General features: G+C 72.3%; 58 protein-coding genes, 1 tRNA gene and 1 pseudogene (2 of these 60 running past the window's edge). 19 read left to right on the top strand and 41 right to left on the bottom strand.

Going from position 1 to position 53878, the window contains the following annotated elements; genetic code table 11:
• Positions 1-785, bottom strand: the 5' portion of a protein-coding gene (locus ACP7BI_RS01170; RefSeq protein WP_425843102.1) for a LysR family transcriptional regulator. The gene continues 121 nt to the left of window position 1, outside the view; only the first 785 of its 906 coding nucleotides appear in the window; its start codon is at positions 783-785; its stop codon lies off the left edge, out of view.
• A gap of 87 nt (positions 786-872) precedes the next feature.
• Here ACP7BI_RS01170 and ACP7BI_RS01165 point away from each other — a divergent pair, with 87 nt between their 5' ends.
• Entirely contained in the window at positions 873-1829 is a 957-nt protein-coding gene (locus ACP7BI_RS01165; protein ID WP_425843540.1) for an EamA family transporter, read from the top strand.
• A gap of 108 nt (positions 1830-1937) precedes the next feature.
• Here ACP7BI_RS01165 and ACP7BI_RS01160 read toward each other — a convergent pair whose 3' ends face one another.
• The 7 genes from ACP7BI_RS01160 to ACP7BI_RS01130 form a co-directional block, all read right to left on the bottom strand.
• Complete coding sequence (locus ACP7BI_RS01160) at positions 1938-3515, bottom strand: solute symporter family protein (protein WP_425843100.1); 1578 nt, start codon at positions 3513-3515, stop codon at positions 1938-1940.
• Positions 3515-3859 (bottom strand): DUF485 domain-containing protein, encoded by a 345-nt coding sequence (locus tag ACP7BI_RS01155; protein ID WP_425843098.1) that lies wholly within the window; start codon positions 3857-3859, stop codon positions 3515-3517. The genes ACP7BI_RS01160 and ACP7BI_RS01155 overlap by 1 nt, the downstream gene beginning before the upstream one ends.
• A gap of 117 nt (positions 3860-3976) precedes the next feature.
• Positions 3977-4105, bottom strand: a complete 129-nt coding sequence (locus ACP7BI_RS01150) for a MetS family NSS transporter small subunit (protein WP_084154883.1) — start codon at positions 4103-4105, stop codon at positions 3977-3979.
• A complete protein-coding gene (locus ACP7BI_RS01145; RefSeq protein WP_425843096.1) occupies positions 4102-5634 on the bottom strand; it encodes a sodium-dependent transporter in 1533 nt (510 codons plus the stop codon). Before ACP7BI_RS01145 ends, ACP7BI_RS01150 begins: the two co-directional genes overlap by 4 nt.
• 71 nt (positions 5635-5705) lie before the next feature.
• Positions 5706-6629, bottom strand: coding sequence for a sugar ABC transporter permease (locus tag ACP7BI_RS01140; protein WP_425843094.1), 924 nt, complete (start codon positions 6627-6629; stop codon positions 5706-5708).
• Positions 6629-8176, bottom strand: coding sequence for an ABC transporter permease subunit (locus tag ACP7BI_RS01135; protein WP_425843539.1), 1548 nt, complete (start codon positions 8174-8176; stop codon positions 6629-6631). The genes ACP7BI_RS01140 and ACP7BI_RS01135 overlap by 1 nt, the downstream gene beginning before the upstream one ends.
• A gap of 136 nt (positions 8177-8312) precedes the next feature.
• Positions 8313-9569, bottom strand: coding sequence for a sugar ABC transporter substrate-binding protein (locus tag ACP7BI_RS01130; RefSeq protein WP_425843092.1), 1257 nt, complete (start codon positions 9567-9569; stop codon positions 8313-8315).
• A 181-nt stretch (positions 9570-9750) separates the two neighbouring features.
• On the opposite strand from ACP7BI_RS01130, the gene ACP7BI_RS01125 reads away from it, so the two are divergent.
• Positions 9751-11391: a glycoside hydrolase family 13 protein gene (locus ACP7BI_RS01125; RefSeq protein WP_425843090.1), complete on the top strand. Its 1641-nt coding sequence runs from the start codon at positions 9751-9753 to the stop codon at positions 11389-11391.
• 71 nt (positions 11392-11462) lie between these two features.
• Here ACP7BI_RS01125 and ACP7BI_RS01120 read toward each other — a convergent pair whose 3' ends face one another.
• Together ACP7BI_RS01120 and ACP7BI_RS01115 are read right to left on the bottom strand one after the other, a co-directional pair.
• A complete protein-coding gene (locus tag ACP7BI_RS01120) occupies positions 11463-12647 on the bottom strand; it encodes a M23 family metallopeptidase (RefSeq protein WP_026372646.1) in 1185 nt (394 codons plus the stop codon).
• A gap of 184 nt (positions 12648-12831) precedes the next feature.
• A complete protein-coding gene (locus tag ACP7BI_RS01115) occupies positions 12832-13635 on the bottom strand; it encodes an inositol monophosphatase family protein (protein WP_425843088.1) in 804 nt (267 codons plus the stop codon).
• A 90-nt stretch (positions 13636-13725) separates the two neighbouring features.
• On the opposite strand from ACP7BI_RS01115, the gene ACP7BI_RS01110 reads away from it, so the two are divergent.
• From ACP7BI_RS01110 to ACP7BI_RS01100, 3 genes are all read left to right on the top strand, one after another.
• A tRNA-Tyr gene (locus tag ACP7BI_RS01110) sits at positions 13726-13810 on the top strand.
• A gap of 207 nt (positions 13811-14017) precedes the next feature.
• Positions 14018-14506, top strand: coding sequence for a YajQ family cyclic di-GMP-binding protein (locus ACP7BI_RS01105; protein WP_425843086.1), 489 nt, complete (start codon positions 14018-14020; stop codon positions 14504-14506).
• 22 nt (positions 14507-14528) lie between these two features.
• Entirely contained in the window at positions 14529-15980 is a 1452-nt protein-coding gene (locus ACP7BI_RS01100) for a phospholipase D-like domain-containing protein (protein WP_425843084.1), read from the top strand.
• A 7-nt stretch (positions 15981-15987) separates the two neighbouring features.
• On the opposite strand, the gene ACP7BI_RS01095 is transcribed toward ACP7BI_RS01100, so the two are convergent.
• The 4 genes from ACP7BI_RS01095 to ACP7BI_RS01080 are packed head-to-tail and all read right to left on the bottom strand — an operon-like array spanning position 15988 to position 19916.
• Positions 15988-16752 (bottom strand): sulfite exporter TauE/SafE family protein, encoded by a 765-nt coding sequence (locus ACP7BI_RS01095; RefSeq protein ID WP_425843082.1) that lies wholly within the window; start codon positions 16750-16752, stop codon positions 15988-15990.
• A 1-nt stretch (position 16753) separates the two neighbouring features.
• On the bottom strand, positions 16754-18106 hold the full coding sequence (locus tag ACP7BI_RS01090) for an FAD-dependent oxidoreductase (RefSeq protein WP_425843080.1): 1353 nt from the start codon (positions 18104-18106) through the stop codon (positions 16754-16756).
• Between the two features lie 47 nt (positions 18107-18153).
• Positions 18154-19164, bottom strand: coding sequence for a polyprenyl synthetase family protein (locus ACP7BI_RS01085; protein WP_425843078.1), 1011 nt, complete (start codon positions 19162-19164; stop codon positions 18154-18156).
• Entirely contained in the window at positions 19164-19916 is a 753-nt protein-coding gene (locus ACP7BI_RS01080; protein WP_425843076.1) for a class I SAM-dependent methyltransferase, read from the bottom strand. The genes ACP7BI_RS01085 and ACP7BI_RS01080 overlap by 1 nt, the downstream gene beginning before the upstream one ends.
• Before the next feature lie 70 nt (positions 19917-19986).
• Between ACP7BI_RS01080 and ACP7BI_RS01075 the strand changes: the two genes are divergently transcribed.
• A complete protein-coding gene (locus ACP7BI_RS01075) occupies positions 19987-21195 on the top strand; it encodes an isochorismate synthase (RefSeq protein ID WP_425843074.1) in 1209 nt (402 codons plus the stop codon).
• 321 nt (positions 21196-21516) lie between these two features.
• Here ACP7BI_RS01075 and ACP7BI_RS01070 read toward each other — a convergent pair whose 3' ends face one another.
• Genes ACP7BI_RS01070 through ACP7BI_RS01050 form a run of 5 tightly spaced genes read right to left on the bottom strand, consistent with a single transcriptional unit; the run spans position 21517 to position 26527 of the window.
• Positions 21517-22368 carry a PPK2 family polyphosphate kinase gene (locus ACP7BI_RS01070; RefSeq protein WP_425843072.1) on the bottom strand — a complete coding sequence of 284 codons (852 nt, stop codon included), beginning with the start codon at positions 22366-22368 and terminating at the stop codon, positions 21517-21519.
• 9 nt (positions 22369-22377) lie between these two features.
• Positions 22378-23586 (bottom strand): AI-2E family transporter, encoded by a 1209-nt coding sequence (locus tag ACP7BI_RS01065; protein WP_425843070.1) that lies wholly within the window; start codon positions 23584-23586, stop codon positions 22378-22380.
• Positions 23586-24443 carry an SDR family oxidoreductase gene (locus tag ACP7BI_RS01060; RefSeq protein WP_425843068.1) on the bottom strand — a complete coding sequence of 286 codons (858 nt, stop codon included), beginning with the start codon at positions 24441-24443 and terminating at the stop codon, positions 23586-23588. Before ACP7BI_RS01060 ends, ACP7BI_RS01065 begins: the two co-directional genes overlap by 1 nt.
• Positions 24427-26109: a 2-succinyl-5-enolpyruvyl-6-hydroxy-3-cyclohexene-1-carboxylic-acid synthase gene (menD, locus tag ACP7BI_RS01055; protein WP_425843066.1), complete on the bottom strand. Its 1683-nt coding sequence runs from the start codon at positions 26107-26109 to the stop codon at positions 24427-24429. Before menD ends, ACP7BI_RS01060 begins: the two co-directional genes overlap by 17 nt.
• Positions 26084-26527: a PLDc N-terminal domain-containing protein gene (locus ACP7BI_RS01050; protein ID WP_425843064.1), complete on the bottom strand. Its 444-nt coding sequence runs from the start codon at positions 26525-26527 to the stop codon at positions 26084-26086. The genes menD and ACP7BI_RS01050 overlap by 26 nt, the downstream gene beginning before the upstream one ends.
• A gap of 51 nt (positions 26528-26578) precedes the next feature.
• On the opposite strand from ACP7BI_RS01050, the gene ACP7BI_RS01045 reads away from it, so the two are divergent.
• Complete coding sequence (locus ACP7BI_RS01045; protein ID WP_425843062.1) at positions 26579-27046, top strand: DUF4229 domain-containing protein; 468 nt, start codon at positions 26579-26581, stop codon at positions 27044-27046.
• A 16-nt stretch (positions 27047-27062) separates the two neighbouring features.
• Here ACP7BI_RS01045 and ACP7BI_RS01040 read toward each other — a convergent pair whose 3' ends face one another.
• From ACP7BI_RS01040 to ACP7BI_RS00995, 10 genes and pseudogenes are all read right to left on the bottom strand, one after another.
• Positions 27063-28019 (bottom strand): 1,4-dihydroxy-2-naphthoate polyprenyltransferase, encoded by a 957-nt coding sequence (locus ACP7BI_RS01040; protein ID WP_425843060.1) that lies wholly within the window; start codon positions 28017-28019, stop codon positions 27063-27065.
• Positions 28020-28178: 159 nt separating this feature from the next.
• Positions 28179-28445: an AMP-binding enzyme gene (locus ACP7BI_RS01035; RefSeq protein ID WP_425843538.1), complete on the bottom strand. Its 267-nt coding sequence runs from the start codon at positions 28443-28445 to the stop codon at positions 28179-28181.
• A 258-nt stretch (positions 28446-28703) separates the two neighbouring features.
• Positions 28704-29198, bottom strand: a pseudogene (locus ACP7BI_RS01030) (AMP-binding protein); the annotation flags it as partial.
• Between the two features lie 22 nt (positions 29199-29220).
• Positions 29221-30132, bottom strand: a complete 912-nt coding sequence (locus ACP7BI_RS01025; RefSeq protein WP_425843058.1) for a 1,4-dihydroxy-2-naphthoyl-CoA synthase — start codon at positions 30130-30132, stop codon at positions 29221-29223.
• Positions 30133-30166: 34 nt separating this feature from the next.
• On the bottom strand, positions 30167-31222 hold the full coding sequence (locus ACP7BI_RS01020) for a hypothetical protein (protein WP_425843056.1): 1056 nt from the start codon (positions 31220-31222) through the stop codon (positions 30167-30169).
• A gap of 52 nt (positions 31223-31274) precedes the next feature.
• Complete coding sequence (locus ACP7BI_RS01015; RefSeq protein WP_425843054.1) at positions 31275-32369, bottom strand: hypothetical protein; 1095 nt, start codon at positions 32367-32369, stop codon at positions 31275-31277.
• A gap of 5 nt (positions 32370-32374) precedes the next feature.
• Positions 32375-33451: a hypothetical protein gene (locus ACP7BI_RS01010; RefSeq protein WP_425843052.1), complete on the bottom strand. Its 1077-nt coding sequence runs from the start codon at positions 33449-33451 to the stop codon at positions 32375-32377.
• 65 nt (positions 33452-33516) lie between these two features.
• Entirely contained in the window at positions 33517-33903 is a 387-nt protein-coding gene (locus ACP7BI_RS01005; RefSeq protein WP_425843050.1) for a hypothetical protein, read from the bottom strand.
• A 71-nt stretch (positions 33904-33974) separates the two neighbouring features.
• Complete coding sequence (locus tag ACP7BI_RS01000) at positions 33975-34919, bottom strand: hypothetical protein (RefSeq protein ID WP_425843048.1); 945 nt, start codon at positions 34917-34919, stop codon at positions 33975-33977.
• 32 nt (positions 34920-34951) lie between these two features.
• Positions 34952-35284, bottom strand: a complete 333-nt coding sequence (locus ACP7BI_RS00995) for a hypothetical protein (RefSeq protein ID WP_425843046.1) — start codon at positions 35282-35284, stop codon at positions 34952-34954.
• A 34-nt stretch (positions 35285-35318) separates the two neighbouring features.
• On the opposite strand from ACP7BI_RS00995, the gene ACP7BI_RS00990 reads away from it, so the two are divergent.
• On the top strand, positions 35319-36287 hold the full coding sequence (locus ACP7BI_RS00990) for an o-succinylbenzoate synthase (RefSeq protein ID WP_425843044.1): 969 nt from the start codon (positions 35319-35321) through the stop codon (positions 36285-36287).
• A 169-nt stretch (positions 36288-36456) separates the two neighbouring features.
• Positions 36457-37326, top strand: a complete 870-nt coding sequence (locus ACP7BI_RS00985) for an endonuclease domain-containing protein (RefSeq protein ID WP_425843042.1) — start codon at positions 36457-36459, stop codon at positions 37324-37326.
• Positions 37327-37444: 118 nt separating this feature from the next.
• Here ACP7BI_RS00985 and ccsB read toward each other — a convergent pair whose 3' ends face one another.
• From ccsB to ACP7BI_RS00960, 5 genes are read right to left on the bottom strand one after another with little or no spacing between them, the layout of a single operon-like run.
• A complete protein-coding gene (gene ccsB / locus ACP7BI_RS00980; protein WP_425843537.1) occupies positions 37445-38341 on the bottom strand; it encodes a c-type cytochrome biogenesis protein CcsB in 897 nt (298 codons plus the stop codon).
• 60 nt (positions 38342-38401) lie between these two features.
• Complete coding sequence (gene resB, locus ACP7BI_RS00975; RefSeq protein WP_425843040.1) at positions 38402-40054, bottom strand: cytochrome c biogenesis protein ResB; 1653 nt, start codon at positions 40052-40054, stop codon at positions 38402-38404.
• Positions 40038-40808, bottom strand: a complete 771-nt coding sequence (locus ACP7BI_RS00970) for a cytochrome c biogenesis CcdA family protein (RefSeq protein WP_425843038.1) — start codon at positions 40806-40808, stop codon at positions 40038-40040. Before ACP7BI_RS00970 ends, resB begins: the two co-directional genes overlap by 17 nt.
• Positions 40805-41368, bottom strand: a complete 564-nt coding sequence (locus ACP7BI_RS00965; protein ID WP_425843536.1) for a TlpA family protein disulfide reductase — start codon at positions 41366-41368, stop codon at positions 40805-40807. Before ACP7BI_RS00965 ends, ACP7BI_RS00970 begins: the two co-directional genes overlap by 4 nt.
• Before the next feature lie 29 nt (positions 41369-41397).
• Positions 41398-42039, bottom strand: a complete 642-nt coding sequence (locus tag ACP7BI_RS00960) for a histidine phosphatase family protein (RefSeq protein ID WP_425843036.1) — start codon at positions 42037-42039, stop codon at positions 41398-41400.
• Between the two features lie 75 nt (positions 42040-42114).
• Between ACP7BI_RS00960 and ACP7BI_RS00955 the strand changes: the two genes are divergently transcribed.
• Positions 42115-42396, top strand: a complete 282-nt coding sequence (locus ACP7BI_RS00955) for a hypothetical protein (protein WP_425843034.1) — start codon at positions 42115-42117, stop codon at positions 42394-42396.
• Positions 42397-42406: 10 nt separating this feature from the next.
• Positions 42407-43729 (top strand): aspartate--tRNA(Asn) ligase, encoded by a 1323-nt coding sequence (gene aspS / locus ACP7BI_RS00950; RefSeq protein ID WP_425843032.1) that lies wholly within the window; start codon positions 42407-42409, stop codon positions 43727-43729.
• A 133-nt stretch (positions 43730-43862) separates the two neighbouring features.
• Here the strand turns inward: aspS and ACP7BI_RS00945 are convergent, their stop codons facing one another.
• The 3 genes from ACP7BI_RS00945 to ACP7BI_RS00935 all read right to left on the bottom strand — a co-directional run bounded on the left by ACP7BI_RS00945 (position 43863) and on the right by ACP7BI_RS00935 (position 45077).
• Entirely contained in the window at positions 43863-44114 is a 252-nt protein-coding gene (locus ACP7BI_RS00945; protein ID WP_425843030.1) for a glutaredoxin family protein, read from the bottom strand.
• Between the two features lie 67 nt (positions 44115-44181).
• Positions 44182-44280 (bottom strand): 30S ribosomal protein bS22, encoded by a 99-nt coding sequence (locus ACP7BI_RS00940; protein ID WP_021011861.1) that lies wholly within the window; start codon positions 44278-44280, stop codon positions 44182-44184.
• A 113-nt stretch (positions 44281-44393) separates the two neighbouring features.
• The gene (locus ACP7BI_RS00935) at positions 44394-45077 is read right to left on the bottom strand and encodes an ArsR/SmtB family transcription factor (protein ID WP_425843027.1); all 684 of its coding nucleotides are present in this window, start codon (positions 45075-45077) and stop codon (positions 44394-44396) included.
• Between the two features lie 129 nt (positions 45078-45206).
• Here ACP7BI_RS00935 and ACP7BI_RS00930 point away from each other — a divergent pair, with 129 nt between their 5' ends.
• Genes ACP7BI_RS00930 through ACP7BI_RS00920 form a run of 3 tightly spaced genes read left to right on the top strand, consistent with a single transcriptional unit; the run spans position 45207 to position 47711 of the window.
• Entirely contained in the window at positions 45207-46637 is a 1431-nt protein-coding gene (locus ACP7BI_RS00930; protein ID WP_425843025.1) for a TrkH family potassium uptake protein, read from the top strand.
• Positions 46630-47301, top strand: coding sequence for a potassium channel family protein (locus ACP7BI_RS00925; protein ID WP_211447662.1), 672 nt, complete (start codon positions 46630-46632; stop codon positions 47299-47301). Before ACP7BI_RS00930 ends, ACP7BI_RS00925 begins: the two co-directional genes overlap by 8 nt.
• Positions 47298-47711: a YchJ family protein gene (locus tag ACP7BI_RS00920; RefSeq protein ID WP_425843023.1), complete on the top strand. Its 414-nt coding sequence runs from the start codon at positions 47298-47300 to the stop codon at positions 47709-47711. The genes ACP7BI_RS00925 and ACP7BI_RS00920 overlap by 4 nt, the downstream gene beginning before the upstream one ends.
• Positions 47712-47717: 6 nt before the next feature.
• Here the strand turns inward: ACP7BI_RS00920 and proC are convergent, their stop codons facing one another.
• The gene (gene proC / locus ACP7BI_RS00915; RefSeq protein ID WP_425843021.1) at positions 47718-48542 is read right to left on the bottom strand and encodes a pyrroline-5-carboxylate reductase; all 825 of its coding nucleotides are present in this window, start codon (positions 48540-48542) and stop codon (positions 47718-47720) included.
• 52 nt (positions 48543-48594) lie between these two features.
• On the opposite strand from proC, the gene ACP7BI_RS00910 reads away from it, so the two are divergent.
• Complete coding sequence (locus ACP7BI_RS00910; RefSeq protein WP_425843019.1) at positions 48595-49557, top strand: cation diffusion facilitator family transporter; 963 nt, start codon at positions 48595-48597, stop codon at positions 49555-49557.
• A 31-nt stretch (positions 49558-49588) separates the two neighbouring features.
• Positions 49589-50005, top strand: a complete 417-nt coding sequence (locus ACP7BI_RS00905) for a hypothetical protein (protein WP_425843017.1) — start codon at positions 49589-49591, stop codon at positions 50003-50005.
• A 314-nt stretch (positions 50006-50319) separates the two neighbouring features.
• Here ACP7BI_RS00905 and tadA read toward each other — a convergent pair whose 3' ends face one another.
• Complete coding sequence (gene tadA, locus ACP7BI_RS00900; RefSeq protein WP_425843015.1) at positions 50320-50781, bottom strand: tRNA adenosine(34) deaminase TadA; 462 nt, start codon at positions 50779-50781, stop codon at positions 50320-50322.
• 54 nt (positions 50782-50835) lie between these two features.
• Here tadA and upp point away from each other — a divergent pair, with 54 nt between their 5' ends.
• On the top strand, positions 50836-51474 hold the full coding sequence (gene upp / locus ACP7BI_RS00895; protein ID WP_211447652.1) for a uracil phosphoribosyltransferase: 639 nt from the start codon (positions 50836-50838) through the stop codon (positions 51472-51474).
• Between the two features lie 28 nt (positions 51475-51502).
• Here upp and ACP7BI_RS00890 read toward each other — a convergent pair whose 3' ends face one another.
• On the bottom strand, positions 51503-51643 hold the full coding sequence (locus ACP7BI_RS00890) for a hypothetical protein (RefSeq protein WP_425843012.1): 141 nt from the start codon (positions 51641-51643) through the stop codon (positions 51503-51505).
• A gap of 216 nt (positions 51644-51859) precedes the next feature.
• On the opposite strand from ACP7BI_RS00890, the gene ACP7BI_RS00885 reads away from it, so the two are divergent.
• On the top strand, positions 51860-52600 hold the full coding sequence (locus ACP7BI_RS00885) for a winged helix-turn-helix domain-containing protein (RefSeq protein WP_425843010.1): 741 nt from the start codon (positions 51860-51862) through the stop codon (positions 52598-52600).
• 184 nt (positions 52601-52784) lie between these two features.
• Here ACP7BI_RS00885 and ACP7BI_RS00880 read toward each other — a convergent pair whose 3' ends face one another.
• Positions 52785-53543 carry an alpha/beta fold hydrolase gene (locus ACP7BI_RS00880; protein WP_425843008.1) on the bottom strand — a complete coding sequence of 253 codons (759 nt, stop codon included), beginning with the start codon at positions 53541-53543 and terminating at the stop codon, positions 52785-52787.
• 93 nt (positions 53544-53636) lie between these two features.
• Here ACP7BI_RS00880 and ACP7BI_RS00875 point away from each other — a divergent pair, with 93 nt between their 5' ends.
• Positions 53637-53878 carry the beginning of a type 1 glutamine amidotransferase gene (locus ACP7BI_RS00875; RefSeq protein WP_425843006.1) on the top strand. It continues 448 nt past the right edge of the window, so only the first 242 of its 690 coding nucleotides appear in the window; it begins with the start codon at positions 53637-53639; its stop codon lies off the right edge, out of view.

Here is a 53878-nt window from a genome sequence, read left to right as displayed (position 1 = left end):
GCGACGCCGCGCAGCGGCAGGAGACGCACCCCAGCGGACGTGCGCGTGCTGAGCCGTGGCAGGATGCCGATGCCCATCCCCGCCTCCACGAGCGCCTCGACCAGCCGGTTGTCGCGCACTCGCTGCACGACGCGGAAGGGCTCGGTCGCCGCATCCTCGATCGCGAGCCGCAGGTCGTCGAAGGGGTATCCCTCCGGGACCCCGATCCACTGCTCCCCCGCGATGTCGGCGGGTGCCACCGCCTCGCGCGAGGCGAGCGGATGCGCGACGGGCAGGGCGATGTCGAGCGGCTCGCGCAGCAGGTCGACGACGCGCAGGTGCTGCCAGTCGCGCCGCGGGGCCTGCGCCATGCGGTGCCCGATGACGAGGTCGTGGTCGCGCGCGAGGGCCGCGTAGTCGGCCTCGGCGACGTCGTGGTCGTGCACGCGGACCTCCACGTCGCCGCCGAGGGCGGCGAGCAGCCCGGGCAGCAGCACGACCCCGGCGCTCGGCAGCGCCGCGACGTCGATGCGACCGACGATGCCGCCTCGGAAGGCGGCGAGGCGGGCCTCGACGCTCGCGACGACGGCCGCCACCTCGACCGCGCCGGCGGCGAGCAGCCGCCCCGGCACCGTGAGCCGGACGCCGCGACCGACCGGCTCGGTGAGCGGGAGCCCGAGCGTGCGCTCGAGCGCACGGAGCCGCTGCGAGACGGCGGATGGCGTCACCGACAGGGCGCGAGCGACGGCGGTCAGGCTGCCTCGCTCGTCGAGCTCCCGCAGCAGCACCAGGTCGCGCAGCTCCATGCAGCAACGCTACACAGACGGTTGAGCAACGTTCGCTTGTGCTGCAAGGTCGACGGCTGATCGGCTTCCGCCATGATCCAGCGCGCGATGTCCGCCCGTGAGCGGCTGATGGCGATCCTGGTGGCGGTGCTCTGGGGGCTCAACTTCCTCGCGATCCACCTCTCGCTCGAGCAGTTCCCGCCGTTCTTCCTCGTCGCGCTGCGCTTCGCGCTGCTGGCCGTGCCGACCGTGCTGCTGATCCCCCGCCCCGACGTGCCGCTGCGCTGGCTGCTCGGCTACGGCCTCGGCTTCGGCACGCTCCAGTTCCTGTTCCTCTACTGGGCGATGGCGACCGGGATGCCGACGGGCCTCGCCTCGCTCGTGCTGCAGTCGTCCGCCCCGATGACGGTGCTGCTCGGCGCCACGCTGCTGCGCGAGCGCCTCGACCGCGGGCAGGTCATCGGCATCCTGCTCGCCGTCGCCGGGCTCACCGCGATCGGCTGGCAGCAGCTCGGCACGGCGGCGCTCGGGCCGTTCCTGCTCACGCTGCTCGGCGCGCTCGGCTGGGCGTTCGGCAACCTCTCGAACAAGCTGGCCCGGCCGTCGGAGCCCATGCACTTCACGCTCTGGATGTCGGTCGTCCCGGTGCTGCCGATGCTCGCGGTCTCGCTCTGGGTCGAAGGTCCGGCCGCGATCGGCGCCTCGTTCGTCGGCCTCGAGACGACGACGGGTCTGCTCGCGATCGCCGGCCTCGGCTACACGGTGCTGTTCGGCACCGTCATCGGCAGCGGCATCTGGACCTGGCTGCTCACCCGCCATCCCTCGTCGCGCATCGCGCCGTTCTCGATGCTCGTGCCCGTCGTCGGGCTGCTCACCGCCTGGGCGGTGCTGGGCGAGACACTCACCGGCGGCGAGCTCGCCGGCGCAGGCGTCGTGGTGCTCGGCGTGCTGCTGGGCTCGGGCGCGCTGCCGCTCAGGCGGCGCGGCGCGCTCGAGCCGGCGGCGCCCGTCGAGCCGAGTGCGCCGGCATCCTCTGGGCCCATCGCCACCGCATCCACTCGCTGAAGCGGGCGTGTGCTGGTCGAGCAGCGGCCGTCAGGTCGTCGCCGGCCACGCTCCGGGACGGGGCCGCCCGGTGCCGCGGCGGCCGGACGGCCCCTCGACCGGAGTCGGTCAGTGCTCGCTCGCCTTCTCGGCGCCGGCGCCCGTGAACGAGCGCACCTCCATCTCGGCCTGCTTCACCGCGTGGTCGGCCGACGGCTTCGAGACGAGCGTGCCGACGATCCCGAGCACGAACGCGAGCGGGATCGACACGATGCCGGGGTTCGCGAGCGGGAAGATCGCGAAGTCGGCGTCGGGGAAGATCGACGTCTCGCGACCGGACACCACGGGCGAGAGCACGATGAGCAGCACGCACGCGATGAGCCCGCCGTACATCGACCACAGCGCCCCGCCGGTGTTGAACCGGCGCCAGAACAGCGAGTAGATGATGGTCGGCAGGTTCGCGCTCGCCGCGACCGCGAACGCGAGGGCGACGAGGAACGCGACGTTCTGGTTCTGCGCCAGGATGCCGCCGAGGATCGCGATGACGCCGATCACGACCACGGTGATGCGCGCGACCTTGACCTCCGCGCCCGGCTGCACGTCGCCGCGCTTGATGATGGATGCGTAGATGTCGTGCGCGAACGACGTCGCGGCCGTGATGGCGAGGCCCGCGACGACCGCGAGGATCGTCGCGAACGCGATGGCGGAGATGACCGCCATGAGCACCGGCCCGCCGAGCGCGAGCGCGAGCAGCGGAGCCGCGGCGTTCTCGCCGCCCGGGGCGTCTCGGATCGTCTCGGGCCCCACGAGCGCGCCGGCACCGAAGCCCAGCACGAGCGTGAAGAGGTAGAAGATGCCGATGAGCCAGATCGCCCAGACGACGCTCCGGCGCGCCTCCTTCGCCGACGGCACCGTGTAGAAGCGCATGAGCACGTGCGGGAGCCCCGCGGTGCCGAGCACGAGCGCGAGGCCGAGCGAGAGGAAGTCGACAGGATTCGTGTACTTGAGGCCCGGCGCGAGGATCGCCTCGCCGTCGGGCGACGCCTCGACCGCGCGAGCGAGCAGCTCGTCGAAGTCGAACTGCACCGTGAACAGCACGATGAGCGTCATGATGCCGGCGCCCGCGATGAGCAGCACGGCCTTGATGATCTGCACCCAGGTCGTGCCCTTCATGCCGCCGACGATCACGTAGACGATCATGAGGATGCCGACGACCGCGATCGTGATCGATGTGGCGAGCGTGCCCTCGAAGCCCATGAGCAGCGCGACGAGCCCGCCCGCGCCCGCCATCTGCGCGACGAGGTAGAAGAAGCACACCGCGAGGGTCGCGAGCGCCGCCGCCATGCGAACGGGGCGCTGCTTGAGCCGGAAGCTCAGCACGTCGGCCATCGTGAAGCGGCCGGTGTTGCGCAGCAGCTCGGCGACGAGCAGCAGCGCGACGAGCCACGCGACGAGGAAGCCGATCGAGTAGAGGAAGCCGTCGTAGCCGGCGACCGCGATCGCGCCGCAGATGCCGAGGAAGCTCGCGGCCGAGAGGTAGTCGCCCGCGATGGCGACGCCGTTCTGCCTGCCCGAGAAGGAGCGGCCGGCGGCGTAGAACTCGTTCTCGGTCGCCTTCCGGCGCGAGACGCGGAAGACGATGAAGAGCGTGACGGCGACGAAGGCGCCGAACACGATCATGTTGATGAGCGGGTTGATCTGCTCCATCAGCGCCCTCCGACCATCGCCGCGTGCTCCATCTGCTCTCGCAGCGGCTCGGCGTCGCGGTCGTAGACCCGGTTCGCCCAGCGGCTGTAGAGCATCGTGATCGCGAAGGTGCTGACGAACTGCGCGAGCCCGAACAGCAGCCCGATCGTGATGTAGCTGTCGCCGAGGCGCGTGGCGAAGAAGTCGGGCGCGAACCCGGCGATCAGCACATAGGCGAGGTACCAGGCGAGGAAGAGCACCGTGAGCGGCACGATGAACCGCATGAACGCGCTGCGGAGGCGCTGGAACTCCGGCGATGCCTGCATCTGCAGGCTCCGCTCGGCGATCGGGTCGGAATCGGGCATGCGCGGATCTCCCATCCCGGGCGCGACGCTGCGCCCGCTTCTTCGTCGAAGTGGGGTGAGCCTATCCGCATCCTCAAGTCTCGCTCAACGCACCCTCAAGCGCGTCGGGCGGTCGCGTCAGAGGTCGCGCATGGATGCGTCGGGCTCGGGGCCCTTGAACCGCACGATGTTCACGATCGCGGCGCCGAGCCCGCCCCACAGCACGAGCATCGAGACCGCCATCAGCAGGATCGCGTCGATCGTCATCGGATGACCTCCTCGTCGTGCGGCGGCGCCTCGAGCGGCGTCGTCTGCTTCCACTTCGGGATCGCGAGCAGCACGCCCGCGATGAGTGCGACACCGGCCGCGCCCCACCCGAACACCCCGAGCATCCACGCCGGGTATCCCTCGTACGGCACCGTGATCGCGGTGACCGCCTCCTGCACGAGGATGAGCGCGATGAGCACGGGCGTGATGTACGTCACGAGCACGACCCACCAGCGGCCGAGCCGGATCGAGCCGAAGCGGCTCATGTGCTCGGCGAACCACGGCACGCGCCGGAGGCCCCAGCCGACGGCGATCATCGCGACGAGCGCGACGAGCAGGATGCCGAAGCGGTTGATGAAGTAGTCGGCGATGTCGAGCACCACCACGCCGCTCCTGGTGGAGAAGAGCAGGATGCTCACGATCGCCATCGGCACGGTCACGGCGAGGCTCGCGGCGACGCGGCCCAGCTCGAGCTTGTCGCGCACGGCTGAGATCACGACCTCGAGGATGCTCACGAGCGACGTGAAGCCGGCGAGCACGAGCGATGCGAAGAACAGCACTCCGAGCAGCGCGCCGAACGGCGCTTGCGAGATGATCGCCGGGAACGCGACGAACGCGAGACCGATGCCGGCGCTCACGACGTCGGCGACCGCAGCTCCCGAGGCCTGCGCGAGGAAGCCGAGCGCCGAGAAGACGCCGATGCCCGCGAGCAGCTCGAACCCCGAGTTCGCGAAGCCGACGACGAAGGCCGAGCCGGTCATGTCGATCTTCCGCCCCACGTAGGAGGCGTAGGTGATCATGATGCCGAAGCCGACCGAGAGCGAGAAGAAGATCTGGCCGAAGGCGCTCGCCCAGACGGCCGGGTCGAGCAGCGCCGCCCAGTTGGGGGCGAAGAGCGACTGCAGGCCGTCCAGCGCGCCCGGGAGCATGAGCGCCTGCACGACGAGCGCGCAGAACGCGATGAGCAGCACGGGGATGAAGATGACCGAGGTCGCCCCGACGCCCTTCTGCACGCCGAGCGCCATGATGACGATCGTGACGAGCCAGATGATCGCCATCGGGATGAGCACGGCCGGCACGAACTCGAGCGAGACGACGCCCGCCTCCGTCTGCAGGAACTCGCCGAAGAGGAACGCCTCCGGGTCGTCGCCCCACGCCTGCGTGAACGAGAAGCCGATGTACTGCGTCGACCACGCGAGGATCGCCGCGTAGTAGAGCGCGATGACCACGCAGATGGACACCTGCCACCAGCCGATGAACTCGAGCCGGCGGTGCAGGCGGGCGAACGAGAGCGGTGCCGAGCCGCGCTGCGAGTGACCGATGGCGTAGTCGAGCAGCAGGAGCGGGATGCCCGCGACGAGCAGCGCGACGAGGTACGGCAGGATGAACGCCCCGCCGCCGCCCTCGTAGGCGACGTAGGGGAAGCGCCAGATGTTGCCGAGCCCGACCGCGGAGCCGATCGCGGCCATGATGAAGACGGTCTTGTTCGAGAACCGACCGCGATCGATCGGCGCCTTCACCTGCGTCATGGCCAGACCTCCACCGCTCCGTCGGGATGCATGCCCCTACCGTGCCACAGCCGCCGCGGGCGCGGGGCGCCCTACTTGACAGCGCCCGCGGTGAGCCCGCCCACGATGTACTTCTGCAGCCACAGGAACAGCGCCATGACGGGGAGGGCCGCGAGCACCGCGCCCGCCGCGAAGATGGGGTAGTTCGTGTTCGTCTCCTCCGAGACGTAGCGGAAGAGCCCGACGGCGAGCGTGAGCCGGTCGGGGCTCGTCAGGATGACCGACGAGACGACGAACTCGCTCATCGTGGCGATGAACGACAGCAGCCCGACGACGGCGAGGATCGGCGCGACGAGCCGCAGGATGATGGTGAAGAAGATGCGCGCGTGGCCCGCGCCGTCGATCTTCGCCGCCTCGTCGATCGACGACGGCACGGTGTTGAAGAAGCCGTACATCAAGTAGGTGTTCACGCCGAGCGCGCCGCCGAGGTAGATCATGATGAGGCCGACGAGCGAGTCGAGGCCGATCGCGGGGAAGAAGTCGCTGATGCCGCGCATGAGCAGGTAGATCGCCACGACCGCGAGCAGCTGCGGGAACATCTGCACGAGGATGAGGCTCAGCAGCCCGAAGCGGCGGCCCGTGAAGCGCATGCGGCTGAACGAGTAGGCGGCGAGCGCGCCGAGGAAGACGGTGCCCGCGGCGGTGACGAGGCCGACGATGAGCGAGTTGGCGAACCACGCGGCGTAGGGGCGCCGCGGGTCGCTCAGCAGGGCGACGTAGTTCTCGACCGACACCTCGCGGAAGAGCGCATTGGAGCCGGTGAGGGTGCCGCTCGGGTTGAGCGACGCGCTCAGCACGTAGACGAGCGGGAAGGCGGCGAACAGCACGACCGCGATGCCGACGAGGTGCCGCCAGCCGAGCTCGCGGAGCCACTTCTTGAACGAGACCCTGTGGGGCGGAGCCGGCGGCCGGTCCTCGCGGGCCGACTGGTCGATGGGCATGGCGAAGTCGACCATCAGTGCATCTCCTCGAGCGCCTTGGTGCGGCGGAACGCGATCGTCGACACGGTCGCCACGATGATGAAGATGAGGATCGACAGCGCGGAGGCGAGCCCGTAGTCGCGGCCGACGCCCTCGAACGCCGTCTTGTAGACGAGCGTGATGAGCAGGTCGGTGTGCCCGACGTTCTCCTCGACGCCCGCCATGCGGGGACCGCCGCGCGTCAGCATGTAGATGATGTTGAAGTTGTTGAAGTTGAACGCGAACGACGAGATGAGCAGCGGCGCGGTCGAGACGAACAGCAGCGGCAGCTTGATGCCGCTGAAGACCTGCCAGCCGCTCGCGCCGTCCACCGACGCCGCCTCGGTGAGCTCCTCCGGGATCGACTGCAGCGCGCCGAGGCAGATGAGGAACATGTAGGGGAAGCCCAGCCACACGTTCACGATGATCGTCGACACCTTCGCGAGCCACGGATCCGTGAGCCACGGGATGTCGGCGCCGCCGAGCAGCACGTTGTTGATGAAGCCGAACTCGGTGTTCATGAGGCCGAGCCAGACGAGGGCGCCGAGGAACGACGGGAACGCGTACGGCAGGATCGACAGCACGCGATAGGCGAACTTCGACTTCATGCGCGGGTCGTTGAGCGCGATGGCCAGGAAGAGGCCGAGGAAGAACGAGAGCCCGACCGAGATGATCGCGAACGCGAACGTCCAGAGCAGCACCGAGACGAGCGCGCCGCCGTAGCGAGGGTTCTCGAACGGGTAGAGGAAGTTCTCGAAGCCGACGACGATCTGCCAGCCGGTGCCGAGCACCTGGCCGTCGTCGCTCTCGAACTGGCCGTTGCCGAGGTCGCGGTAGACGACGCCGCTCGCGCTGTCGGTCATGGTGTCGGCCGCCTCGTCGTAGACGAAGGTCGACTCGAAGACGAAGGCCTGGGATGCGTTCGTCGTGCGGAGGAAGCCGTCGGCGAGGTCGTCGCTCAGCGGAACCTGCAGGGCGGCGATCTCCTGCTGGCGCTGCAGGATGTCCTGCATGCCGAGGCTCGTCCAGCCGGACGCGGCGCTCGCGCGCGGCCCGTCCATCGTGACGTCGCCCTCGGCGACCTGCTCGAGCGGCTCGTCTGCCGTGCCGACGAGCACGTCGCCCTCGGGGCTCGTCGCGAGCAGTCCGAGCCCCGCGAGGCTCTCGACGACCTGCACCTGGTAGACGGGCGAGCCCTCGACGCGCTGCGTGTTCTGCCCCACGATCGCCGAGATCGCGTCGTCCTTCGTCGAGTTGTGCCCGTCGCCGTAGTTCGTGAAGGCGATGTAGAGCGTGTAGACGATGACGAAGACCTGGAAGACCGCGAGGAAGACGAGGCCGGGCGTGAGGTACTTCGCCGGCAGCAGTCCGGGGCTCAGGTAGACCCAGTTGACGACGAGCGTCACGACGAGCACGACACCCGCGAGCACGTAGTCGTCGCGCAGCAGCATCACCGACATCGCGAAGACCGCGACCGCGTCGACGAGCGCGAGCAGCAGCAGCTTGAGCGCGAGCACCTTGAAGCTCGAGGGCTGGTGGCGCATGCCTCGCTTCGGCGCCCGGGCGGGTCTCGGCGGTGCGGCGGTGGTGGTCAAGACGGGCTCCTGTCGCCTCGGCTGTCGCTGGGGATGGGACGGCGGCCGGCCCGATGGGGCCGGCCGCCGCTTGCACCGGGGTGGCTCAGCCGCCCAGCGTGCCCTGGATCTTCGCAGCCATCTCGGTCCAGGCCGCGGCCGGGTCGGCCGCCTGGCCGCCGATGATCTGCGCCTCGGTGGTGCCCCAGTCGGTCCACAGCGCATCCATCTCGGGGATGTTCGGCATCGGCACGCCCGCGGCGCCGACGGCGCCGAAGCCCGCGACGTCCTCGTTCGACTGCGCGGCCTCGAACGCCGCCGTCAGCGCGGGAGCGCGCTGGCCGCTCTCGAAGATGGCCGTCTGCGCCTCCTCCCCGGCGATGTACTCGGTGAGGAACTGCGAGGCGACGATGGGGTTGTTCGCGTACTGCGAGATGAAGAAGCCCTGCACGCCCACGAACGGCGTCGCCGGCTGGCCGCCCGCCGAGGGGATCGGGTCGATCGCGTACTCGATGCCCGCCTCCTGGAAGTCGGCGAGGTTCCACGGTCCCGTGATCGTGTACGGGCTCGTCCCGGAGGCGAACTGCTCCTTCGCGATGTCCTGCGAGATGTTCAGGTTGATGATGCCGTCGGCACCCCACTGCGCGAGCGCCTGGGCGAACTGCACGTTGCCCTCGTTGCCGAGCTGCAGGTCGTCGGGTTTGTAGGAGCCGTCCGCGTTGATGCCGAAGACCGGGCCGCCGAACGAGGCCTGCAGCGGGTACAGGTGGTACGGGTCGGCGTTGTTCGGGTCGATGCCGACGAGCAGCGGGTGCTCGGCCTGGCCCGACGCGACGGCCGCCTGGCCGGTCGCGACGAGGTCGTCCCACGTCGCGGGCGCCTCGGGGGCGAGCGCCGTGTTGCGCACGAGCGCGATGTTCTCGATCGAGACGGGCACGCCGTAGACGGAGCCGTCGTAGGTCATGGCCGAGACCGCGACCTCCTCGAAGTCGCTCGCGAGGTCGCCGAGCTCGACCTGCTGGATGACGCCGTTCTGGACGAGCTTGCCGATCCAGTCGTGCGCGCCGACGACGACGTCGGGGCCGTCGCCCGAGGGCGCCTGGGTCGTGAGGTCGTCGCGGATGGTGTTGAAGTCCTTGATGATGACCTCGACCGTCGTGCCGGTCTCCTCCTCGAACGTGGCGACGACGCCCTCGAGGGCCGACGCGCGGTTCTCGTCCATCCAGATGACGAGCTCGCCGCCGCCCTGCGGGGCCGCCGACTCCGTGCCCTCGGGCGCGGGGGTGCCGCCGCCCGAGCAGGCCGCGAGCGTGAGCGCGAGGGCGCCGACGCCGGCCGCCTTCATGAGGCTGCTGTGCTTCATGGTGCCTTCCTTCAGGTCAGATGGGCTCCGCTGACGACGGCGTCGTCGCGTGCCTGGCTCATCGTGGCCGCAACCTGCACCCTCTGCAACCTGGCGTGACCGATAACCGCCGATCGTTGGCATTCTGTGACCTTTGGGCACCCTGTCGGCAGCACCCAGCGCATCCGCCTAGCCTGGAGCCATGACCGAAGCCTCGACACAGCTCCCGCAGTCCGCGCCCGGCCACGAGTGGTGGCGCTCGGCCGTCATCTACCAGATCTACCCCCGCAGCTTCGCCGATGCCTCGGGCGACGGCATCGGCGACCTCGCCGGCATCACGGCGCGGCTGCCGCACCTCGCCGAGCTGGGCGTCGACGCGATCTGGCTGAGCCCCTTCTACCGCTCGCCGCAGAAGGACGCCGGCTACGACGTGAGCGACTACATGGACGTCGACCCGCTCTTCGGCACGCTCGACGACTTCGACCGCATGCTCGCCGAGGCGCACGAGCGGGGCCTCCGCGTCATCGTCGACCTCGTGCCGAACCACTCCTCGGACCAGCACGAGTGGTTCCAGGCCGCGCTCGCCGCGGGCCCTGGCAGCCCCGAGCGCGCGCGCTACATCTTCCGCGAGGGCAAGGGCCCGGGCGGCGACGAGCCGCCGAACAACTGGCAGAGCGTCTTCGGCGGACCCGCGTGGACGCGCGTCGCCGACGGCGAGTGGTACCTCCACCTGTTCGACTCCTCGCAGCCCGACTTCGACTGGAACAACCCCGAGGTGGGCGACATGTTCGTCGAGGTGCTGCGCTTCTGGCTCGACCGGGGCGTCGACGGCTTCCGGGTCGACGTCGCGCACGGCAACGCGAAGGCGGAGGGGCTGCCCGACATCGACGAGGAGCTCATCGCCGCCGGCTCGATGGACTCGCCGTTCTTCGGCCAGGAGCACGTGCACGAGATCTACCGCCGCTGGCGCACGGTGCTCGACGAGTACGAGGGCGACCGCGTGCTGTGCGCCGAGGCGTGGGTGAGCCCGCTCGAGAAGATGGCGCGCTTCGTGCGCCCCGACGAGATGCACCAGGCGTTCAACTTCGTCTACCTCGAGACGCCGTGGGACGCGGCGCAGCTGCGCTCCGTGATCGACGAGTCGATCCGCGCGTTCGGCGAGGTCGGCGCCCCGCCGACCTGGGTGCTCTCGAACCACGACACCATCCGGCACCGCACGCGCCTCGCGCTCGTGCCGCCGCCGCCCCACGGCGCAGGCATCGGCCCGACCTCCAAGTCGAAGGCCGACCCGACCGTCTCGCTGCGCCGCGGGCGTGCCGCGACGGCGCTCATGCTCGCGCTCCCGGGCAGCGCCTACGTCTACCAGGGCGAGGAGCTCGGTCTTCCCGAGGTCACCGCGATCGCGCCCGAGCAGCGCGAGGACCCGACCTTCCACCGCACGAAGGGCGAGCTCTGGGGCCGCGACGGCTGCCGCGTGCCGATCCCGTGGGAGTCGGAGTCGCCCGCGTACGGCTTCTCGGCGACGGGCGAGACGTGGCTGCCGCAGCCGCCGGAGTGGGCGACGCTCGCGCGCGACGCGCAGGCCGGCGTCGAGGGCTCGACCCTCGAGCTCTACCGCCGCGCGCTCGCGCTCCGCGAGGCGCACGGCCTCGGCACGGGTGAGCTCGAGTGGATCGACGTGGGCCCGACCGCGATCGGCTTCCGCAACGGCGGCATCACCGTGATCGCCAACATCGGTCACGACGCCGTCGACGTGCCGCGCGGCGAGATCCTGCTGTCGTCGTCGCCGCTCGACGCGGCGTCGCTCGCGGCCGACGAGACGGTGTGGGTGCGCACCGCCTGATCAGGCGCCGATGCACGAAGGACGCCCTGCCGATCGGCAGGGCGTCCTTCTGCGGTTCGCGGGGGTCGCGCTCAGCGGTGCTCGAGGTTCATCTCGCGCGTCTGCAGCCACAGCACCGGGTCGAACGAGACGTAGTCGCTGTTCTTCAGCTCGAGGTGCAGGTGCGGGCCGGTCGAGCGGCCGGAGTTGCCGACCTGGCCGATGATCGTCGTGATGTCGACGACCTGACCGACGCGCACGTCGATCGAGCCGGGGAGCATGTGGCCGTACCAGGACTGCACGAACTGGCCGTCGATGTTGTGGTCGATGAAGACGGAGTAGCCGCCGCCGCCCGGGTTGTTGCCCTGGAAGACGGCCGACACGACGCCGTTCGCGATCGGGCGGATGTCGGTGCCGAGGCCGGGCGTGAAGTCGCTGCCGCCGTGGAAGCCGCCGGGACGGTAGCCGAAGCCGCTCGACATCGACACCTGGTCCATGTCGGGGAACGGCGTCTGCACGAAGCTCGTCTCGAGCATCGACCACACCTGCGGGAAGGCGGGGTCGCCCGTGTAGGACGGGCCGGCGGGCTCGCCGTCGGCGACCGCCTGGAAGGCGGCGCGCTCGCCGTCGGACATCCGAGCGGCGGCGACCTGATCGTTGACGATGATGTCGTCGCGGGCGAAGTAGCTCGTCACCTCGGCCGAGACGCCCTCGAGCGTCTGCTCCCCCTCCTCGTGCATCGCCGCGACCTGCGGGTCGATGCCGCCGGGCTGCTGGACGGCCTGGGCGGGCAGGCTCGTGACGACGACGAGCGAGCCGATGAACAGGAGCGCGCCGCCGGCCGTGATCTTCTGCGCGATGCCGCGGACGCTCGTCGGGCGCCGGGTCGGCGGTCCGACGGGGGCCGTCTGGCGGACGACGCGCGGCGCGAGCGGGCGCGGCGCCGGCGGGCGGACGGCGGGCACGCTGTCGCCGCCGGTGCCGAGCGAGGGCGCGTCGACGGTGATGACCGGCGTGGTGAAGGCCTCTGCCGCCATCGTCACGGGCAGCTCGCGCGCGGCTTGCGTCGCGGCCTCGCGCATCGCGCGGCGGGTCGTGTAGAGCGGCGCCGAGCCCTCGACGACGGTCACTCGCGCGGCGGTGCGGGCCTCGGCGGCGGTGAGCGCGATCGCCTCGGCGGCGCGCTCGCGCTCCCGGAGCTCGCGGCGCGTGGGCGGCGCAGGCGCGACGACAGCCTCAGCCGACGAGCGCAGTGCTCGTCGTGTGGGGGATGTCACGCGGGGGCCGTCCTGGAGGTCGAGTCTGGGGTTCGTTGGCGCGCGTCGATCCTGGGGGCGATCGTGACCAGCGCCGGTTCCGATGAAAGCACGGACCGGGCGTCAGGAGCAACGACGCGCGGAGCGGCTCTGTCGCGCGCTCCAGCCATCAAAGATAACGGAATGGTAACGACCTGGCAAGAGGTCAGACACCCTCGACGGGCAGCGGCGCCATCAGCTCGAGGATCTCGGCCGCCACCTGCGGGTGCGCCGCGAGCAGGAACCGCGAGCCCGGCGCCTCGCCCTGCCAGCCGTGCAGGGAGCCGCCGGCCTCCTCGACGATGAGGGCGCCGGCCGCGAAGTCCCACGGCTGCAGCCCGATCTCGAAGTAGGCGTTGAGCCGGCCGGAGGCGACGTTCGCGAGGTCGAGCGCGGCCGCGCCGATGCGACGGATGTCGCGCACCGAGCCGATGAGCTCCTGCACGATCGCGGCCTGCCGCTGCCGGCGGGCCGCGTCGTACCCGAACCCCGTGCCGACGAGCGCGGTCGCCGCCGGGACGGCATCCGCCACCCTGATCGGCCGGCCGTCGAGCGTCGCTCCCCCGCCCCGGGTCGCCTCGAAGCGCTCGCCCGACGCGGCGTTGACGACGACGCCCGAGAGCGGCTGCCACGTCGCGGGGTCGGGGTCGCCCTCGACGAGGCCGATGGAGACCGCATACGCGGGGATGTCGTAGAGGTAGTTGACGGTGCCGTCGATCGGATCGATCACCCAGGTGAGCCCGGAGGTGCCTGCGATGCTCGTGCCCTCCTCCCCCAGGATGCCGTCGTCGGGGCGCGCGGCGCGCAGGCGCTCGACGACGAGCCGCTCGACCTCGCGATCGGCTTCGGTGACGATGTCGACGAGGCTCGACTTGCTCGCGGCGACCGCGACGCCGACGCGTCGGCGGGCCCGCGCGAGCTCAGCGGCCTCGACGGCGATGCTGACGTTGAGGTCGTGGAGCTCGCGCATGCCTCCACGGTAGCGATACCGCCCCGGCGCCGAGCAGGGCGGGGCGGCGCCTGTGGGTGTTGTAAGGTGGACGACGGCCCGCGCGGCCTCGGCGAGTTACCCAAGCGGCCAAAGGGATCTGACTGTAAATCAGCTGGCAATGCCTTCGGGGGTTCGAATCCCTCACTCGCCACCATCCGGAAGCCCCGCCTCGAGGCGGGGCTTCCGCCGTCTCGGCCGCGCCCCCGTCCCGCAGAGTCCCGGCACTTCGCTGTTCAGCGGATCTCTGAGCGCAGAGTTCCGGCATTCTGCGCCTCCGCTCGGTCGCGAGGCGCGGAGTTCCGGCACTGTGCGGCGCGCGACGCTCGACGCGCGGCTGGGCCGACCGGCCTAGGATCGGGGCATGGCAGATTCCTCGTTCGATGTGGTCAGCAAGGTCGACAAGATGGAGGCCGAGAACGCCGTCAACCAGGCGCGCAAGGAGGTCGAGCAGCGCTACGACTTCAAGGGCGTCGGCGCCGACGTCGCGTGGAGCGGCGAGAAGCTGCTGCTCAAGGCGTCGAGCGAGGAGCGGGTCAAGGCCGTGCTCGACGTCGTCCAGTCGAAGTTCATCAAGCGCGGCATCGACCTCAAGATGCTCGACCAGGGCGACCCCTACGCCTCGGGCAAGGAGTTCCGCATCGAGATCTCGCTGAAGGACGGCATCTCGAGCGAGGACGCGAAGAAGGTCACGAAGCTCATCCGCGACCAGGGCCCCAAGGGCGTCAAGGCGCAGATCCAGGGCGACGAGGTGCGCGTCACCTCGAAGAGCCGCGACGACCTCCAGGAGACGATCCGGCTGCTGAAGGCCGGCGACTTCGAGATCGACCTGCAGTTCGTCAACTTCCGCTGAGCCGGGCCACTCCCCCGTCCCCGTGGAGCTGACGCTCGCCGAGGCGTTCACCACGCTCTACTTCGTCGTCGACATCCTGCTGCGAGTCGTCGCCCTCTTCGTCGTGCCCTACAACCGACGCCCCTCCTCGGCGATCGCCTGGCTGCTCGTCATCCAGCTGCAGCCGATCGTCGGCTGGATCGTCTTCGGCATCCTCGGGAACACCCGCTTGCCGCGGGCGCGGCGCGAGAAGATGTCGGCGATCCAGGAGCTCATCCGCGAGAGCACGCTCTCGATCGACGACGCACCCGCCGCGCGCGACCGGCCCCCGTGGCTCGGCGGCGTGCTCGAGCTCAACCGCGCCCTGTCGTCGATGCCGCACGTCGGCCCGACGCAAGGCGTCGTGTGGGGCGAGTTCGACGCGCAGCTCGAGGCGATGGCCCGCCGCATCGACGAGGCCGAGCGCTGGGTGCACGTCGAGTTCTACCTCATCGTCGCGAGCGAGCGCACCGAGGTCTTCTTCGCCGCGCTCGAGCGCGCCGCCGCCCGCGGCGTCACGGTGCGCGTGCTCGTCGACCACCTCACGAGCGCGCGCTACCCGCGGCGCAAGGAGACGATCGCCCGGCTCGAGGCGATGGGCGCCGAGTGGCGCGACATGCTGCCGCTCAAGCCGTGGCGCGCGCAGTGGCAGCGGCCCGACCTCCGCAACCACCGAAAGCTCGTCGTGATCGACGGCTCGGTCGGCTTCACCGGTTCGCTCAACCTCGTCGACCCGTCCTACCTGTGGAGGAAGAACATCCGTCGTGGCCTGCAGTGGCGCGACTCGTGGATCGAGCTCACGGGTCAGCCGGTCCGCGCCCTCGACGTGCTCTTCTGGTCTGACTGGTGGGCCGAGTCGAACGAGCTCGTGGAGCTCGCGACGCACGGCTCCGAGCATCAGGGCGACCTCAACGCATCCGTCGTACCCTCGGGCCCCGGCTTCGAGGGCGAGATCAACCTGCGCATCTTCCTCGAGCTCGTGCACGCGGCCGAGCACCGCATCACGATCGTGAGCCCCTACTTCGTGCCCGACGAGGCGATGCGCTACGCGATCACGTCGGCTGCGGTGCGCGGGGTGGAGGTCGAGCTGTTCGCGAGTGAGATCGGCGACCAGTTCTGGACGCACCACGCGCAGCGCTCGTACTACGAGGAGCTCCTGCGGGCGGGCGTGCGCATCACGCTGTTCGCGAAGCCCACCGTGCTGCACTCGAAGTTCATGACCTTCGACGAGAAGGTGTCGGTCGTCGGTTCGTCGAACATCGACATGCGCTCGTTCGGCCTCAACTTCGAGGTGTCGATGCTCATCGAGGGCGAGTCGATGGTCAAGCAGCTGCAGGGCACGGCGGAGGGCTACCGGCTGCAGTCGTCGGAGCTCACGCTCGAGACGTGGCTCGCCCGACCGCGCGTGACGCAGCTGTTCGACAACGTCGCGCGGCTGACGTCGGCGCTGCAGTAGGGCCGGCTCAAGCGAGCAGCATCGTGAGCGCGACGCCGATCGCGAAGGCGATGACGACGGCCCGCAGCGCCCACGACGGCACCCGGCGCGAGAGCCAGCCGCCCGCGATGCCGCCCGCGAGCGAGCCGGCGAGCATGACGAGCACGACGCCCCAGTCGATGAGCGGCGAGAAGGCGAGGATGATCGCGCCCGTGCCGTTCACGACCGCCGCGAGCACGTTCTTGAGCGCGTTGTGGTGCTGGAGCGAGTCGTGGATGAGGAGGCCGAGCATCGCGAGCATCATCACGCCGACGCCGGCGCCGAAGTAGGAGCCGTAGATGCCGACGAGCACGAACGAGGCCTTCGTCGCCCAGCCGCCGGTGGAGACGGTGTCGAAGCCGCTGTCGGGCGTGCGGCCGAGCCGCTTCGCGATGAGCGGCTGCGCGGCGAAGAGCGCCGCCGCGCCCAGCACGAGCCACGGCACGATCGCGGTGAACGAGTCGGACGGCGTGAGCAGCAGCAGCACCGCGCCGAGCGCGCCGCCGATCACCCCGAACGGGGCGTTCGCCAGGAAGCGCCGGCGCTGGTGCCGCAGCTCGGCGCGGTAGCTCCACGCGCCGCCGAGGGTGCCCATGAGCATGCCGATCGACGACGTCATGTTGGCCGCGAGCGGGCTCATTCCCGCGGCGAGCATCGCCGGGAAGGTGATGAGCGTGCCGCCGCCCGCCGCCGCGTTGATCGCGCCGCCGCCGACCGACGCGAGCGCGATCAGCGCCCAGCCGATCGGCTCCAAGTCAGCGCTCGTCGCGCGAGATCTGCACCATCTCGTCGCGCGGCACGACCTTGACGCGCGCGCGCCCGTGCGGCTCGCCGAGCGCCATCTCGTGCTCGTCGAGCCGGATCCAGCCGTCGATGTCGGTCCACTCGACGCCCCGCTCCGAGAGCAGCTGCGGCACCGCATCCTGGTCGAAGGGCTCGGGCGACCACCACGAGTTGGAGTCGCCGAGCAGCTGCTCGATCGTCTCCTTCGCGTCGGACTTCGTGTGGCCGATGAGGCCGACGGGGCCGCGCTTGATCCAGCCGGTCGCGTACATCCCGGGCACGGGGCGGATGCCGTCCATCACGCGCCCGGCCTCGTTCGGGATGACGCCGCGGCGCTCGTCGAAGGGCACGCCCGGCAGCGGCGACGAGAAGTAGCCGACCGCGCGGTAGACGGCCTGCACCGGGAACTCGCGGTACTCCCCCGTGCCCTCGAGCCCCTCCGGCGTCGGGCGCGTGCGCTCGACGCGGAGCGCCTCCACGCGCTCATCGCCGAGCACCGCATCCGGCCGCGACCAGAAATGCAGGTGCAGGCGACGCGCAGCCTTGCCGACCTCGCGCTGCCGCCACTGGTCGAGCACGCGCGAGATCACGAGGATCTGCTTGTTCTGCTTCGCCGTCTCCTCGTCGGGGTCGACGCCGAAGTCCTCGTCGTGGACGATCATGTCGACGTCGCGCAGCTCGCCGAGCTCGCGCAGCTCGAGCGGCGTGAACTTGACCCCGAGCGGGCCGCGGCGGCCGAAGACGTGCACGTCGGTGACGGGGGATGCCTCGAGGCCGGCGACGACGTTGTCGGGCACCTCGGTGGGCATGAGGTCCTCGGGGTGCTTCACGAGCATCCGGGCGACGTCGAGGGCGACGTTGCCGTTGCCGATGACGGCGATCTCCTTCGCCTCGAGCGGCCACTCGCGCGGCACGTCGGGGTGGCCGTCGTACCAGGAGACGAAGTCGGCCGCGCCGTAGGAGCCGGGCAGCTCGACGCCGGGGATGTCGAGCGGGGCGTCCTTCGTGGCGCCCGTCGCGAAGATGACGCCGTGGTAGAGCCGCTCGAGGTCGGCGACCGTGATGTCGTCGCCGAAGCTCACGTTGCCGAACAGTCGCACGACGCCCGCCTCGAGCACCTCGCGGAGCGCCGAGATGATGCCCTTGATGCGCGGGTGGTCGGGCGCGACGCCGTAGCGCACGAGACCGTAGGGCGCGGGAAGCTGCTCGAACAGGTCGATGTAGACGTCGCCGCCGGCCTCGCGGACGGCCTTCTTGAGGATGTCGGCGGCGTAGATGCCGGCCGGCCCTGCGCCGATCACGGCGATGCGGAGCGGTTCGCTCACTTCTCTCCTTGGGGTGAGGGCGGGCGCGCCGCCCGGTCTCCGGTTGCTCAGCGGGTGCGCGAGACGACCTTCTCGGCGAACGCCTCGAGGCCGCGCCGCACCGTGCCGGCGGGCAGCGGCTCGAGCGCCTCGAGCGCCTCGCGCTGCCAGCGCTCGGCCTCGGCCATCGTCTCGTCGACGACGTCGTGGGCGGCGAGCTCGGCGACCGCGGCGGCGAGGTCGGCGTCGTCGGCGGGATCCTGCAGACGGGCGAGCAGCGCCGCCGCGGCCTCGTCGTCGCGGCGCGCGAGCAGCAGCACAGGCAGCGTCTCGACCCCGGCGCGCACGTCGTTGCCCTGGTCCTTGCCGGTGCCCGGGTCGGCCGAGAGGTCGAGGCAGTCGTCGACGAGCTGGAAGGCGACGCCGATGCGCTCGCCGAACTCGCGGAGCGCCGCGCGGTGCTCGTCGTCGGCGCCGCTCACGAGCGCGCCGCACTCGGCCGCGGCGGCGATGAGCGATCCGGTCTTGTCGGCGAGCACCTGCAGGTAGTGCGCGACCGGGTCCTCGTCACCCGGGCCGAGCGTCTCGTGCAGCTGCCCGAGGCAGAGCCGCTCGAACGTGCGAGCCTGCAGCTCGGCGACCTCGCGGCCGAGCGGCGCGGCGAGCTTGCCGGCGCGCGCGAAGAGCAGGTCGCCCGCAAGGATCGCGACGGAGTTGCTCCACGCGACGTGCGCGGAGGGCACGCCGCGACGGGTGTCCGCCTCGTCCATCACGTCGTCGTGGTAGAGGCTCGCGACGTGCGTGATCTCGATGAGCTCCGCCGCCGTCAGCACCTGGTCGTCGATGCCGTTGCCGAGGTGCGCCGTGAGCAGCAGCAGGAGCGGCCGGGCGCGCTTGCCGCCGGCCTCCAGGAGGTAGCGCGTCACCGCATCCGCCACGGGATCGGCGACGTGCAGGTGGGCGAGGAGCCGTTCCTCGACCGACTCGAGGCTCTCCTCGATGCGGTCGACGACGCGGCGGTCGGCGGGCGCCGTGAAGCGCGGCCCGCGGAGACCGAAGGTCTCGGGGATCGTCGGCATCAGTCGGCCTGCTCCTCCGCGCTCGCGTGGCGCGCGAGGCGCAGCGCGGCGGTCTGCTCGGTGGGCTTGCGGCCGCGGTGCAGGGCGACGACGCCGAGCGTGAGGTTGCGGTGGGCGACGCGCGTGAAGCCCGCGGTGCGGATCCACTGCGAGAGCGAGTGCTGGTCGGGCCAGGTCGAGATCGACTCGACGAGGTAGCGGTACGCCTCGGGGTTGCTGCTCGCGAGCCGCGCCATGCCCGGCAGCGCGGTGCGCAGGTAGAGCTCGTAGCCCTTGCGCACGACATCGACCGGCGGGTGCGAGAACTCGCACACGACGAGGCGGCCGGCGGGCTTCAGCACGCGGTAGAACTCGCTGAGCGCCGCCCGCGGCTGCTGCACGTTGCGCAGGCCGAAGGAGATGGTGACAGCGTCGAAGGTGTCGTCGTCGAACGGCAGCTCGGTCGCGCTGCCGTGCACGAACTCGATGTCGGGGTGGCGGCGCCGACCCTCCTCGAGCATCCCGTGGCTGATGTCGAGCGCGGTGACGAGCGCGCCGGCCTTCGCCATCGGCGCGGCCGAAGCGCCCGTGCCGGCGGCGACGTCGAGGATGCGCTCGCCCGCCTGCGGGCGGACGGCGCGCTGCATCTGGATGCGCCACAGCTTGTCGTTGCCGCCCGAGAGCAGCGAGTTGAGCAGGTCGTAGCGCTTGGCCGTCGCGTCGAACATGCCCGCGACCTCGCTCGGGTCCTTCTGCATGTCAGCTCGGCTCACACCCCTATCCTAGGCGGCGCGGGCTGAGCCCAGGTCGGGCGCCTCGAGACGGACGTCTAGGCTGGCGTGCATGCCCAGCCTGCACGTGCGCACCGAGCGCGCGGAGCCCGGCCGGCTGCTCGAGCACGCCGAGCCGCGCTGGCCGCTCGCGATCCGCCGCGGCGCCGACGGCATCGTCGGCCGGGGCGTCGCGATGCGGCTCGAGTTCCGGGGCCCTTCGCGGTTCACGGACGCGGCGGATGCGTGGCGCGACGTCGCGCGCGACGCGGTCGTCGACGACGCGGTCGCTGTCCCGGGCACGGGACTCGTCGGCTTCGGCGCGTTCGCGTTCGACGACGCGTCGGCCGCGACGAGCGTGCTCATCGTGCCGAAGCTCGTCGTCGGCCGTCGCGGCGACGACGAGTGGGTGACGTGGATCGGCGACGAGGGCCGCCTGCACCCGACCGCGGTCGAGGAGGTGCGCGTCGAGCTGGCCGACGGCGAGATCGACGCCGAGCGCTACCGCGCCGTCGTCGCGGAGGCGACCGAGCGCATCCGTGCCGGTGAGGCCGAGAAGATCGTCGTCGCCCGGGATCGCGTGGGGCAGCTGCCGCCCGACGGGGACGTGCGCTCGGTCGCGGTCGGCCTCGTGCAGCGCTACCCCGATGCGGTGACCTACGCGGTCGACGGGGTCGTCGGCGCGAGCCCCGAGACACTCATCGCCGCGCACCGGGGCCACTTCTTCTCGCGCGTGCTCGCGGGGACGGCACCGCGTGGGGCGACGCCCTCGCGCGACGCCGAGATCGCGGAGGCGCTCGCGTCGGGCGACAAGGACCTGCGCGAGCACCGCTTCGCGGCCGACTCCGCGATGGCGGTGCTGCGCGAGCTCGCGCCGGATGCGCGCGCGTCGGAGCCGTTCCCGCTGCGGCTGCCGAACCTCTGGCACCTCGCGACCGACATCACCGGCACGCTCGGCGACCGCTCGACGCTCGACGTGCTCGCGCTGCTGCACCCGACGGCTGCGGTCGGCGGCACGCCGCGCGAGGCCTCGCTCGCGCTCATCCGCGAGCTCGAGGCCACCGACCGCGGCCGCTACGCGGGGCCGGTCGGGTGGATCGACGGCGACGGCGGCGGCGAGTGGGTGATCGCGCTGCGCGGCGCCGAGATCGCGGCCGACGGGGGCATCCGCGCGTTCGCGGGCGCCGGGATCGTGGCGGGCTCCGACCCGGCCGCCGAGCTCGCCGAGACCGGCGTGAAGCTGCGCCCCATCACCGACGCGCTCGCCGACCCCCTCCCCTGACCAGCGCTCCGAGCGGTCACTTCCGCGCTCGAGTGGTCACTTGCGCGTGTGAGCGGTCACTTCCGCTTCCGAGCGGTCACTTTCGCGTGTGAACGGTCGATTCGGTGTGCGAAGGATCACGTCGGTGTGCGAGTGGTCAGTTCGTCATGTGAGCGGTCGGTCGGCCGGCGGGCGGCTGCTCCGCCACGCAGTTGACCGCTCGCGGGCGGAGTTGACCGCTCACGTGCCGAGGTGACCGTTCACGGGCGGAGTTGACCGCTCACGCGCGGAGTTGACCGCTCAGGCGGGGAATTGACCGCTCGAGGGCGGGCGGGGTCGCGGTCAGCTGGCGGGGGTGCCGCCTGCGCCGACGAGCCGGGCTCGCTCGGCGGCCACGTCGAAGTCGGCCGTCGGCCACTGCGGGTCGATGCGCTCGAGCGCCTCGAGCAGCAGCTCGTGCACCGCGAGCCGCGCGTACCACTTGCGATCGGCCGGCACGACGTGCCACGGCGCCTGGTCGGTGGCCGTGCGGGCGATCGCGATCTCGTACGCCTCCATGTAGGCATCCCAGTGCTCGCGCTCGTCGATGTCGGCCGGGTTGTACTTCCAGTGCTTCTCGGGCCGGTCGAGCCGCTCGAGCAGCCGCGTGCCCTGCTCCTCGAACGAGACGTGCAGCATGACCTTGATGAGCGAGATGCGGCGCTCGGCGATCCCCCGCTCGAACTCGACGATGCGGCCGTAGCGCTCCTCGATCACGTCGGGCGCCGAGAGGCCGCGCACGCGGTGGATGAGCACGTCCTCGTAGTGCGAGCGATCGAAGACGCCGATCATGCCGGGCGCCGGCAGCTCCCGCTCGATGCGCCACAGGAAGTCGTGCGAGCGCTCCTCCTCGGTGGGCGCCTTGAACGCCTTGATGCGCACGCCCTGCGGGTCGACCTGCCCGACCACGTGGCGCATGATGCCGCCCTTGCCGGAGGTGTCCATCCCCTGCACCATGAGCAGCACCGAGCGCTCGCCGCCCGCGGTGCTCTCGGCGAAGAGCCGCTCCTGCAGCTCGGCGAGGCGCTCGGCGCCAGCCTCGAGCGCCCGCTGCCCGTCGGCCTTGCGGCCGTCGAACCCGGGGGTGGATGCGGGGCTCACGCTGGCGAGGTCGACGGGACCGGTGGTGCGCAGCGCGTCGGTGATCGCAGTCATGCCGGGAGACTAGCCCCGCGACGCTGGCGGCTCCTGGATGGGGACCGCCGCGGTGGGCGGCCGCTGATCGCGCGGCCGCACCCCCGGCGAGACAGCGCGGCCGAGCCTGCCCGGCGGCACCGCGTCGACCTTGTTCGAGATGAGCTTGCTCATCCACCCGAGCCGCGGGTCGGGGTCGACGAGCATCGTCTTGACCGCGAGCGTCGCCGGCAGCGCGAGCAGCGCGCCGACCGGTCCGAGCGCAAACGCCCACACGAGCAGCGACAGGAACGAGGTCGCGGGCGTCACGCCGACCGCGTCGCCCGCGACCTTCGGCTGCACGAGCGACTGCATGACGAAGTTGATGACGCTGAAGAGGATCGCGGTGAGCAGCGCGTTGAGCGGGCCGTTCGCGAGCAGCGCCATGAGCGTCGGCGGCACCGTGCCGATCACGAAGCCGATGTTGGGGATGTAGTTGGTCACGAACGCGAAGACGGCCCAGACGAGCGCGAGCGGCACCCCGAGCGCCGTGAGGGCGACGAGGTCGAGCGCCGAGACGACGAGGCCGAACAGCGTCGTGACGACCCAGTATCGCTGCACGCCGGCCGCGAAGCGGTCGACGCCGCGCACGAGGTCGGGGTTCGTGAGCGCGATGCGCTGCATGCGGTCGGGCAGCCGCATCGAGTCCCACGCGAGGAAGAAGATGACGACGAAGAGGGTCGCGACGAAGCCGAGCACGACGCCCGCGTCCGAGGCGAGCGCACCGACGGTGCTCGCGATCGCCCCGGGGCTGAAGGCGTTCCGCAGCTGCTGGAGCGCCTCGTCCTCCGAGACGCCGAACGTCTCGAGCCACGCGAGCGTCTCGCGGTAGAGCCGGTTGAACTCGCTCGAGTAGCCGGGCAGCTCGGTCATGAGCGACTGCACGGACCAGTAGATCGACCACAGCAGCGCGACGAGGAACCCGTAGACCGTCAGCATCGATGCGAGCGCCGCGACGAACCTCGGTGCTCCGATGCGCAGCAGCCACTGCTGCAGCGGCATGACGGCGATCACGAGGTTGAGCCCGAGGAAGACGGGGGCGACGAAGGATGCGACCTGGTTGAAGGCGATGAGCACGGCGATGACCGCGATCACCGAGATCAGCACGATGAGCGTGCGCGGAAGCGCCCACCGCTCGCGCGGCGGCTCGGCCTGGACGACGGGCGCCGGCTGCCGCCGCCGCTGCCACGGCCAGCGCATCAGCGGAGCGCCCGCTCGCCGTCGCGGTGCGCGGCCTGCCGACCGCGGAACGCGTCCATCCCCTCGTTGACGCCCAGCGCATCCGCCACCAGGTCGCCGAGCGCGGTCGGCAGCGCCTTGATCGCCGGCACGAAGCGCACGAGCGGCGGCAGCGCGAGGAGCGTGCGGCGCGACTCGATCGCGGCGAGGATCTGCGTCGCGACGCGCGCTTGCGACAGGATCGGCAGCAGCGCGGGCACCTTCGTCGTGACGCCGTCGAACATGCCGGTGTCGATGTAGAACGGCGCGACCGTGAGGGTCGTGATGGGCGAGCGCTCCTTGCGCAGCTCGGCGCGCAGCGACTCCATGAAGCCGACCGCGGCGAACTTGCTCGCGGCGTAGTCGGTCTGGCCCGCGACGCCGATGAAGCCCGCGGCGCTCGCGACGGTGACGATGCGCCCGCGGCCCGCGTCGCGCATCGCGGGCAGGAAGGCGCGCGCGACGAGGATGGGCGCGATCGCGTTGACGCGCATCGTGCGCTCGATCTGGGCGACGCTCAGCGAGGCGAGCGGCTTGCCGGAGATGACGCCGGCGTTGTTGACGACGACGTCGACGGGACCGAGCATGAGCGTCTCGGCGGCAGCGAGCTCGATCGCGTCGGCGTCGGTGAGGTCGACGACGACGGCGGTCGCGCGGCCGTCCTCCGCGTCGATCTCGGCGATCACCGCGCGGGCCGCGCGCTCGTCGCGGTCCCAGAGCACGACGTGGGCGCCCTTCCGCGCCGCCGCGAGCGCGACGAGCCTGCCGATGCCGCTGCCGCCGCCGGTGATGACGATCCGCGTCGAGCCGTCGATGACGGTGTCAGAGCCCTTGCGCATCCGCGCCCCCTTCCAGCACTGCCTCGATGATGCCCGGTCTCGGCTGCGACAGGGCCCTCCGGAGGCCGGCGCGGTCGACGACGCGCCCGAACGGCCAGCCGTAGGCGGCCGCGAGGTGCTCGAGGTCGACGTCGTGCGGGGTGCGCTGCACGCGCGCGAAGTCGCCGGGGTCGGCGCTGCCAGCGACCTCGAGCAGCTCGAAGAGGCTGCCGCCGTTGTCGTTGCCGACGACGATCTGCAGCCGCGGCCGCTCCTCCCCCGGCGGCACGTGCAGGCCACCTGCCTCGTGCAGCAGGGCGAGGTCTCCGATGAGCAGCCGCGTGATGCCGCCGGCGCTCTCGCGCTCGTGCGCGACGGCGATGCCGGATGCGGTGCTGACGGTGCCGTCGATGCCGGCGAGCCCGCGGTTGGCGTGGGCGCGCACCGCCTTCGGGCCGGCGACGAGGTCGAGCTCGCGGATGAGCCGCGACGCCGCGACGACGAGCCGGTCGTGGGGCCACGTGCGGTCCCACACCTGGCTCACGAGCTCGCGGCGGGTGATGGGCGTGCGCCCCTCCGCGAGCTCCGCCCGCGCGTAGTCGGCGCGCGTGAGCTCCGAGTCGGGCGCCGCCTCGGCGTCGCGCGCGTCGGCGAGCGCGCGGCCCGCGTGGAGCCAGCGCTCCACCCACGCACGGTCGGCGTCGTCGGGCTCGGCGGGCTCGACCTCGATGCGGCCCGCGAGCACACGAGTGACGCCCGTGCCGCGCACGTTGTCCTGCCCGGCGCGGCCGAGCACGACGACCTCGACGTCGGGCCGGCGGATGAGGCCGGTCACCGAGCGCGAGAGGGTCGGGTGGCCGAGCACGACGACGCGCCGCACCTCGTCGGCGAGCTGCGACACGACGTCGCGGCCGTGCGGCACGAGCAGCCGACCGAAGCGAGCGCCGGAGGTCGGCTCGGCGAGCAGCGGCGCAGCGAGCGCCTCGGCGACGTCGACGGCCGCCGCCCCCGCGTCGGCGCCCGCGATCACGACCGTGCGGGGCGCGGGCAGGAGCGTCGCGCTCGGCATCGGCGGCCGCTCGACCCGCTCGACGCGGCGGTGCTGCGTCGGCTCCCCGCCCGAGAGCGGCTCGCGGAAGGCGATGTTGAGCTGCACGGGGCCGGGCTCGGTGTGCTCGCGGTCGCGCCAGCCCAGCGCGGCACGGACGGCACTGACCGCGTCCTCCTCGGGCTCGCGCAGCGCATCCGCCCCCACGTCGAGCACGACGCGAGCCGCGTCGCCGAAGATGCCGGCCTGCCGGGTCGTCTGGTTGGCGCGGATGCCGTGCAGCTCGGTCGGGCGGTCGGCGGTGATGGCGATGAGCGGCACGTCGCTGTGGTGCGCCTCGAGCATCGCGGGGTGGAGGTTCGCGAGCGCGGTGCCGCTCGTCACGACGATCGCGACGGGGCGCCGAGTCTCGCGCGCGAGCCCGAGCGCGAGGAAGGCGCCCGAGCGCTCGTCGATCCGCACGTGCAGGTGCAGCGCGCCCTCGCGCGCGAGCCGGGCAGCGGCGAGCGCGATCGACTGCGAGCGCGAGCCGGGGCAGACGACGATGTCGCCGACGCCCGCGTCGGCGAGCGCGGCGACGAGCCGGTCGGCGTAGGCGGCTGCGGGCAGGGCGTCAGGCACGCGCCGCGTCGCCGTCATCGGGCGAGCGACGGCCAGACCCGTCGGAGTCGTCGGGGTCGTTCCCGGCGTCGGGGCCCACGACCGGTCGGTCGGGGCGAGGGGCTGGGCCCGGCTCGGGCCGCGGGTCCTCGTCGTCGAGCGCGGCGAGCTGCGCCTCGAGCTCGGCGATGCGGCGGTCGGCCTCCTCGTCGGAGACGAGCGTCGAGCGCGAGAACGTCGGGTCGTCGTCGGGTGCCATCGGGCGCGCCGCGGAGCGGGGGCCCTTGCCCCACGCGAGCCAGGCGATCGGGCCGAAGACGGGCACGACGACGATGAGCACGACCCACAGCACGCGGTTGAGACGGCGGATGCGACGGTCATCCGTGACGGTGAGGTCGACGAGCGCGTAGACCGTCACCACGAGGGCGAGGATCCCGCCGAGGATGAGCCATCTCATGTCACCCACCCTAGGCCCGTTCCCTATGGCGCGGCTCTTAGACTTGAGGGCATGGGCCCCTCGATGCGCTACCTCGTCGTGCGCGCTGCGCTGTTCCTCGTGCCGTTCGCGCTGCTGATGATCGCCGACGTGCCGTGGCCGATCTCGCTGCTCGTCGCGCTCGCGTTCGCGTTCGCCGCGTCGATCGTGTTCTTCGGCAAGCTGCGCGACGAGGCGGCGCGTGACCTCCAGCGGATGCGTCAGGGGCGCAAGCGCGAGGGCGCCGGTCCCGACGACGCCGACATCGAGGACGAGGTGCTCGACGCGGGTGCTGCGCGGGCCGCCGATCTGACGCCGGGCGCGGGTGCTGCGGCGTCCGGCGATCCGGCGCCCGGAGTCGGCGCCGCGCGCGACGCGGACGTCGGTGCGGTCGACGCGAGCGCCGCTCGAGCGGACCTCGCCGACGCGGCGCCCGAGGCCCCGCCCACCCGACCGACGGACGCGGCCGACGGGCCCGACGCATCCGACCCGCGCGCCTGAGCGGGCGCGCGGCGGCTCAGGCGCCGACGAAGCCTGCCGGGCCGCCCCAGATCGCGATCGCGAGGCCGACGCCGTAGAGCAGCGCCGTCATGCCGGTGAGGCCGAGCGCGGTGATGAGGTCGCGCGGCGTGCGCGAGGTGACGACGATGACCATGGCGGGGCCCGCGAGCAGCAGCACCGCGAAGACGACGAAGCCGTAGGCGAGCGCGTACGAGAAGACCCACAGGATGCCGAACGGCACGAGCATGAGCAGCACGTAGAGCGCCTTCGACGGACCGCGGCCGAGCAGCGTCGCGAGCGTGCGCTTGCCGGCGGCGCGGTCGGTGTCGATGTCGCGCAGGTTGTTGCACAGCATGAGCGCGGCCGAGATCGCGCCGATCGCGATGCCGAGCGCGATCGAGTCGTCGGTGACGCGGCCGAGCATCGCGTAGACAGTGCCGCACACCGCGACCGGGCCGAAGAAGAGGAAGGCCATGAGCTCGCCGAGCGCGTAGTAGCCGTAGGGCTGCTTGCCGCCCGTGTAGCCCCACGCCGCCACGATGCAGACCGCGCCGACCGCGAGCAGCCACCAGCGGCCGCTCAGCACGACGACGGCGATGCCCGCGAGCGCGCCCGCCGCGAGGAAGCCGATCGCGACGTTCCGCACCGCCTCGGGCGCTGCCTTGCCCGCGCCGACGAGCCGCCCGGGGCCGACCCGCACGGCGTCGGTGCCCTTGACGCCGTCGGAGTAGTCGTTCGCGAAGTTCACGCCGATCTGCATGCAGATCGCGAGCAGCAGGCTCGCGATCGCGATGCCGAGGTGGTAGCCCTCGGCGTTGAACGCGGCCGCGGTGCCGAGCGCGACGGGCGCGACCGCCATCCCGAGCGTGCGGGGGCGGGATGCGGCGATCCAGTCGCGCGCGGTCGCGGGCGAGGGTGCGGTGCCGGCGTGCTGCGCGCGCTTGGCGGGGTTGCCGGAGCGGGGGTTGGCCATCGCCTCCGATGGTAGTCGCCAGGCGCCGCTCCACCGGGTCGCCGCTGGTCGAGACGACCCGCTCTCGCCCGGCGGCGATGCTCCGCGGACCCCATCTCGGCACACGGACCCGAGATCTCGGGTCCCCGCAGCAGGATGGGGTCCGCGGAGACGCGCGCCTCAGCCGAACAGCCCCCGGCGCCGCTCCTGCGTGCGGCTCGCGACGAGCCGCGTGAGGCGCTTGCGGTCGGGCTTGCCGGATGCGGTGGTCGGCATCACCGACACCGTCACGAGGTGGTTGGGGCGCGCGGGCTTGCCGAGCGCGTTGCCGACCGCCGCGCGGATCTCGGCGAGCGACGGCTTGAGCGTCGTGACGACCGCCGGCACCTCGCCCCACTCGGGGTGCGGCGCCGCGACGACGACCGCGTCGGGCGCGAAGGTCTGCACGACGTGCTCGACCGCCGCGAGCGACACCTTGATGCCGCCGGAGTTGATGACGTCGTCGATGCGGCCCGAGACCTGCAGCAGCCCGCTGATGAGGCTGCCCGCGTCGCCCGTCTTGTACCAGCGGGTGCCTGAGCCGTCGACGACGAAGCGCTGCTCGGTGAGCGCAGGGTCGTCGTAGCCGTCGGCGAGCTGCGGCCCAGCTATCTCGATCTGGTCGGTGAGACGCAGCTTCACGTCGCGCAGCGGCCGACCGTCCCACACGCATCCGCCGACCGTCTCGGTCGCGCCGTAGGTGCGGGTGACGCGCCAGCCGAGCCGCGCGGCGCGCTCGATGAGCCCGAAGGGCGCGCGCTGACCGCCGAGCAGGATGCGGTCGAGCCGGGCGATCGGCCCGATGAACGAGCGGTCGAGGGCGGCCGCGTCGACGAGCCGCGCGAGCTGCGTCGGCACGAGCGACGTGTACTTCCGCTCGTGCTCGAGGCTCTGCACGGCCTCGACGAACGCCTCCGCGGTGAAGGCGCCCTCGGTGCGCACGAGCGGCGCACCCGAGACGGCGTTGCGCCAGATGACGTTCTTGCCGGCGATGTACTGCTCCGGCAGCGCGAGCACCCACTGGCCCGCCCCGCCGAGCCGCTCGATCGCGGCCTCGGTCGACGCCTGCACGGCCTCATCGGAGATGATGACGCGCTTGGGCCTGCCGCTCGACCCGCTGGTCTCCACGACGATCGTCATCGCTCTCCTCTCCTGCTCGCGCGGTCCGTCCGGTCTCGGTGCTTCAGTAGTGCCACGGGTAGCCCGACCAGTCGGGCTCCCGCTTCTCGAGGAACGAGTCGCGACCCTCGACGGCCTCGTCGGTGCCGTACGCGAGCCGCGTCGCCTCGCCGGCGAAGATCTGCTGCCCGACGAGCCCGTCGTCGACGGCGTTGAACGCGAACTTCAGCATCCGGATCGCCGTCGGGCTCTTCGTCAGGATCTCGCGAGCCCACTCGATCGCGGTCGACTCGAGCTCGGCGTGCGGCACGGATGCGTTGATCGCGCCGGCCTGCAGGGCGCGGTCGGCGCTGTACTCGCGGGCGAGGAAGAACACCTCGCGGGCGAACTTCTGCCCCGTCTGCCTCGCCATGTACGCGGATCCGTACCCGGCGTCGAACGACCCGACGTCCGCATCCGTCTGCTTGAACCGCGCGTGCTCGGCGCTCGCGATCGTGAGGTCGCAGACGACGTGGAGGGAATGGCCGCCGCCCGCCGCCCAGCCCGGCACGACCGCGATGACGACCTTCGGCATGAAGCGGATCAGCCGCTGCACCTCGAGGATGTGCAAGCGCCCGCTGCGCGCGCTGGAGCTGGCGCCGACGGCCGTCTCGGGCGTCGGGGACTCTTCATACAGGTAGCCGTCGCGGCCGCGGATGCGCTGGTCGCCGCCCGAGCAGAAGGCCCAGCCGCCGTCCTTCGGGCTCGGGCCGTTGCCGGTGAGGAGCACGACGCCCACCCGGCTGTCCTGCCGCAGGTCGTCGAGCGCGCGGTGCAGCTCGTCGACCGTGTGGGGCCGGAAGGCGTTGCGCACCTCGGGCCGGTCGAAGGCGACGCGGCCGATGCGGCCGTCGCGCGAGCGGTGCACCGTGATGTCGTCGTAGCCGGGCTCCGCGTCGCCCCACTCGGCGGGATCGAACAGGGGCGAGATGGTCACCCGGCCAGCCTACTCAGGGCCGCTGAAGCCAGGGTCAGCCGCAGGCCTCGAGCGCGGTGCCGAACCAGCCCGGCTCGCCGCACTCCCAGCGCACGGGCCGGTCGTGCTCGTCGAGCGTGACGCGCACCTGCACGTCGAACGCCTCGCGGCCCGGCTCGTCGAGCGTCATGAAGCCGACCGACAGGTCGACGGTGCGCGCGACGGGGTCGACGCCCGCGACGTGCACGCGATCGTCGAAGCGGATGCGCGAGGCGTGCGGCACGAGGCAGCCGTTGCGCTGCCAGCACTCGTCGACCTGCGCCGCGGCGAGCTCGGTCGCGCGATCGCCCACCGCTCGCACGACCGTGACCGAGAGGTCGGGCTCGCTCGGGGTGCGTGGATCGCCGTCGACCGTGAACGCGTTCCCGCCCACGACGAGCACTGGCCCGGCGACCTCGTCGAGCTCGTAGACGCCCGGGTAGAGCAGCACGGGCAGGAATCCCGTCAGCTCGACGCCGACGATCGAGGCGCGGGTGCCGGGGTCGAGGCCGACGAGGTCGAGCGCCTCGGCGAGCGAGGTGCGCAGCTCCCACGCGCCGTCGACGCGCTCGGCCTGCAGCGTGCGGAAGACGTCGACGCCCCGCACGCGATAGTGCACCTCCGCGGTGCCTCGGTCGCCCTCGATGTGCACGACCTCGACCTCGGGTACCTCGATCGGGCGGGCCGAGCGCAGCACCTCCGGGGGCGCGGCGTAGGCGAGGCCGCGGATGGGCACCATCTCGCTCGCGCGGCGCGAGTCGCCCTCGGCGATCGCGTCGACGTAGTCGAGCGCGGTCGCGCGGAGGCTCTCGACCGCGGCCCCGGCAGCGGTCCGCTCCGCGATCTCGAGCGCCGCAGGCACGCCGGCGCCGATCGCGAGGCCGACGAGGGCCGCGGCCGCGACGTGCTTGAGGAGGAACGCGCGGCTCCCGCGCACGTGTGCGGATGCATCCGGCTCGATCGCGCGCTCGCGCACCTCGGGCGCGGGTGGCGAGGGCGTCGCGAGCGGCACGGCGCCGACCCTCGGAGCCACCGGCGGCGGCATCTCGAACTGCGGCATCTCGCCCGCCATGCGCTCATGATGCACCCGTCGCGATCGCTCGGGAAGCGGTGGGTTCGGCGGCTCAGTCGTGGGTCGGGCACGGGGCGAGCGCACCGTCGGCGGCGCCCGGCACCCCGCACTCCCACTCGAGCGGGCGGCCCTCTTCGTCGACCGCCAGCCGCATCGAGAGCTCGAACCAGGAGGAGGTGGTGCCCGCCGTCGCGACGAGCGGCACGCCGAGCTGGATCCTGCCGTCCGGTTCGATCGACCGCACGTACGCGCTCTCGGGGGTGCCGAGCAGCGCGCCGTCGGCGATCGGGCACGACCTCTCTGCCTGGCACTCGACTCCCGCGGCGATCGCGAAGTCGGCCGCGAGCTCGGCGAGCGGCTCGGAGAGCCGGCGCTCGACGTGGATCTCTGTGGGCGTGCGCGGGTCGCCGTCGATCGCGACGCGCTCCCCGCCGACGACGAAGACCGGTCCCTCGACGAGGTCGAGCTCGTACGTGCCCGGGTAGAGCCGCACCTGGCGCTCGGTGAGCGAGACCCCGGCGATCGACACCTGCAGGCCGTTGTCGAACGGCTGCACGATCGCGCGCTCGGCGAGCGAGGTCAGCAGCGCCCACCGCCCGTCGATCCGCTCCGCGTCGAGCGACCGCGCGTGCTCGCGGCCGCCGACCCGGAAGCGCACCTCGACGGTGCCGACGTCGCCGTCGATGTGCACGAGCCGCACGTCCGGCTGCTCGATCGGCCGCGCCGCGGCGAGCAGCTCGGCCGGCGCGATCGCGGCCGCCTCGGCGCCCTGCATGAGCGGCACGAGCGCCGTCGCCTCGTCGGCGCGACGCTCGGCCACCGCCGCGAGGTAGTCGGCGGCGACGGCGCGGAGCCGCTCGACGTCGTCGGCGACCGCGGCGCGGTCGAGCGCCTGCAGGGTCGCGGGCACCGCGGCGCCGACGAGCGCGCCCACGACGCCGGCGGCGATCACGTGGCGCCAGCCGACGCGACGGCGCCCGACCAGTGCCGGCGCGGGCTCCTCGAGCGCGAAGCCCGACGCTGCCCCGTCGACGTCGCGAGGCGCATCGCGCGCCGCGCCGTGGGGCTCGGGATGCGACAACTCCGGCGGCATCTCGAACTCCGGGATGCCGTGGACCGGCTCGCGATCGCGCACATCGCCACCCATGCGGCTCAGTCGATCGCGGGGCAGGGCGAGAGGTCGCCGTCGAACCGCCCCGGTCGTCCGCAGAGCCAATCGAGCGGTCGGCCGTCCGCGTCGACGCTCAGCCGCACCTGCAGGTCGAGCCAGGTGCCCGTCGGCGACTCCGGCGAGAGGGGCACGCTGAGGTCGAGCCGGCCGCGTTCGAGGTCGCTGAAGACGACGTGCACCTGATCGGTCGTTCGCAGCGTCTCGCCGGCGGGAACCTCGCAAGCGTCGGCGCGCTGGCACGCTGCGACGGCCGCGAGGGCGTGCGCCGCGGCGAGCTCCGACAGCTCTGGCGCGAGCTCCGACATGCGGTACGTCTCGGTGGGCGAGCGCGGGTCGCCATCCACGACGAAGCTCTCGGCTCGCGAGACGAGCACTGGGCCTGCGTCGCTCTCGGGCACGTACACGCCGGGGTAGAGGAGCGCCCTGCCGGATTCGACGGTCATGCCGGCGATCGTGAGCGTCGATCGATCGTCGGAGCTGTAGACGCTCACCGGCTCCACGAGCGTCGTCGCGAGCTGCCAGCGGCCGTCGCGGCGCTCGACGTCGAGCGAGCCGAAGATGTCGGAGCCGCCCACGCGGTAGCGCACCTCCACAGAGCCCCGGTCGCCATCCAGGTGCACGAGCCGCACCTCGGTCCGCTCGATCGGCCGAGCCGCTGCGAGGACGGGCGCAGGCGCGAGCGGCGTCCGGGCCGCCGACGGGGCGAGAGCGGTCGCATCATCGGCGCGCCCCTCGGCGATCGCGGTGAGGTAGTCGGTGGCGAGGGAACGCATACCATCGATCTCTGCCGCCGCTGCGGCCCGGTCGAAGGCCTGCAGCGCGGCCGGCACGGCGGCCCCCGCGATGACCCCGACGAGCGCCGCGGCGAGCACGTGCCGCCAGACGACGCGCGGTCGAGACGGGATCGGCGGGGCCTCGAGCGCGGGCTCCGCCGTCAGCTCCGTCTCGCCGACCGCGGTCGGAGCGGCGGCGGTCGGAGCGAGCGTGCCCGGGCCGGGCGCCGGGAGGGGCGGCGGCACCACGTCGGGCATCTCGAACTCGGGCATCTCCGTCGACACGCGACCATCCTGGCGGTCGGATGCGCCGTTCGCGCCCGCGCTGCGCGAATCGTTACGAAGGCGGGTCAGATGGGCGCGGAGAGCGCGCCGAGGAAGCCCCAGCCGAACCAGCTCGCCGCGCCGAAGAGCACGAGGAAGCCGAGCGCGAGGGCGGCGCCGAAGACGCCGGTGCGTCGCCCATCCGTGCTCCTCGACGCCAGGCAGCCGACGACGACCGCGCCGAGGCCGGCCGCGACGGCGAGCACGAGCACGACGACGAGCACGAGCAGCTCGCCCGGACGCGGTGCGAAGAGGTAGCTCAGCTGCTGCACGAGCGAGATGCCCTGCAGCACGAGCGCGCCGAGCATGAGCCACAGCGACATGGCGCCGAGGCGGGCGGCCCGCCGGTCGCGCACGGCGCGCGGCGTGCGGGGCGCGCGCTGGTCGGCCTCTGCGAGGAGTTCTTCGAGCATCGCCCGATGCTACGAGCGCTGCGTCGCCCGCCCGGGCAGGCGCGCGGAGGCATCCGCACTCCTCCGCGGCGTCAGCCGCAGCTGCGCGGCTCGGCGCCGGCGAGCGCGCAGCGCATGCCCTCGAAGGCGCTGAGCGTCGGGTCCATGAACCCGACGACCTCGAGCGACGTGCCCACCTCGCCCGACGCGATCGGCATCTGCACGGCGACCTCGCCGGCTTGCCCGGTGCGGGGCACGACGATGGGGCGCGGCAGCTGGGACGCGTCGAAGGCGGGCGGCAGGGCGCACGAGCGGGCTGCGACGCACTCGGCGACGAAGTCGCGGCCGGCGGCCTCGAGCGCATCGATCGCGGCATCGGTGAGGGTCGGCGTCAGGTCGACCGCGACGCGCGAGCGCGGGTCGCCGTCGGTCTCGAACGACGTGGCCGGCATCGTCACGAGCGGGGCGTCGATCGCCGCGATCGCGTGGCTGCCGGGCAGCAGCAGCAGGCTGCGCGTCGCGGGCACGACGCCGATGCCGTCGACCTGCACGGGCACCGAGAGGGCGGTCGCGATCGCGACGGGCTCAGCGAGGGTGCGCTGCATGCGCCACGCGCCGTCGGCGTAGACGGCGTCGATCTCGCGCAGCACCGTGCGCTCGGCGACGAGGTACGTGACGTCGACGCTCGCGGTGCCGTCGCCGAGCTCGACCGCGGCGACGCGGGGCGAGCGGAGCCGACCGTCCCGAGCGATCGTGCTCGGCAGGGCGGCGGCGCGCTCGGCGGACGGGAGCAGCGCCTCGTCGGCGGCCTCATCGTCACCCGTCGCGATCGCCTCGAGGTAGTCGAGCACCGCCTCGCGCGCCGCTTGCTCGGAGCGGGGGCCGTTCCGCTCGAGCAGGGCCTGCACGCCGAGCGTGCCCGCGATGCCGACGAGGAGGGCGACGAGCGCGATCGCGATCATCGCCCGGCGGGAGGTGGCGCGCTCCGGCGGGGCCGGGTCCTCGTCGGGCATCTGGAACTGCGGCGCCGTCGCCATGCGACCAAGGATGCCACCGCATCCGCCCCCGTCTACTGCAGGAGGCCGAGCGCGAAGCCGATGATGAGGAAGACGACCGGGTTGGAGATGACGAGCAGGCCGCCGGCGATCGCGGCCATCGTGATGTTCGCGGTGCCGCGCTTCGCGAGCGCCGCGATCGCGAACCACAGGCCGAGCAGCGTGAAGATGCCCCACAGCGGCAGGAGCCACACGACGAGCCCGTCGAGGTCGACGACGGCGATGCCGAAGCACAGCAGCAGCATCGCCCCGCACAGCACCGCGGCGACGAGCGCGAGGATGCCCCAGACGGGGTTGCGGCGACGGGTGCGCGCGGCGCGCGTCTCGACGACCCAGGGCAGCTCCACGGGACGATCATGGCAGGCGTGCGAGCATGGGCGCGTGGACCTCGCCCTCGAGCGGCTCGCCGACCGCATGCACGTCGTGTCGCTGCCGCTCGCCACGCGCTTCCGCGGCGTCGAGGTGCGGGAGGCGGCGCTCTTCTCGGGCTCCGCCGGTTGGGGCGAGTGGAGCCCGTTCCTCGAGTACGAGGCCGAGGAGGCCGCGCGCTGGCTGCGGGCCGCGCTCGAGGACGCCGATCGCGAGCGACCTGCCCCGATGCGCGGTTCTGTGCCGGTCAACGCGACGCTGCCGGCCGTCGCGCCGGACGCGGTCGCGGGCGTGCTCGCGCGCTACGACGGCTGCCGCACGGTGAAGGTCAAGGTCGCCGAGCGCGGCCAGGTGCTCGCCGACGACGTCGCGCGCGTCGCGGAGGTGCGGGCGCTGCTGCCCGACGTGCGCATCCGGCTCGACGCGAACGGCGGCTGGAACCTCGACGAGGCCGAGTCGGCGATCCGGGCGCTCGAGCGCTTCGATCTCGAGTACGTCGAGCAGCCGTGCGCGACCGTCCCGGAGCTCACGGAGCTGCGCTCCCGGGTGCGGAAGCTCGACATCCCGATCGCGGCCGACGAGTCGGTGCGGAAGGCGGAGGACCCGCTGCTCGTCGCGCGAGCCGGTGCCGCCGACGTCGTGGTGGTGAAGGCGCAGCCGCTCGGCGGCATCCGCGCGGTGCTCGAGATCGTCGCCGAGGCGGGGCTGCCCGCGGTCGTCTCGTCGGCGCTCGACACGTCGGTGGGGCTCTCGATGGGCGCCGGGCTCGCCGGCGCGCTGCCCGAGCTGCCCTACGACTGCGGGCTCGGCACGGGCGCGCTGCTCGCGGCCGACGTCGCGGCGCCGCTCGTGCCGGTCGGCGGCGTCATCCCGGTCGGCCGCGTCTCTCCCGACCCTGCGCTGCTCGAGGCGCACGCGGCTGCGCCCGAGCGGGTCGAGCACTGGCGCGAGCGGCTCGCGTCGGCGCTCCCCCACCTCTGAGTCTTCAACCGGACAGTCGGTCGGGTGAGGAGATATGTGTCGCGCCCCACCGACTATCCGGTTGAGGCTCGCTCGACTGGGGCGGCGGGCAGCGGAGCGCGGGCCGGGTTGTGCACATCTGGCCGTTCGCGCCGCGCGGACGCGCAGCGCGTGGGCGCATGGTGCGCGCATGGAGCTCCTCGAGTGGATGGGAACAGTCGGCGGCGTCTGCACGACCCGGGCCGCGCGCGACTTCGCCACGGGCGACGAGCTCGTGCGGCACCGCGCGGAAGGCCGGCTCTGGTCGCCGCTCCGGGGCTGGTTAGCGCTGGCGGGCGTGCGCAACGACGTCACGCGGGCGCTGCAGGCGGGCGGCGTGCTGACCTGCGTCTCGGCGTTCCGGGAGCACGGCCTCTGGACACCGCACGGGCCGCAGCACCTTCACGTGCGCGTGCACCGCGAGACGCACAGCGCGCGCGTCCACCGCTCGGAGCGGGCTGCGGGGATCACCGTGCACCGCCTGCACTTCTGGATGCCGGAGGAGCGACCGACGTTCGGCATCGATGCGCCCGAGACGGCCCTCGCGGTCGCGACCGCGTGTGTGTCGGAAGCCGATGTCATCGGCGCGACAGACTCCGCGGTGACATCTGGACGCCTCTCGCTGGAGGATGTGCGCGAGCTCGCGGAACGCTTGCCTCGAGACCGACGACGCGGCCTGGAGCGCGCGAGCGGTGAGACGGGCTCCGGCTCGGAGTCGACGTTCGCGCTCCTGCTGCGGCGCGCCGGCATCCGGTACGTGCACCAGTTCGAGCCGCGGCCGGGCCACTTCTCCGACTTCCGCATCGGCCGCTCGCTCATCGTCGAGATCGACTCGCAGCTGTGGCACGCGACGCCGCAGCAGCAGGCGAAGGATCGCGAGCGCGACGCCGCGCTGACGGCGATGGGCTACCGCGTGCTGCGCTTCACGTACGAGCAGGTGCTCTTCCAGCCCGACTACGTCATGTCGATCGTGCTGGCCCTGGTCCGGCGGCGCGCGCACCTCCGCCCGATCTGGGGCTGAGACGCTGTGCGGTGGACCGCCTCCTCACCCGAACGCGTCAGGTGAGCCCAACTCAACCGGATAGCCGGTGGGGCGCGACACATATCTCCTCGCCCCACCGGCTATCCGGTTGAAGACCCTAGAGGCCGCTGTAGGCGTGCAGGCCCTTGAAGAAGAGGTTGACGACCGAGTAGTTGAAGATGATCGCCGCGAAGCCCACGAGCTGCAGCCACGCCGACCGCGAGCCGCGCCAGCCGCGCGTCGCCCGCGCGTGGATGTAGCCGGCGTAGACGACCCAGATCACGAAGGTCCAGACCTCCTTCGTGTCCCAGCCCCAGTAGCGCCCCCAGGCATACTCGGCCCAGATCGCGCCGGCGATGAGCGTGAAGGTCCAGAAGATGAAGCCGATGACGCCGACGCGGTAGGCGAGGTCCTCGAGCTGCACCGTCGAGGGCAGCGCCCGCAGGAAGCCGCTGTCGCGCCGCTCCTTGATGAGCTGCAGGATGCTGAGGCCCGACCCGAGCGCGAAGAAGCCGGTCGCGAGCGTCGCGACGAAGACGTGGATGACGAGCCAGTAGGACTGCAGCGCGGGCGGCAGCGGCGTCGGCGTGACGTAGAAGTTGACGGTCGCGAGCCCGAGGAAGACGGTCGCGAGGCCCGAGATGAACACGCCGAGGAAGTTCAAGTCGCGCCACAGCCGGGACAGCACGAAGACGCCGACGATGACGGCGACGCCCGTGAGCGCGAACTCGTACATGTTCGCCCACGGCACGCGGTCGGCGGCGAGCCCGCGCAGCACGACGCCGCCGAGGTGCAGCGCCCACGCGATGACGATGAGCGCGAAGCCGATGCGCGCCCCGCGGCCCGGACGGGCGGCCGGCAAAGAGGCGGCGGGGGCGGATGCGGCGGCTCGCGCAGGCGCACCGGGCGCGCCCGCGCTCACGAGCTCGCGCGCCTCCTCGGGGACGGCGGCTGCGGCGGAGCGACGCGCGACGTCGACCGCGTAGGCGACGAACGCGAGCGTGTAGACGGCCATGGCCGAGTACACGAGCAGCAGCGACCAGGCGTCGAGTTCAGCGGGTGTCACGGCGGGATCCTACTCTCGCGGCCTATCAGTGGGCCCTGCCGACCGGGCCTCGCCCGCGGTCGCGCCGACCGCATCCGTCGCCGCCGACGCGTCGTCGTCGCCCGCCGCCGAGCCCTCGTCGACGAGCCGCCGCGCGAGGTCGTCGACCGCGCGCTCGAGCGTCGGGTCCTCACCGCGCGCGAGCCCCGCGAGCTCGAGCCGGTCGCCCACGGCCTTCACCCACAAGCGGCGGCGCGGTACGAGCAGCGACGCGAGGAGCGACACGAACAGCAGCACCGTGATCCAGAACACCGGCGCCTGCGTGTGGTCGACGTGCACCTCGATGACGCCGTAGCGCCGCACGTCCTCGAACGTGATGGTGCCGAGCCCGCCGGGGATGTCGATCGTCTGCCCGGGGGCGAGCGTCAACGCGTCCGTCCCCGAGTCGCCGCCGGCGATCTGCGTCATCTCGTCGGTCTCGAGCGCGTACACCGAGCGCGGCACCCCGCGGTCGAGCCCGAGGTCGCCCGCGAACGCCTGCAGCGAGAGCACGGGGTTCGCGAGGTCGGGGTACGCGGAGGCGAGCGCGCCGGTGTCGAGCGGCACCGCGGTCGGGTAGAAGAAGCCGCGCAGGCCCAGCTGCTCCTCGAGCCCGTCCGGCAGCTTGATGACGCCGAGGCTCGTCATCGCGTCGTCCTGCGCGAGGAACGGCGTGTACTGGTCGTACACGACCTCGCCCGACGCATCCCGCACCGAGATGCGCGGCGCGTAGCCGTTCGAGATGAGGTACAGGTCGGCGCCCGCGACGTTCAGCGGCTCGTTGACCTTGATCTGCGCGTCGCGCTCGCCGCCCTCGTCGGTGACCGACACGAGCGCCGTGAAGTCGAGCGGCGCGCCGATCGCGTCGCGGTTCTCGGTCTCGTACTCGACCTGCAGGTCGTCGAGCACGACCGCGAACGGCTCGAGCGAGGCCTCGTCGAACCACTGCCCCGACGAGAACGAGTCGAAGCTCGAGAGCGTGTTCGCGAAGCCGCGGCCCTCGACGAGCAGGCGCTGCCCGTCGTAGCCGAAGCCCGAGCCGAGGCCGATGACGAGCAGCAGGCCGAGCATCGAGATGTGGAAGAGCAGGTTGCCGGTCTCGCGCAGGTAGCCGCGCTCAGCCGAGACCGACTCGCCGTAGCGGGCGGTGCGGTAGCCGAGGCGGCGCAGCACGCGGTCGGCGCGGTCGAGGTCGGATGCGTCCCCGGGCACGGTCTGGAACCCCACGAGCCGCGAGAGGCGCGCGGGCGTGCGCGGCGGTTGCGCGCGCATCGCCTTCCAGTGGTGCGCGAGCCGCGGCACGACGCAGCCGACGAGTGACGTGAACAGCAGGATGTAGATCGCCGAGAACCACGGGCTCGAGTAGACGTCGTGGAGCGAGAACGCGTCGTAGAACCAGACGAGCTCGGGGTTGTCGGCGCGTACCTGGATGACGCCGTTGGGGTCGCTCGACTCCTGCGGCACGAGGCTGCCGGGGATCGCGGCGACCGCGAGCAGGAGCAGCAGCACGATCGCGGTGCGCATCGAGGTGAGCTGGCGCCAGAGGAAGCGCGCCCAGCCGCGCACGCCGAGCGGCGGCTGCGAGGGCGTGGCGGTGGAGTCGACGTGGTCGCTCGGCCGCAGCGGATCAGATGACTGTGACAACGCTCGCGATCCAACCCTGGAGGGACTGCATGATGGCGTTCCACGCGCCGGTGACCATCAGCACGCCGATCGCGATGAGCATCGCGCCGCCCGCGACGTTGATCGCCCGGATGTGCCGACGCATCCACGCGACGGCGCCGCCGGCCCAGCCGAGGCCGAGCGCGAGCAGCAGGAACGGGATGCCGAGGCCGAGCGCGTAGGCGAGGCCGAGGAGCGCGCCCTGCCCCGCCGAGCCGGTCGTGACGGTGAGCGCGCTGATCGCGGCGAGCGTCGGGCCCGAGCACGGCGTCCAGCCGAGCGCGAAGACGACGCCGACGAGCGGCGCCGCCCACAGGCCGCCCGCCTTGACCTGCTGCGGCTTCCAGACGCGCTGCAGGAACGAGAACTGGCCGACGAAGACGAGGCCGAGCACGATGAGCACGCCGCCGAGGATGCGCACGAGCGTGTCGCCGTGCTGCAGCAGGAACGAGCTGACGGCGCCGACGATCGCGTTGCCGAGCACGAACACGAGCGTGAAGCCGGCGATGAAGAGGCTGACGCCGCCCACGAGCCGGCCGCGACCGCGGCCCTGCTCGCCGACGAGCGAGCCGACGAGGCCGAGGTAGCCCGGCACGAGCGGCAGGATGCACGGGCTCGCGAACGAGACGATGCCGGCCAGCAGCGCGATCGGGATCGAGACGAGCAGCTGGCCGCTCAGCACGGCGCCCGCCGGATCGAAGGAAGCGGCGGCGATGAGGGAGGAGGCGGCGCTCACCGCTCGAGCTCCTCCCGCAGCAGGGTCGCGAGGATGCTCGTGTCGGAGACGGCGCCCGAGACGCGCGCCGCGACGCGGCCCTCCTTGTCGAGCACGAGCGTCGAGGGCACGGCGTTGGGGGCGACGATGCCGGTGAACGCGAGCTGCGCCTCGGCGCTCTCGTCGTCGAGGATCGACGGGTAGTCGATGCCGAACTGCTCCTCGAACGCCGTCGCCTGCGCGGCGCCGTCGCGCGTGTTGACGCCGATGAAGTCGACCTCATCGCCGAACTCGGCGTGCAGCTCGGCGAGCACGGGCGCCTCGACGCGGCACGGCGGGCACGCCGCATACCAGAAGTTGACGAGCGCGACGCCGTCGAGCTCCGACGAGTCGAACTCCCCGCCGCCTGCGAGCGGGCCGCCGAACTCGCCCGGCGCCTGGCGCTCGGCGAGCGGCACCTCGGTCACGAAGCCGTCGCCCGCGATGTAGCCCGCGTCGCCGACCTGCCCGGCCACGCCGTCGGCGCTCGAGCAGCCCGCGAGCGCGAGCGCAGCGAGCGCAGCGAGCGCGCCCACGCGCATCCGTCGACCGGCCCTCGTCGCCACGCCGCTCACACCGCTCCCGCGTCGACGGCGTCGACGCCCGCGGCGGGCTCGGCGTAGTCGACCTCGACCATGCGGCCGTCACGGCGCACGTAGCTCGTGATCGACGAGAGCTGGCAGCGGCGCTTGCGGGGGTCGTGCCAGAGCGGCTTGCCCGCGAGTGCGAGGTGCGAGATCCAGATGGGCGACTGGTGGCTCACCATCACGATGTCGCCGTCGTCGTCCGACTCGTCGAGCTCGTCCCACGCGTCCTCCATCGCGGCGATGACGCGCTGGGCGAGGGCGGTGTAGGGCTCGCCCCACGAGGGGCGGAGGGGGTTGCGCAGCAGCGGCCACGCCGACGGGTGCCGCAGCGCGCCGCTCGCCTCGAAGGCCTTGCCCTCGAACTCGTTCGTCGGCTCGATGATGCGGTGCTCGGTGCGGATCTCGAGGCCGAAGCGATCGGCCCACGGCTGCGCCGACTGCTGGGCGCGCTCGAGCGGGCTCGCGGCGAGCCGCACGACGGGGCGGCTCGCGAGGTGCTCGGCCGCGAGCTCGGCCATCCGCTCGCCGCGCTCGGAGAGGCGGTAGCCGGGCAGCCGCCCGTAGAGGATGCGCTCCGGGTTGTGCACCTCGCCATGGCGCACGAGATGGAGGCGACGGGCGGGCATGGCCTTCATCGTACTTGCGGAGTCTATGAGCGGTCCCGCTCGGGACACCGCCCGCGGCCGCGAGAGGATGGGCGCGTGCCCCTCCTCGTGCCCCTCGTCGCCGCGCTGCTCGTCGCCGCAGGCGCCGCCATGCTGTGGGTCTGGGCCGGGTCGATCGCGCACCGCGCGCACGGCGGCACGGTCGCGCTCGTCGTGGTCGCGCTCGCGGGTGCCGGCGTCTGGCTGCTCGTGGCCTCGGACGGGGCGGATGCGTCGGTGCCGGCCGCGGCGGGCTGGGTCGCGCTCGGCGCATCGGCGACCCTGCTCGTCGCCGGCTGGATCGGGATCGCGCGATGGGCGCCGGAGCGTCGTCGGTAGGATCGAGCGCGTGACTCAGCCGACCTCGCTCCCCCGCACGCTCATCGCCGACCTCGCGTCGCTGCCGGATGGGCCGGTGAAGGTGCAGGGCTGGGTCGAGACGGTGCGCGACCAGAAGCGCGTGCAGTTCGTCATCGTGCGCGACGAGTCGGGCGCCGCGCAGCTCGTCAACCCGGTCAACGACGACACCGCCGAGACCGCCGCGACGATCTCCGCGCTCATGCACGGCTCGTTCATCACCGTGACGGGCGACCTCAAGGCCGACGAGCGCGTCAAGCTCGGCGGGCTCGAGGTCAAGATGGGCTCGCTCGTGGTCGAGTCGGTCGCGAAGGACTCACCCGTAGCCGACGACTCGTCGATCGACAAGCGCCTCGACTGGCGCTTCCTCGACCTGCGCCGCCCCGAGGCGCAGCTCATCTTCCGCGTGCAGACCACGATCGAGCACGCGATGCGCCAGCACTGGATTGATGAGGGCTTCATCGAGCTCCACACGCCGAAGCTCATGGCCACCGCCTCCGAGTCGCGCGCCGAGCTCTTCGAGGTGCCCTACTTCGAGACGACTGCCTACCTCGCGCAGTCGCCGCAGCTGTTCAAGCAGATGGCGCAGTCGGCCGGCTTCGGCAAGATCTTCGAGATCGGCCCGGCCTTCCGCGCCGACCCCTCGTTCACGAGCCGCCACGCGACGGAGTTCACGTCGATCGACTCCGAGATCTCCTGGATCGACTCGCACGAGGACGTCATGCAGCTGCACGAGCAGCTGCTCGCGAAGGCGGTCGCCGCGGTCGTCGAGCGGCACGGCGCCGAGATCGAGGAGCGCTTCGGCATCACCCTCGAGGTCCCGACGCTGCCGTTCCCGCGCATCCCCCACGCCGAGGTGAAGGCGATCGTCGAGGCCCGCGGCCACACGATCGAGCGCGCCGACGGCGACCTCGACCCCGAGGCGGAGCGCCAGATCTCGGCGCACGTCAAGGAGACGATGGGGCACGACTTCGTGTTCGTCACCGAGTACCCCTCGGGCGTGCGGCCGTTCTACCACTTGCGCCCCGAGGGCCGCGGCGAGGTGACGAACTCGTACGACCTCATCTACAACGGGGTCGAGATCTCGACCGGCGCGCAGCGCGAGCACCGCATCGACGTGCTCGAGGCGCAGATCGCCGAGAAGGGCATGGATGCGTCGGAGCTCGAGGAGTACCTCGACTTCTTCCGCTACGGCGTGCCCCCGCACGGCGGCTTCGGCATGGGCCTCGCGCGCGTCGTGATGCTCATGCTCGGCCTCGGCTCGATCCGCGAGACGACGTACCTCTTCCGCGGCCCGACGCGCCTGAAGCCGTAGCGTCCTCCGCTCGTCGAGCAGCGCGCGCAGCGCGTCCCTCCGCTCGTCGAGTAGCGCGCGCCGCGCGCGTATCGAGACGGAGTCGACCGGACGCGATGCGCGGCCTGCGGCGACCGCTCGGGCAGCGGGGGCGTCAGGCGCCGAGCCGCGTCTTGATGCGGTCGGTCAGCTTCGCCTCGTCGACGCGCCACGCGGAGTGCTGCCGCCCGTCGATGAGCACGACGGGGATGTCGTCGCTGTAGCGCTCCGCGAGCGCGGGGTCGTCGAGGATCGACAGCTCCGTGAGCGACGCCTCGTCGAAGCCGGCGACGACGCGCTCGACGACCGGCCGCGCGTCGTCGCAGAGGTGGCAGCCGGGCTTGGTGATGAGGGTGATCTCGACCATCGCTCCAGCCTAGACAAGCAGAGGCCGGGAGCCTGCGAGTGCAGGTCCCGGCCTTGGCTGCAACCGGCTACTTGCGGTTGCGACGCTGGTGGCGCGTCTTACGAAGCAGCTTGCGGTGCTTCTTCTTCGCCATGCGCTTGCGGCGCTTCTTGACGACAGAACCCATAGAGGTTCCTCACTTCCGAATCGGGATTGCTCGCTGACGCTGCGCAGCCTCGAGGCCCGCGCAGGGAAAACGCTCGCGCCATCGTACCGGAATCGGCACGGGCGCCGCTGGGGTCAGTCCAGGCGGGCGTCGTCGGCGTCGCGCGCGGGCCGCTCGGTGTCGCCGTCGCGCTGCTGCTGCTCGCGACCGCGCAGCTTGCCCTTCGCGTCGTCGAACCGCTGCGCGTTGCGCGCCGAGAGCTCCTGCAGGCGCTCCTGCACCTCGTGGATGCGGTCCCGGGCCTCCTGCACGCGTTCCTGCACGTCGTGCACGCGATCGGCCGCGCGGCGACCGATCGATGCGCCGACCGGCGCGGGGTGCTCGACGGTGTCCGAGACGCGCGCGAGCGCCTGCTCCGCGGCGACGCGCGCCTGCTCGGCGGCCTGCCGCGCCTGGTCGGCGGCGGCGCGGAGCGGCGCCTGCACGTTGACGCCCGCCCACGCGGCGAAGGCGGCCGCGCCGAGCGACGCCTCCTCCTGGTCGCCCTCGGCGAAGATGAACGGCATGAGCCAGTCGTCGATCTCGTCGAACGGCGCGAGCACGATCGCGTAGTGGCGGTGCTGGCCGTCCTCGCGCACCGTCACGAGGCCCGCGTCGCGCAGCGTGCGGAGGTGCTTCGACACCGTCGGCTGCGGGACGCCGAGGGCCTCGACGATCTGGCTGACCGACGCGTCCCCCGTCGTCGCGCGGCGCTCGAGGAGCACCCCGAGGATGTCGCGGCGCGTGCTGTCCGCGATCACGCTGAAGATGTCGGCCATGTGGAAAGCATGCCAGCGTCGAGCCGGGGGCGACAAACCGCGGTCGGCGCGTGACGGCGCTCGCGAGGACTACGCTTGCCCCGTCCTGCGCCGCCCGACGGCGCTCCGGTTCCGCGAAGGGCACAGCACGTGGCGCAGCTGCGGTCGTCGAGCGATGCGACGCTGCTCGAACGATCGCGCGACGCCGTCGAGCACTTCGCGGCCGCCTACCCCGCGCGCTTCGCGATCATCGTCTTCGCCGCGCTCAACCTCGTCTTCGCCGTGCTGCTCGCGACGCCGTGGGCGAAGGCGGGTGAGGGCGCGACCGACCCGGTGGACGCGTTCTTCCAGGCCGTGAGCGTCGTGTGCGTGACGGGGCTCACGGTCGTCGACATGGCGACGCACTGGAGTCCCTTCGGCAACGCCGTCGTGCTCATCGGCGTGCAGGTCGGCGGCATCGGCGTGCTGACGCTCGCGTCGATCCTCGGCATGACCGTCGCCCGTCGGCTGGGCCTGCGGCAGCGCCTGATGGCGGCGAGCGACTCGAACCCCTCGCGCGTGCGGCGCGGCGTCGTGCAGGAGCAGCAGGCCATCCGGCTCGGCGAGGTCGGCTCGATGCTGCGCATCGTCGCCCTCTCCGTGCTCGTGTTCGAGGCCGTGCTCGTCGTGCTGCTGCTGCCGCGGCTGCTGCTCGAGGGCAAGGACTTCTTCACCGCGCTCTACGAGGCGACCTACTGGTCGATCATGGCGTTCACGAACTCGGGCTTCGTGCCGACCGTCGAGGGGCTCGAGCCCTTCGCGACCGACCCGTGGTTCCTCGGCGTGCTGATGCTCGGCGTCTTCGTCGGCTCGCTCGGCTTCCCCGTCTACTTCGTCATCCTGCGGCACCTCGGCAAGCCGCGGCAGTGGTCGCTGCACGTCAAGCTGACCATCACCGTCTCGCTCCTGCTCTTCCTGCTCGGCGGGCTCGCGTTCCTCGTGCTCGAATGGGGGAACCCCGACTCGTGGGGCACCGAGGACTTCGGCCAGCAGCTGATGCGCGCCTTCTTCCTCTCGACCATGGCCCGGTCGGGCGGCTTCGCGATCGACGACCTCGGGCTGCTGCACAACTCGAGCCTGCTCGTGACCGACATGCTCATGTTCGTGGGCGGCGGCTCCGCCTCCACCGCTGGCGGCATCAAGGTGACGACGCTCGCGATCCTGTTCCTGGCAGCGGTCGCCGAGGCGCGGGGCCGGAAGTCGATGGAGGCGTTCGGGCGCCGCATCCCCTCCGACGTGCTGCGCCTGGCGGTGTCGGTCACGCTCTGGAGCGCGACGATCATCGCCCTCGTCACCATCGTGCTGCTCGAGATCACCGGTGCACCGCTGTCGTTCGTGCTCTTCGACGTCATCAGCGCGTTCGGCACGGTCGGCCTCTCCACCGGCTTCACGCACGGCGGACTCGAGGACTCGGCGAAGGTGATCCTGGCGCTGACGATGTTCGTCGGCCGCATCGGTAGTGTGACGCTCGCCGCGGCGCTCGCCGCGAGCCAGCGGACGCAGCTGTTCACGCGCCCCGAGGAGAGGCCGATCGTTGGTTGACAGGATCCCCCACGACGCCCCCGTGCTCGTGATCGGGCTGGGCCGCTTCGGCGCCGCGACAGCGGGGCAGCTCGCGCGCCTCGACCGCGAGGTGCTCGCGATCGACGGCGACATCAACCTCGTGCAGAAGTGGTCGGAGCGCCTCACCCACACCGTGCAGGCCGACGCCCGCTCGATCGACGCGCTCAAGCAGGTCGGCGCGCAGGACTTCTCCATCGCGGTCTGCGCCGTCGGCTCGTCCATCGAGGCATCGGTGCTCATCACCGCGAACCTCGTCGACCTCGGCATCCCGCAGATCTGGGCGAAGGCGATCAGCCAGTCGCACGGCAAGATCCTCAGCCGCATCGGCGCCAACCACGTGATCTACCCCGAGGCGGAAGCCGGCGAGCGCGTCGCGCACCTCGTCTCGGGACGGATGCTCGACTACATCCAGTTCGACGACCAGTTCGCGATCGTGAAGATGTACCCGCCGAAGCACATCCGCGGCATCTCGCTCGCCGAGTCGAAGATCCGCTCGAAGTACCACCTGACGGTCGTCGGCGTGAAGAGCCCGGGCGGGGAGTTCACCTACGCGACCCCCGAGACCGTGGTCTCGAACCACGACCTCATCATCGTCTCGGGCAACCAGAACGACATCGAGCGCTTCGCGGGCCTGAGCGCGTGAGCACCGAGAGCGCGAGCGGCACGGGGATCGACGACGGCAAGCGCTGCCCGTGCGGCACGGGCCTCACCTACGGCGAGTGCTGCGGGCCCATGCACCGCCGCGAGCGCGAGGCCGCGACGGCCGAGCAGCTCATGCGCTCCCGCTTCACGGCGTTCGCGCTCGGCGACGTCGACTGGCTGCTCGCCTCGTGGCACCCCACGACCCGGCCCCGCTCCCTCGAGCTCGACCCGGGCATCCGCTGGCTCCGGCTCGACATCGTCGGCACGAGCGCCGGCGGTCCGTTCGACCGCGAGGGCACCGTCTCGTTCGACGCGCACTGGGTGGCCGACGGGACGCGCGGCGCGATGCGCGAGCTGAGCCGCTTCCGTCGCGACCAGGGCTGGCAGTACCTCGACGGCCAGCAGCGCTGACGGGGCTCAGCCCGCGGCGAGCTCCCGCGCGCGCTCGAGCGCGGCGGCCGTCGCTCGGTCGAAGACCTCGCCGAGGCGCGCTTCCTGCAGCACCGCGACGGCGCGCTCGGTCGTGCCCTTCGGGCTCGTCACGCGGCGGCGCAGCTCGGCCGGCTCGGCGCCGTCAGCGGCGAGCAGCTCGCTCGCGCCGCGGAACGTGCCCTGCACCATCGTCGCCGCCTGCTCGCGGGTGAAGCCCATCCGCTCGGCCGTGCGCGTGAGCTCCTCGATGAGCAGGAAGACGTAGGCGGGCCCGGAGCCCGAGATGGTCGAGAGCGCGTCGATCTGCGACTCGTCCAGCTCGAGCACCTCGCCGACCGACGCGAACAGCCGTGCGACGAGCGCGACGTCGTCGGCCGAGGCGCGGCTGCCGCCCGCCACGCCCGTGACGCCGAGCCCCACGTGCGAGGGCGTGTTCGGCATCGCCCGGACGACGGCGACGGATGCGGGCAGCACGGCCTCGATGGACGCGGTCGTCGTGCCCGCCGCGATCGAGACGACCACGGCATCCGCTTCGAGGCGCGGCGCGATCTCGCGCGCGAGCTCGACGATCCCGGCGGGCTTGACGCCGAGCACGACGAGCTTCGCGCCGGCGACCGCGCGGGCGTTGCCGCCCGGCTCGGACTCGAGCGCGATCGACTCGACGCCCTCGTGGCCGATCGCGCCCGCCTTCGCGGCGGTGCGGTTCGTCACGACGATGCGCTCGGCGCCGTGGCGCGCGAGCCCCGTGAGGATCGCGCCGCCCATCGAGCCGACACCGAGCATGGCGATGGGAGGCAGCAGCTCTGGCATGCGGCCAGGCTAGTGCCGTGAGCCGCGCGCGCGCCCGCGTAGACTCGCGGCCGTGAGCGCATCCCACGGTACGAAGGCGGTCGTCGCGGCGTTCCTCGCCAACACCGGCATCGCCATCACGAAGTTCGTCGCCTGGTTCTTCTCGGGCTCGGCGGCGATGCTCGCCGAGGCGATCCACTCGGTCGCCGACGCCGGCAACCAGCTGCTGCTCCTGCTCGGCGGCCGGCTCGCGAAGCGCAAGGCCGACGCCGAGCACCCGTTCGGCTACGGCCGCGAGCGCTACGTGTGGGCGTTCGTCGTCGCGCTCGTGCTGTTCTCGGTCGGCGGCCTCTTCTCGATCGCCGAGGGCGTCTCGAAGCTGCGCGACCCGCACGAGCTCGACATCATCTGGCTGCCGCTCGTCGTGCTCGCCATCGCGATCGTGCTCGAGAGCCTCTCCCTCCGCACCGCCATCAAGGAGTCGAACAAGGTGCGCGGCAAGGCGCGCTGGGTCGACTTCGTCCGCAAGGCGAAGAGCCCCGAGCTGCCGGTCGTCCTGCTCGAGGACCTCGCGGCGCTCCTCGGACTCGTCTTCGCGTTCATCGCGGTGGGCCTCACGGCGCTCACCGGCAACCCGCTCTTCGACGCGATCGGCACCGTCGTCATCGGCGTGCTGCTCATCGTCGTCGCGGCCGTGCTGGCCGTCGAGATGAAGTCGCTCCTCATCGGCGAGGGCGCGACGAAGGAGGACACCGCCCGCATCGCGCGCGTGCTGAACGCCGCCCCGGGCGTCGAGTCGGTCATCCACATGAAGACGCTCTACCTCGGCCCCGACGAGCTCATGATCGCGGCGAAGGTCGCGTTCCCGCCGAAGAGCGACATCGAGCACGTCGCGCGCACGATCAACGAGCTCGAGTCGCTGCTGCGCGCCGAGATCCTGCACGCGCGAGTGATCTACATCGAGCCTGACCTCTACCTCCACCGGCCCGAGATCGCTCCCTCGACCGACCACATCGTCATCCAGTCCGGCAACTGACGAACCGGACGCGTCTGTGTAGGCTGTCTGCATGGACTTCCTGCACTCGCTGCTGCTCGCCGGCCACTTCATCGGCCTCGCCCTGCTCGTCGGCACGTTCTTCGTGCAGATGCGGGCGAAGGCCGGGCACAACTTCACACTGCTCCTGATCGGTGGCGCGCTCCAGCTCGTGACGGGCGTCTCGCTCTACGGGCTGGCCATGGCGAACGACGCCGATGTGAACCACATGAAGCTGGGCATCAAGGGCGTCATCGCGCTCGTCGTCTTCGTCGCCGCGCTCATCGGCTTCCTCCGCCAGCGCTCGATGCGCAACGAGAAGTCGCGCCTGGCGGCTGGCGGCGCCGTGGCGGCCGCCGACGTCGCCCTCGAGCGGAAGCTCCTGCCGTTCTTCCACGCGGCCGGCGGGCTCGCGCTCGTCAACCTCCTCATCGCGGTGTTCTGGCGCTGAGGTGACCGGATGGGGTGGCTCGAGCTCGTCGCCCTCCTCGCCATCCTGGGCGTGACGGTCGCGCTCGTGCTCGCGGGACCCGCTTGTGGCACAGCGCCTCGACGCAGCGAGCCCGCCGCATGGGCGGCGGGCTCGGCGTCATGGACGAGATCTGGCGCCCGCACACCTACGAGCAGCGCATCGCGGAGGAGCAGCACGAGGAGGCCGACGACCAGGTCGAGGGGCTCGAGCCGAAGGACCCGCGCCGCGCTTCGGACTGAGCCGCGCGCGGACCGCCGCGCGTCGGCCGCCGCCTGAGCCAGCGCGGCGACCGGTCAGCGGCGCTCGGCGAAGAACGCGCGCAGCTGCCGCTCCGCCTCCGCTGCGAGCACCCCCGAGACGACCTCGACGCGGTGCGGCAGCCGCCGCTCGCGCAGCAGGTCGACGACGCTCCCGGCGGCGCCGGCCTTCTCATCCCACGCGCCGAACACGACGCGGTCGATGCGGCTCGCGAGGATCGCGCCCGCGCACATGACGCACGGTTCGAGCGTGACGACGAGCGCGCATCCGTCGAGCCGCCAGGCTCCGCGCGTCGCGGCCGCCTCGCGCAGCGCGACGACCTCGGCGTGCGCCGTCGGGTCGTGCCGCAGTTCGCGCTCGTTGCGGCCCGTGCCGATGACGGTGCCGGATGCGTCGACCACGACCGCGCCGACCGGCACGTCGGCCGAGCGCTCGGCCGCCGCCGCCTCGTCGAGCGCGAGGCGCATGAGCGCCTCGTCGCGTGCTGCCGGCCGCATCCGCCCTCCTCGTCGGGGCGCACCGGATGCAGGCCGCCCACTACCCTGAACCCTATGCGAGTCCACGTCGCCGACCACCCGCTCATCACCCACAAGCTCACCGTGCTGCGGGATGCGCGCACGCCCTCGCCGACCTTCCGGTCGCTCGTGGGCGAGCTGATGACGCTGCTCGCGTACGAGGCGACCCGCAACGTGCGCGTGACGCCGAAGGAGATCACGACGCCGGTGACGGTCACGACGGGTGTCGAGATCGCGGAGCCGCGCCCGCTCGTCGTGCCGATCCTGCGCGCGGGGCTCGGCATGCTCGAGGGCATGACGGCGCTCGTGCCGACCGCCGAGGTCGGCTTCCTCGGCATGGCGCGCAACGAGACGACGCTCGAGCCGACAACCTACGCCGAGCGACTGCCGGACGACCTCTCGGACCGCCAGTGCTTCGTGCTCGACCCGATGCTCGCCACCGGCGGCTCGCTCTCGGGCGCGATGCAGTTCCTCTTCGACCGCGGCGCGGTCGACGTCACCGCCATCTGCCTGCTCGGCACCCCCGAGGGGCTCGAGCGCGTCGAGCGCGACATGGACGGGCACGACGTGACGATCGTGCTCGGCGCCCTCGACGAGGGCCTCGACGAGCGCGGCTTCATCGTGCCGGGGCTCGGCGACGCCGGCGACCGCCTCTACGGCACGGTCGGCGACTGAGCGCCCGCGGCGAGCGCGCCGCTCTCCGTCACAGTTCGTCACATCGTTGCGTCATTTGACTTGCGACGCGAGAAGCGGCGATACTGACAGGCATGACGACCACCTTCGGCCCCCAGTCCGTCCTCGCGACGAACGGGACGAACGGCATGATGATGCCGATGGTCGACATGCGTCGAATGTGTGCTTGAGCCCAGCTCGCACCAGCCCGACCGCTCCGCATCGGAGTCGCTGACGCATAGCCGTCGCACCCCGTGAGGCCCTGAGCAGGCCTTCGAGCGGTCGCCGGACCCATCCGGGGTCTGCACACCACCCCTCGACTCCTCGAGTCGGCAGCACTCATCGCCCCTCCGCGGGCGCTGCCGACCGCACGCCGGAAGGCCATCCCATGACCATCACCGCTCTCCCCGCCCGCACTGCCCTTCACCGTCAGCTCGGCCGCCCGTCGCTCGCCCAGCCCCGCACGAGCGGCTCGAGCGCCCTCAAGCCGCAGCCCGCCGCGTCCGCCCCGACCCCGACGGCCGCGCCGCACGCCGCCGTCCGGGCCGTCCCCGAGGGCGCCGAGGCGCGCGGCTTCGTGCTCTACGTCGGCCTCGGCGAGGACGCGGCCGCCGAGGACCGCGTCGAGCTCGCACGGCTCGTCACCGAGCTGCGCGCACTCACGTCGAAGCTCGCCCCGAGCGCCCAGACCCACGCGGCCGTCGCCCTCGCCCCGGCCGGCGCCGGCGGTCGCGACGTCGACGTCGTGCGCCGCGCGCTCGGCGACCCCGCGGTGCAGCAGCCCGCGGCAGAGACCGACCCGGGCATCGTCATCGACCTCACCCGCAAGCGCGTCGCGATCGGCGACGAGATCGCGCCGCTCACCTACCGCGAGTTCGAGCTGCTGCAGCACATCGTGCTGCGCGAGGGCTCGACGGTCGGCCGCTGCGACATCATCGACGCGCTGTGGGACGCCGACGCCGACGACCGGCCCAACGAGCGCACGATCGACGTGCATGTGCGGCGGCTGCGCGCGAAGCTCGGCGCCTACGCCGAGATCATCCGCACGGTGCGCGGCGCGGGCTACCGCTTCGACCGGCACGCCGACGTGACGGTGCTCGCCTCCGGGCCGAGCCCCGACCGCTTCTGATCGGCGCCCACAGGCCTTTCACAGCAGGAACTGGGGCGGCTCGTTACCCAACCGTTATACGTTCGTCGTACGTTGATCGTAGTGCTGTGGCGATCGGCGGAAGCGGAGGCAGCAGCCTCACTTGGTGCAAGGGACTGGGGCCGGTCGGGAGAACCCGACCGGCCCTCTTGCACGTCTTGGCAGGTCAGCCGAGGTGCTCGGCGAGGAACGCGGATGCGCTGCGCCGGAAGGCGCCGGAGGTGGGCGCGTTCACGTGGTTGCGGCCCGGGATCTCCTCGAATCGGCCGTCGGCCAGCAGCGGCAGCAGCTCGCGGGTGTCGTCCGCGCGGGTGTCCTTCGCGCCCGTCATGAGCAGCGTCGGCACGGCGGGCGGCGCTTGCGCCGGGTCGAAGAGGGTGCGCGAGACCTCTCCCGCGAGCGTGACGAGCGTGGCCGGGTCGTGCTCGGGGAAGACCGCCGCGAGGTCGACGATGAACGACTCCATGGGGCCGGGCTCGGCTTCGCCCGCGAGCGCGCGCTGCGCGAGGTCGACGTCGAAGCGCTCGAACGGGTCGCTCGCCGGCAGTCCGCCGAGCACGAGCGCCCGGAAGGCGTGCGGACGGGTGCCGGCATGCCGCCAGAGCAGCCGGGCGCCCATCGAGTAGCCGATCGCGCCGGGTGGCTCGTCGAGCGCCAGCTGCGCGAGCACCGCGTCGACGTCGGCGACGAAGCGCGGCACGCCGTAGCCGGTCGATGGCCGGTCGCTCTCGCCGTGGCCGCGGAGGTCCATCGCGATGCCGCGGAGCCCCCGCTCGGCGAGCGCGGCGCTCCATCCGCTCCCGATCCAGTTGCGCTTCGCGTTCGACGAGAAGCCGTGGATCATCAGCACGGGCGAGCCGTCGGGGTCGCCGAGCTCGTGCAGGGCGATCCGCACGCCGTCGGGCGCCATCGCGAACACGGTCATGCTGCTCCTCGGTCGGGGGCGGATGCGGTGCGTCGGGTGACGAGGGGCCGCGCCCGTCGAGCCCTAGGCTAGCGACGAGAGAAGGGTGCTGCGTTGGCGCGTTCCGTCCTGTTCATCAAGCACATCGAGTACGAGACGGGCGGGCACGCGACGACGCTGCTGAGCCACCTGCCGACGCGCGAAGCGGTGCTCGAGACCGCGCTGCCGCCGCTCGACGACATCGCCGGCATCGTCATCACCGGCGGGCAGATGAGCGCCGCCGAGGTCGATCGCTTCCCGTCGCTGCAGGCGACGGCCGATCTCGCGCTGCAGGCCATCGACGCAGACGTGCCGGT

It is taken from the genome of Agrococcus sp. TSP3-2-1, from assembly GCF_049897585.1.
GTDB lineage: Bacteria > Actinomycetota > Actinomycetes > Actinomycetales > Microbacteriaceae > Agrococcus.
The sequence above is the reverse complement of the archived record's forward strand: the minus strand, read 5'-3'. Positions and strand labels throughout refer to the sequence as shown.

Excerpts from the sequence above, each read along its gene's own strand:
- ACP7BI_RS01165 (WP_425843540.1), top strand. The coding sequence starts at position 873 with ATGTCCGCCCGTGAGCGGCTGATGGCGATCCTGGTGGCGGTGCTCTGG.
- ACP7BI_RS01160 (WP_425843100.1), bottom strand. The coding sequence starts at position 3,515 with ATGGAGCAGATCAACCCGCTCATCAACATGATCGTGTTCGGCGCCTTC.
- ACP7BI_RS01155 (WP_425843098.1), bottom strand. The coding sequence starts at position 3,859 with ATGCCCGATTCCGACCCGATCGCCGAGCGGAGCCTGCAGATGCAGGCA.
- ACP7BI_RS01150 (WP_084154883.1), bottom strand. The coding sequence starts at position 4,105 with ATGACGATCGACGCGATCCTGCTGATGGCGGTCTCGATGCTCGTGCTG.
- ACP7BI_RS01145 (WP_425843096.1), bottom strand. The coding sequence starts at position 5,634 with ATGACGCAGGTGAAGGCGCCGATCGATCGCGGTCGGTTCTCGAACAAG.
- ACP7BI_RS01140 (WP_425843094.1), bottom strand. The coding sequence starts at position 6,629 with ATGGTCGACTTCGCCATGCCCATCGACCAGTCGGCCCGCGAGGACCGG.
- ACP7BI_RS01135 (WP_425843539.1), bottom strand. The coding sequence starts at position 8,176 with ATGCGCCACCAGCCCTCGAGCTTCAAGGTGCTCGCGCTCAAGCTGCTG.
- ACP7BI_RS01130 (WP_425843092.1), bottom strand. The coding sequence starts at position 9,569 with ATGAAGCACAGCAGCCTCATGAAGGCGGCCGGCGTCGGCGCCCTCGCG.
- ACP7BI_RS01125 (WP_425843090.1), top strand. The coding sequence starts at position 9,751 with ATGACCGAAGCCTCGACACAGCTCCCGCAGTCCGCGCCCGGCCACGAG.
- ACP7BI_RS01115 (WP_425843088.1), bottom strand. The coding sequence starts at position 13,635 with ATGCGCGAGCTCCACGACCTCAACGTCAGCATCGCCGTCGAGGCCGCT.
- ACP7BI_RS01105 (WP_425843086.1), top strand. The coding sequence starts at position 14,018 with ATGGCAGATTCCTCGTTCGATGTGGTCAGCAAGGTCGACAAGATGGAG.
- ACP7BI_RS01085 (WP_425843078.1), bottom strand. The coding sequence starts at position 19,164 with ATGCCGACGATCCCCGAGACCTTCGGTCTCCGCGGGCCGCGCTTCACG.
- ACP7BI_RS01075 (WP_425843074.1), top strand. The coding sequence starts at position 19,987 with ATGCCCAGCCTGCACGTGCGCACCGAGCGCGCGGAGCCCGGCCGGCTG.
- ACP7BI_RS01070 (WP_425843072.1), bottom strand. The coding sequence starts at position 22,368 with ATGACTGCGATCACCGACGCGCTGCGCACCACCGGTCCCGTCGACCTC.
- ACP7BI_RS01065 (WP_425843070.1), bottom strand. The coding sequence starts at position 23,586 with ATGCGCTGGCCGTGGCAGCGGCGGCGGCAGCCGGCGCCCGTCGTCCAG.
- ACP7BI_RS01060 (WP_425843068.1), bottom strand. The coding sequence starts at position 24,443 with ATGCGCAAGGGCTCTGACACCGTCATCGACGGCTCGACGCGGATCGTC.
- menD (WP_425843066.1), bottom strand. The coding sequence starts at position 26,109 with ATGACGGCGACGCGGCGCGTGCCTGACGCCCTGCCCGCAGCCGCCTAC.
- ACP7BI_RS01050 (WP_425843064.1), bottom strand. The coding sequence starts at position 26,527 with ATGAGATGGCTCATCCTCGGCGGGATCCTCGCCCTCGTGGTGACGGTC.
- ACP7BI_RS01045 (WP_425843062.1), top strand. The coding sequence starts at position 26,579 with ATGGGCCCCTCGATGCGCTACCTCGTCGTGCGCGCTGCGCTGTTCCTC.
- ACP7BI_RS01040 (WP_425843060.1), bottom strand. The coding sequence starts at position 28,019 with ATGGCCAACCCCCGCTCCGGCAACCCCGCCAAGCGCGCGCAGCACGCC.
- ACP7BI_RS01020 (WP_425843056.1), bottom strand. The coding sequence starts at position 31,222 with ATGGCGGGCGAGATGCCGCAGTTCGAGATGCCGCCGCCGGTGGCTCCG.
- ACP7BI_RS01015 (WP_425843054.1), bottom strand. The coding sequence starts at position 32,369 with ATGGGTGGCGATGTGCGCGATCGCGAGCCGGTCCACGGCATCCCGGAG.
- ACP7BI_RS01005 (WP_425843050.1), bottom strand. The coding sequence starts at position 33,903 with ATGCTCGAAGAACTCCTCGCAGAGGCCGACCAGCGCGCGCCCCGCACG.
- ACP7BI_RS01000 (WP_425843048.1), bottom strand. The coding sequence starts at position 34,919 with ATGGCGACGGCGCCGCAGTTCCAGATGCCCGACGAGGACCCGGCCCCG.
- ACP7BI_RS00985 (WP_425843042.1), top strand. The coding sequence starts at position 36,457 with ATGGAGCTCCTCGAGTGGATGGGAACAGTCGGCGGCGTCTGCACGACC.
- ccsB (WP_425843537.1), bottom strand. The coding sequence starts at position 38,341 with ATGGCCGTCTACACGCTCGCGTTCGTCGCCTACGCGGTCGACGTCGCG.
- ACP7BI_RS00965 (WP_425843536.1), bottom strand. The coding sequence starts at position 41,368 with ATGCGCGTGGGCGCGCTCGCTGCGCTCGCTGCGCTCGCGCTCGCGGGC.
- ACP7BI_RS00960 (WP_425843036.1), bottom strand. The coding sequence starts at position 42,039 with ATGCCCGCCCGTCGCCTCCATCTCGTGCGCCATGGCGAGGTGCACAAC.
- ACP7BI_RS00945 (WP_425843030.1), bottom strand. The coding sequence starts at position 44,114 with ATGGTCGAGATCACCCTCATCACCAAGCCCGGCTGCCACCTCTGCGAC.
- ACP7BI_RS00940 (WP_021011861.1), bottom strand. The coding sequence starts at position 44,280 with ATGGGTTCTGTCGTCAAGAAGCGCCGCAAGCGCATGGCGAAGAAGAAG.
- ACP7BI_RS00935 (WP_425843027.1), bottom strand. The coding sequence starts at position 45,077 with ATGGCCGACATCTTCAGCGTGATCGCGGACAGCACGCGCCGCGACATC.
- proC (WP_425843021.1), bottom strand. The coding sequence starts at position 48,542 with ATGCCAGAGCTGCTGCCTCCCATCGCCATGCTCGGTGTCGGCTCGATG.
- ACP7BI_RS00905 (WP_425843017.1), top strand. The coding sequence starts at position 49,589 with ATGGACTTCCTGCACTCGCTGCTGCTCGCCGGCCACTTCATCGGCCTC.
- tadA (WP_425843015.1), bottom strand. The coding sequence starts at position 50,781 with ATGCGGCCGGCAGCACGCGACGAGGCGCTCATGCGCCTCGCGCTCGAC.
- upp (WP_211447652.1), top strand. The coding sequence starts at position 50,836 with ATGCGAGTCCACGTCGCCGACCACCCGCTCATCACCCACAAGCTCACC.
- ACP7BI_RS00890 (WP_425843012.1), bottom strand. The coding sequence starts at position 51,643 with ATGTCGACCATCGGCATCATCATGCCGTTCGTCCCGTTCGTCGCGAGG.
- ACP7BI_RS00885 (WP_425843010.1), top strand. The coding sequence starts at position 51,860 with ATGACCATCACCGCTCTCCCCGCCCGCACTGCCCTTCACCGTCAGCTC.
- ACP7BI_RS00880 (WP_425843008.1), bottom strand. The coding sequence starts at position 53,543 with ATGACCGTGTTCGCGATGGCGCCCGACGGCGTGCGGATCGCCCTGCAC.